At 67.3% G+C, this 56,954-nt stretch carries 48 protein-coding genes and 1 pseudogene (1 of these 49 running past the window's edge); 26 read left to right on the top strand and 23 right to left on the bottom strand.

Annotated features, from left to right (window positions below; all coding sequences use genetic code 11):
• Positions 1-719 carry the 3' portion of a TonB-dependent receptor plug domain-containing protein gene (locus ACM0PK_RS09300; RefSeq protein ID WP_111200601.1) on the top strand. Its footprint begins 1,441 nt before the window's first position, so only the last 719 of its 2,160 coding nucleotides appear in the window; its start codon lies off the left edge, out of view; its stop codon occupies positions 717-719.
• On the top strand, positions 709-1,257 hold the full coding sequence (locus ACM0PK_RS09295; RefSeq protein WP_111200602.1) for a thioredoxin-like domain-containing protein: 549 nt from the start codon (positions 709-711) through the stop codon (positions 1,255-1,257). Before ACM0PK_RS09300 ends, ACM0PK_RS09295 begins: the two co-directional genes overlap by 11 nt.
• A 78-nt stretch (positions 1,258-1,335) precedes the next feature.
• Here the strand turns inward: ACM0PK_RS09295 and mntR are convergent, their stop codons facing one another.
• The gene (gene mntR / locus ACM0PK_RS09290; protein WP_005416934.1) at positions 1,336-1,800 is read right to left on the bottom strand and encodes a manganese-binding transcriptional regulator MntR; all 465 of its coding nucleotides are present in this window, start codon (positions 1,798-1,800) and stop codon (positions 1,336-1,338) included.
• Between the two features lie 117 nt (positions 1,801-1,917).
• Here mntR and ACM0PK_RS09285 point away from each other — a divergent pair, with 117 nt between their 5' ends.
• A complete protein-coding gene (locus ACM0PK_RS09285; RefSeq protein WP_053500922.1) occupies positions 1,918-3,249 on the top strand; it encodes an Nramp family divalent metal transporter in 1,332 nt (443 codons plus the stop codon).
• An 86-nt stretch (positions 3,250-3,335) separates the two neighbouring features.
• On the opposite strand, the gene ACM0PK_RS09280 is transcribed toward ACM0PK_RS09285, so the two are convergent.
• From ACM0PK_RS09280 to ACM0PK_RS09265, 4 genes are all read right to left on the bottom strand, one after another.
• Complete coding sequence (locus tag ACM0PK_RS09280) at positions 3,336-3,662, bottom strand: thioredoxin family protein (RefSeq protein WP_005416939.1); 327 nt, start codon at positions 3,660-3,662, stop codon at positions 3,336-3,338.
• Positions 3,634-4,101 carry a flavodoxin gene (locus tag ACM0PK_RS09275; RefSeq protein WP_414607589.1) on the bottom strand — a complete coding sequence of 156 codons (468 nt, stop codon included), beginning with the start codon at positions 4,099-4,101 and terminating at the stop codon, positions 3,634-3,636. Before ACM0PK_RS09275 ends, ACM0PK_RS09280 begins: the two co-directional genes overlap by 29 nt.
• Before the next feature lie 25 nt (positions 4,102-4,126).
• Complete coding sequence (locus ACM0PK_RS09270) at positions 4,127-5,167, bottom strand: ribonucleotide-diphosphate reductase subunit beta (protein ID WP_414607588.1); 1,041 nt, start codon at positions 5,165-5,167, stop codon at positions 4,127-4,129.
• A gap of 110 nt (positions 5,168-5,277) precedes the next feature.
• Positions 5,278-7,641: a ribonucleoside-diphosphate reductase subunit alpha gene (locus tag ACM0PK_RS09265; protein ID WP_414607587.1), complete on the bottom strand. Its 2,364-nt coding sequence runs from the start codon at positions 7,639-7,641 to the stop codon at positions 5,278-5,280.
• A 432-nt stretch (positions 7,642-8,073) separates the two neighbouring features.
• On the opposite strand from ACM0PK_RS09265, the gene ACM0PK_RS09260 reads away from it, so the two are divergent.
• Together ACM0PK_RS09260 and ACM0PK_RS09255 are read left to right on the top strand one after the other, a co-directional pair.
• A complete protein-coding gene (locus ACM0PK_RS09260) occupies positions 8,074-9,051 on the top strand; it encodes a zinc-binding dehydrogenase (protein ID WP_414607586.1) in 978 nt (325 codons plus the stop codon).
• A 233-nt stretch (positions 9,052-9,284) separates the two neighbouring features.
• Complete coding sequence (locus ACM0PK_RS09255) at positions 9,285-11,912, top strand: TonB-dependent receptor (RefSeq protein ID WP_414607585.1); 2,628 nt, start codon at positions 9,285-9,287, stop codon at positions 11,910-11,912.
• 110 nt (positions 11,913-12,022) lie between these two features.
• Here ACM0PK_RS09255 and betT read toward each other — a convergent pair whose 3' ends face one another.
• The 4 genes from betT to ACM0PK_RS09235 all read right to left on the bottom strand — a co-directional run bounded on the left by betT (position 12,023) and on the right by ACM0PK_RS09235 (position 15,352).
• Positions 12,023-14,002, bottom strand: a complete 1,980-nt coding sequence (gene betT, locus ACM0PK_RS09250; RefSeq protein WP_414607584.1) for a choline BCCT transporter BetT — start codon at positions 14,000-14,002, stop codon at positions 12,023-12,025.
• A 196-nt stretch (positions 14,003-14,198) separates the two neighbouring features.
• Complete coding sequence (locus tag ACM0PK_RS09245; protein WP_414607583.1) at positions 14,199-14,579, bottom strand: VOC family protein; 381 nt, start codon at positions 14,577-14,579, stop codon at positions 14,199-14,201.
• Positions 14,580-14,675: 96 nt separating this feature from the next.
• Positions 14,676-14,999, bottom strand: coding sequence for a DMT family transporter (locus tag ACM0PK_RS09240; RefSeq protein WP_180885375.1), 324 nt, complete (start codon positions 14,997-14,999; stop codon positions 14,676-14,678).
• A complete protein-coding gene (locus ACM0PK_RS09235) occupies positions 14,999-15,352 on the bottom strand; it encodes an SMR family transporter (RefSeq protein ID WP_414607582.1) in 354 nt (117 codons plus the stop codon). The genes ACM0PK_RS09240 and ACM0PK_RS09235 overlap by 1 nt, the downstream gene beginning before the upstream one ends.
• Before the next feature lie 160 nt (positions 15,353-15,512).
• Between ACM0PK_RS09235 and ACM0PK_RS09230 the strand changes: the two genes are divergently transcribed.
• The gene (locus tag ACM0PK_RS09230) at positions 15,513-16,364 is read left to right on the top strand and encodes a LysR family transcriptional regulator (protein ID WP_414607581.1); all 852 of its coding nucleotides are present in this window, start codon (positions 15,513-15,515) and stop codon (positions 16,362-16,364) included.
• Between the two features lie 100 nt (positions 16,365-16,464).
• Here ACM0PK_RS09230 and ACM0PK_RS09225 read toward each other — a convergent pair whose 3' ends face one another.
• Positions 16,465-17,385 (bottom strand): M14 family metallopeptidase, encoded by a 921-nt coding sequence (locus ACM0PK_RS09225; RefSeq protein WP_180885381.1) that lies wholly within the window; start codon positions 17,383-17,385, stop codon positions 16,465-16,467.
• A gap of 131 nt (positions 17,386-17,516) precedes the next feature.
• On the opposite strand from ACM0PK_RS09225, the gene ACM0PK_RS09220 reads away from it, so the two are divergent.
• The 3 genes from ACM0PK_RS09220 (at position 17,517) to ACM0PK_RS09210 (ending at position 22,251) form a co-directional block, all read left to right on the top strand.
• Positions 17,517-19,598, top strand: coding sequence for a TonB-dependent receptor family protein (locus ACM0PK_RS09220; RefSeq protein WP_414607580.1), 2,082 nt, complete (start codon positions 17,517-17,519; stop codon positions 19,596-19,598).
• 62 nt (positions 19,599-19,660) lie between these two features.
• The gene (locus tag ACM0PK_RS09215) at positions 19,661-21,433 is read left to right on the top strand and encodes a chloride channel protein (RefSeq protein WP_414607579.1); all 1,773 of its coding nucleotides are present in this window, start codon (positions 19,661-19,663) and stop codon (positions 21,431-21,433) included.
• Positions 21,434-21,534: 101 nt separating this feature from the next.
• Positions 21,535-22,251, top strand: a complete 717-nt coding sequence (locus tag ACM0PK_RS09210) for an MgtC/SapB family protein (RefSeq protein ID WP_005416969.1) — start codon at positions 21,535-21,537, stop codon at positions 22,249-22,251.
• A gap of 1 nt (position 22,252) precedes the next feature.
• Here ACM0PK_RS09210 and ACM0PK_RS09205 read toward each other — a convergent pair whose 3' ends face one another.
• Positions 22,253-22,657, bottom strand: coding sequence for a MerR family transcriptional regulator (locus ACM0PK_RS09205; RefSeq protein WP_414607578.1), 405 nt, complete (start codon positions 22,655-22,657; stop codon positions 22,253-22,255).
• A gap of 63 nt (positions 22,658-22,720) precedes the next feature.
• On the opposite strand from ACM0PK_RS09205, the gene ACM0PK_RS09200 reads away from it, so the two are divergent.
• A complete protein-coding gene (locus ACM0PK_RS09200; RefSeq protein ID WP_072167508.1) occupies positions 22,721-23,548 on the top strand; it encodes a class I SAM-dependent methyltransferase in 828 nt (275 codons plus the stop codon).
• Between the two features lie 81 nt (positions 23,549-23,629).
• On the opposite strand, the gene ACM0PK_RS09195 is transcribed toward ACM0PK_RS09200, so the two are convergent.
• The 4 genes and pseudogenes from ACM0PK_RS09195 to ACM0PK_RS09180 all read right to left on the bottom strand — a co-directional run bounded on the left by ACM0PK_RS09195 (position 23,630) and on the right by ACM0PK_RS09180 (position 31,500).
• Positions 23,630-23,893, bottom strand: a complete 264-nt coding sequence (locus tag ACM0PK_RS09195; protein ID WP_223224455.1) for a DUF6959 family protein — start codon at positions 23,891-23,893, stop codon at positions 23,630-23,632.
• Between the two features lie 147 nt (positions 23,894-24,040).
• Positions 24,041-24,877 (bottom strand): annotated as a pseudogene (locus tag ACM0PK_RS09190) (outer membrane protein assembly factor BamE).
• Positions 24,878-24,938: 61 nt separating this feature from the next.
• The gene (locus ACM0PK_RS09185) at positions 24,939-30,284 is read right to left on the bottom strand and encodes an ESPR-type extended signal peptide-containing protein (protein WP_423171002.1); all 5,346 of its coding nucleotides are present in this window, start codon (positions 30,282-30,284) and stop codon (positions 24,939-24,941) included.
• 235 nt (positions 30,285-30,519) lie between these two features.
• Positions 30,520-31,500: an AraC family transcriptional regulator gene (locus ACM0PK_RS09180; RefSeq protein ID WP_414607691.1), complete on the bottom strand. Its 981-nt coding sequence runs from the start codon at positions 31,498-31,500 to the stop codon at positions 30,520-30,522.
• 693 nt (positions 31,501-32,193) lie between these two features.
• Between ACM0PK_RS09180 and ACM0PK_RS09175 the strand changes: the two genes are divergently transcribed.
• From ACM0PK_RS09175 to ACM0PK_RS09115, 13 genes are all read left to right on the top strand, one after another.
• Positions 32,194-32,382 (top strand): Flp family type IVb pilin, encoded by a 189-nt coding sequence (locus ACM0PK_RS09175; RefSeq protein WP_005416979.1) that lies wholly within the window; start codon positions 32,194-32,196, stop codon positions 32,380-32,382.
• A gap of 89 nt (positions 32,383-32,471) precedes the next feature.
• Positions 32,472-33,017, top strand: a complete 546-nt coding sequence (locus ACM0PK_RS09170; RefSeq protein ID WP_111200615.1) for an A24 family peptidase — start codon at positions 32,472-32,474, stop codon at positions 33,015-33,017.
• A complete protein-coding gene (locus ACM0PK_RS09165; RefSeq protein ID WP_414607690.1) occupies positions 33,014-33,490 on the top strand; it encodes a TadE/TadG family type IV pilus assembly protein in 477 nt (158 codons plus the stop codon). Before ACM0PK_RS09170 ends, ACM0PK_RS09165 begins: the two co-directional genes overlap by 4 nt.
• 25 nt (positions 33,491-33,515) lie before the next feature.
• Positions 33,516-34,553 carry a Flp pilus assembly protein CpaB gene (gene cpaB, locus ACM0PK_RS09160; protein ID WP_414607689.1) on the top strand — a complete coding sequence of 346 codons (1,038 nt, stop codon included), beginning with the start codon at positions 33,516-33,518 and terminating at the stop codon, positions 34,551-34,553.
• A gap of 18 nt (positions 34,554-34,571) precedes the next feature.
• On the top strand, positions 34,572-35,930 hold the full coding sequence (locus tag ACM0PK_RS09155; protein ID WP_279946370.1) for a type II and III secretion system protein family protein: 1,359 nt from the start codon (positions 34,572-34,574) through the stop codon (positions 35,928-35,930).
• Between the two features lie 28 nt (positions 35,931-35,958).
• Positions 35,959-37,215 (top strand): CpaE/TadZ family protein, encoded by a 1,257-nt coding sequence (locus ACM0PK_RS09150; RefSeq protein WP_005416986.1) that lies wholly within the window; start codon positions 35,959-35,961, stop codon positions 37,213-37,215.
• Positions 37,200-38,546 carry a TadA family conjugal transfer-associated ATPase gene (locus ACM0PK_RS09145; RefSeq protein WP_053500164.1) on the top strand — a complete coding sequence of 449 codons (1,347 nt, stop codon included), beginning with the start codon at positions 37,200-37,202 and terminating at the stop codon, positions 38,544-38,546. The genes ACM0PK_RS09150 and ACM0PK_RS09145 overlap by 16 nt, the downstream gene beginning before the upstream one ends.
• A 2-nt stretch (positions 38,547-38,548) precedes the next feature.
• Positions 38,549-39,505 carry a type II secretion system F family protein gene (locus tag ACM0PK_RS09140; RefSeq protein WP_414607688.1) on the top strand — a complete coding sequence of 319 codons (957 nt, stop codon included), beginning with the start codon at positions 38,549-38,551 and terminating at the stop codon, positions 39,503-39,505.
• Positions 39,506-39,533: 28 nt separating this feature from the next.
• On the top strand, positions 39,534-40,469 hold the full coding sequence (locus tag ACM0PK_RS09135; protein ID WP_069138312.1) for a type II secretion system F family protein: 936 nt from the start codon (positions 39,534-39,536) through the stop codon (positions 40,467-40,469).
• A complete protein-coding gene (locus ACM0PK_RS09130; protein WP_414607687.1) occupies positions 40,469-41,359 on the top strand; it encodes a tetratricopeptide repeat protein in 891 nt (296 codons plus the stop codon). Before ACM0PK_RS09135 ends, ACM0PK_RS09130 begins: the two co-directional genes overlap by 1 nt.
• Complete coding sequence (locus tag ACM0PK_RS09125; RefSeq protein WP_414607686.1) at positions 41,356-41,829, top strand: DUF3613 domain-containing protein; 474 nt, start codon at positions 41,356-41,358, stop codon at positions 41,827-41,829. The genes ACM0PK_RS09130 and ACM0PK_RS09125 overlap by 4 nt, the downstream gene beginning before the upstream one ends.
• An 8-nt stretch (positions 41,830-41,837) precedes the next feature.
• Complete coding sequence (locus ACM0PK_RS09120; protein WP_414607685.1) at positions 41,838-43,988, top strand: TadG family pilus assembly protein; 2,151 nt, start codon at positions 41,838-41,840, stop codon at positions 43,986-43,988.
• Positions 43,989-44,087: 99 nt separating this feature from the next.
• Positions 44,088-44,792 carry a DUF2968 domain-containing protein gene (locus tag ACM0PK_RS09115; protein WP_032954256.1) on the top strand — a complete coding sequence of 235 codons (705 nt, stop codon included), beginning with the start codon at positions 44,088-44,090 and terminating at the stop codon, positions 44,790-44,792.
• A 75-nt stretch (positions 44,793-44,867) separates the two neighbouring features.
• Here the strand turns inward: ACM0PK_RS09115 and ACM0PK_RS09110 are convergent, their stop codons facing one another.
• Complete coding sequence (locus tag ACM0PK_RS09110; RefSeq protein ID WP_111200619.1) at positions 44,868-45,254, bottom strand: hypothetical protein; 387 nt, start codon at positions 45,252-45,254, stop codon at positions 44,868-44,870.
• A 186-nt stretch (positions 45,255-45,440) separates the two neighbouring features.
• Between ACM0PK_RS09110 and ACM0PK_RS09105 the strand changes: the two genes are divergently transcribed.
• Positions 45,441-46,265, top strand: a complete 825-nt coding sequence (locus tag ACM0PK_RS09105; RefSeq protein ID WP_065196126.1) for an alpha/beta fold hydrolase — start codon at positions 45,441-45,443, stop codon at positions 46,263-46,265.
• 102 nt (positions 46,266-46,367) lie between these two features.
• On the opposite strand, the gene ACM0PK_RS09100 is transcribed toward ACM0PK_RS09105, so the two are convergent.
• The 7 genes from ACM0PK_RS09100 to ACM0PK_RS09070 form a co-directional block, all read right to left on the bottom strand.
• Positions 46,368-48,017 carry an MFS transporter gene (locus ACM0PK_RS09100; RefSeq protein WP_414607684.1) on the bottom strand — a complete coding sequence of 550 codons (1,650 nt, stop codon included), beginning with the start codon at positions 48,015-48,017 and terminating at the stop codon, positions 46,368-46,370.
• On the bottom strand, positions 48,011-49,294 hold the full coding sequence (locus ACM0PK_RS09095; protein ID WP_072167490.1) for an alginate export family protein: 1,284 nt from the start codon (positions 49,292-49,294) through the stop codon (positions 48,011-48,013). The genes ACM0PK_RS09100 and ACM0PK_RS09095 overlap by 7 nt, the downstream gene beginning before the upstream one ends.
• Positions 49,273-51,120, bottom strand: a complete 1,848-nt coding sequence (locus ACM0PK_RS09090; RefSeq protein WP_181452493.1) for an amidohydrolase — start codon at positions 51,118-51,120, stop codon at positions 49,273-49,275. Before ACM0PK_RS09090 ends, ACM0PK_RS09095 begins: the two co-directional genes overlap by 22 nt.
• 119 nt (positions 51,121-51,239) lie before the next feature.
• Positions 51,240-51,665: a DoxX family protein gene (locus ACM0PK_RS09085; RefSeq protein ID WP_005417004.1), complete on the bottom strand. Its 426-nt coding sequence runs from the start codon at positions 51,663-51,665 to the stop codon at positions 51,240-51,242.
• Positions 51,666-51,667: 2 nt separating this feature from the next.
• Positions 51,668-52,324, bottom strand: a complete 657-nt coding sequence (locus tag ACM0PK_RS09080; protein ID WP_005417006.1) for a hydrolase — start codon at positions 52,322-52,324, stop codon at positions 51,668-51,670.
• Complete coding sequence (locus tag ACM0PK_RS09075; RefSeq protein WP_072167487.1) at positions 52,321-52,764, bottom strand: helix-turn-helix transcriptional regulator; 444 nt, start codon at positions 52,762-52,764, stop codon at positions 52,321-52,323. The genes ACM0PK_RS09080 and ACM0PK_RS09075 overlap by 4 nt, the downstream gene beginning before the upstream one ends.
• Before the next feature lie 50 nt (positions 52,765-52,814).
• Positions 52,815-53,147 carry a hypothetical protein gene (locus ACM0PK_RS09070; RefSeq protein ID WP_414607683.1) on the bottom strand — a complete coding sequence of 111 codons (333 nt, stop codon included), beginning with the start codon at positions 53,145-53,147 and terminating at the stop codon, positions 52,815-52,817.
• Positions 53,148-53,243: 96 nt separating this feature from the next.
• Here ACM0PK_RS09070 and ACM0PK_RS09065 point away from each other — a divergent pair, with 96 nt between their 5' ends.
• Together ACM0PK_RS09065 and ACM0PK_RS09060 are read left to right on the top strand one after the other, a co-directional pair.
• Positions 53,244-56,273, top strand: coding sequence for a sensor histidine kinase (locus tag ACM0PK_RS09065; protein WP_414607682.1), 3,030 nt, complete (start codon positions 53,244-53,246; stop codon positions 56,271-56,273).
• The gene (locus ACM0PK_RS09060; RefSeq protein WP_414607681.1) at positions 56,266-56,919 is read left to right on the top strand and encodes a response regulator; all 654 of its coding nucleotides are present in this window, start codon (positions 56,266-56,268) and stop codon (positions 56,917-56,919) included. The genes ACM0PK_RS09065 and ACM0PK_RS09060 overlap by 8 nt, the downstream gene beginning before the upstream one ends.
• Positions 56,920-56,954: the final 35 nt, after the last annotated feature.

Here is a 56,954-nt window from a genome sequence, read left to right as displayed (position 1 = left end):
AGCAGGTGCGCGTGCGCAACACCGATGGCCTGAAAGAGGAACGCGCGTTGACCACCCTGTTCGGCTTCGACTGGCGTTCGGACCCGGCCAATCCGGTGTGGAGCTGGGATGCCACCGCCTCCTATGCACGCATCCGCGACACCTTCGCGCTGGGCGAGATCCAGCGCGGCGATGACGGCCAGCTGAGCCAGCTGCGCTACAACGCTTCCGGCTCCAACGTGCTGGGCGCGGAAACCAACCTCGGCTGGCAGCCGTCGCCGCAGTGGCGCCTGACCGCCGGTGCCTCGTGGTACCGCTCACGCTTCCGCGAACCGCAGCGCATCTTCGATGACACCGGCGACGGCGGTGACACCGTGATCGAAAGCCGCGACTACCTGAAGACACCGCGCTGGACCGGCCTGGCACAGCTCAGCTGGATTCCGGCCGAACCGTGGGAAACCTTCGTCGCGCTGCGCCATACCGGGCCGATGTCGGTGCTGAACAACCGGCTGGGCGAGCTGCACCGCACGCGGTCATTCCTGGTCACCGACCTCGGAGCGCGCTGGCACCGCCATCTGGGCACGCAGGCGCAGCAGGAAGTGTCGGTGGCCGCGGGCGTCAAGAACGTGTTCGATCAGCGCCAGAAAGATCTGGAAGTGGGCGCGCTGCGTGACAGCGACTATGTCTACGGGCCGCGCTTTGCACGTTCGTGGTACGTCAACCTGCGCTATGCGTTCTGAAGCTCTGCGAGCGTTGGTGCTGGCCTGTGCCGTGCTGCTGGCCGCACCGGCGATGGCTGCGGACCTGCACGCGCAGGTTTCGGCCTCGCTGATGCGGCCGGAGCAGCGATCGCTACGGCCGATGCAGTGGTCGTCGCCGCCGAAACTGGTGGCGCTGTACTTCGGCGCCGACTGGTGTGCACCGTGCCATGCCTTCGTACCCACGCTGCGCAGCGTGCGTGATGCCCTGCGCCAAGCCGGCGCCGATACCGAAGTGGTGTACGTCAGCCAGGATGAGAGCGAGAGCGCGCTTCGCCGCTACATGCACGCGCAGGACATGCCGTGGCCGGTGCTGGACCCGCGCCGCGCCGCGCGCATGCCGGCACTGCAGGCATTGGCCGGATTGGCACCACCGAACCTGGTGCTGATCGATGCGGATGGGAAGGTGCTGGCCAACGGATGGCAGGGCCGGCGCTATGAAGGCCTGCAGCCAGTGTTGAAGGAATGGACGAAACGCGCGTGCGCGCAACAGCAGGCGCGCTGCCCGCCTGGATTGTAGATCCACGCCATGCGTGGATGCTCCCTGTCATCGCGCGAACAGCAGCCGAGCATGGCTCGGCTCTACAGGAAACGTGGCTCAGCCGCCCTCGGCCCTGCGCACGAATGCCTCGAACAACGCCAGCGTCTGTTCGCTGACATGGTGCTCGATGCCCTCCGCATCGCGCCGCGCGGTGTCTGCGTCCACGCCCAGCGCCAGCAGGAAACGCTCCACGGTCTGGTGCCGCTGGCGGCTGGCATGGGCCAGCGCCTCGCCTTCCGGGGTCAGGAACACGCCGCGGTACGGCCGCTGCACCACCCAACCATCACGGGCCAGGCGCCGCAGCATCTTCGCCACGGTGGGCTGGGCCACACCCAGGCGCGTGGCAATGTCGACCTGGCGGGCCTCGCCGCCATCGGCCAGCAGGTCCGAAATCAGCTCGACATAGTCCTCCACCAGTTCCATCCGGTGCGCCTCGCGCACTTGCCGGAAGCTCTCGACCTGGCGCTCGGCCTCGATCAAGGGGGTGCTTTTCAGCGATGTCGAATCGTCGGTCTTGCCCACGCCTGCGCCTGTCCTTCCGGGGTGATCCAGTGTTGAACCTGAATTCTGGACCAGTAACGCGATAAAGACGATTGTTTCACATTGCTAATGACTATAGCAGGAGCTATATTCGGACCCATGAACACCCTGGCGCCCCGCGACCCTTCGGCCTCCACTCCGGCCAGCCTGGGTGCGCTCAACGCCTCGGTCGCGGTGCCCGACAAGGGCCATTGGTGGTTCCGCCTGCTGGCCTTCCTTGGTCCGGGCTACATGATCTCGGTCGGATACATGGACCCAGGCAACTGGGCCACCGACCTCGCCGGCGGTTCGCGCTTCGGCTACCTGTTGCTGTCGGTCATCCTCATTTCCAACCTGATGGCGGTGATCCTGCAGGCGCTGTCGGCACGGCTCGGCATCGCCACCGGCATGGACCTCGCGCAGGCCTGCCGCGCCCGCTACCCGAAGCCGGTGAACCTGGCGCTGTGGGCGCTGTGCGAGGCGGCGATCATCGCCTGCGACCTGGCCGAGGTGATCGGCACCGCGATCGCGCTGAAGCTGCTGTTCGACCTGCCACTGCTCTGGGGCGCGGTGATCACTGCGCTGGATACGCTGCTGGTGCTGCTGCTGATGAACCGCGGCTTCCGTGCGCTGGAAGCCTTCGTGATCGCGCTGCTGATGGTGATCTTCGCCTGCTTCGTGGTGCAGATCGCGATGGCTGCGCCGCCAGTGATGGCGGTGCTGGGAGGCTTCATTCCGCGCGCGCAGGTGGTGACCGATCCGCACGCGCTGTACATCGCGATCGGCATCATCGGTGCCACGGTGATGCCGCACAATCTCTACCTGCATTCGTCCATCGTGCAGACCCGCGCCTACCCGCGTACCAATGAAGGCCGCCGCAGTGCGCTGCGCTGGGCGGTTACCGATAGCACTCTCGCGTTGACACTCGCATTGTTCATCAACGCCAGCATCCTGATCCTGGCGGCGGCGGTGTTCCATGCCAATGGTCGTTTCGACGTGGAAGACATCGAGCAGGCGCACCAGCTGCTGGCGCCGATGCTGGGCGTGGGCGCGGCGGCGACGTTGTTTGCGATCGCGTTGCTGGCCTCCGGCCTGAACTCGACGGTGACCGCGACGCTGGCCGGCCAGATCGTGATGGAAGGTTTCCTGCACCTGCGAATGCCGCCGTGGCTGCGACGGCTGATCACCCGCGCACTGGCGATCATTCCGGTGGTGGTGGTGATCCTGCTGTTCGGCGACCAGGGCGCGGTGAAGCTGCTGGTGCTGAGCCAGGTGGTGCTGTCAATGCAGCTGCCGTTCGCGATCATCCCGCTGGTACGGATCGTGACCGACAAGGTGACGATGGGGGCGCTGGTGGCCCCGCGCTGGCTGGGCGCGATCGCCTGGGTGATCGCGCTGGTGATCGTGGTGTTGAACGTGAAGCTGCTGGTGGATACCTTCAACGGCGCATAGCGTGAAATGCCAGGGCGCCGCTGTAGAGTCGAGCCATGCTCGACTCATCGCACCCGGCACGAACAGCAGCCGAGCATGGCTCGGCTCTACAGATGCAGCGCGATCGCGGCCTCGATCTGTTGCGGCGACTGGAACCCGGCCAGGCGCGTGCGTTCGTTACCATCACGGAACAGGGACAGCGTCGGCGTCTGCCGCAGCCCCAGTTCCCTGAAGAACGCCTCACCCAGCACTTCCAGCTGCACGCGAAGCAAGGTGGTGCCCTGCCCCGCCACGCTGTTGGCCACGCGGTGCAGCGACACTTCCAGCATCCGGCACCCGGGGCACTGGTCCTTGTGGAAATCCACCAGCACCCGCGGGTGCTCGGCCAGCAGCTGCTGGAACTGCTCAGGCGTGGTGGCGTCGATGATCTGCATCGTGGTTGCTCCAGTAGTGGGCCAGGACCGCATCGGTCCAGGCGTCGATGGCTTCGGCATGACGCTCGCCATGCGGCATCTGTTCGATCTCCAGCGGCGGGTAGTCGCTGCGGAAATAGCGGATCAGCCGGTGCACGGCACCACAGTAGTACTCCTGCCCCCACTGCGTTTCGCCGGTGCCGAACACCGCCAGCTGGCGTGGCTGCTGACCGCGCTCGGCAATGCCAGCCACCCACGCCTTCATCTCCGCTGGCGTGCGCCCGGCGTTGTCGGTCCAGCAGCCCAGCAGCACCAGGTCGGCCTCGCCGGCAGCCAGCGGCGGCGCCTGCCGCAGGTCGTCGGCCTCCTGCCAGTGCACCGCATGACCTGCGGTGCGGCAGCGCTCGGCGATCTGCCGGCCGAGCTCGCGGGTGTTGCCGCTCAAGGAGGCGACCACCATCAGGATGCTCAGCGCGGTGCCGGGCTCAGAGGTCGTCGAAGCCGTTGTCGACGTTGGTCTTCTTGTAACTTGCATTGCGCATCTCGAAGAAGTCGGTCTTGGTCTCGGTGAAGTTGTCGGCGTAGGCCCTGATCCAAGGCATCACGTTGTCGGTGGTGTCGCAGTACAGGCGCTCGATGCCGAGCATGCCGGCCATCTTGTTGGCGCGGTACTTCACGTAGCGCACCATCTCGTCCACGTCGATGCCATCGATGCCATCCAGCACCTCTGACGACCACTGCGTCTCAAGTTCGATGGCATGTTCGAATGACTGGTGCACATAGGCGGTCAGCTCGTTGGTCTGCAGCTCCGGGTTCTCGCCGATGATGGCGCGGATCAGCTCACTGATGAACTTGGTATGCGCCAGCTCGTCGCGATTGATGAAGCTGATGATCTTGCCGGTACCGTTCATGCGGTTCTGCCGCACCATGTTGTAGAAGTACGCGAACCCGGAATAGAAATTGATGCCCTCCAGGATCGACGACTGGATCAACGACTTGAGCAGGGTCTCGGCGGTCCTCTCGCGCATGAAATCGTCATACGCGCCCATGATTGGGGCATTGCGCTTGATGATGGTCGGGTGGGTGCGGGCGATCTCGAAGATCCGGTTCTGGTTCGGCAGGTCGGTGATCGAGGCCAGCACGTAGCTGTAGCTCTCGTTGTGGATCACTTCCTGCTGGCCGATGATGGCTGCGTTGGCATGCGCGGCCGGGTCGGTGATGTACTCGGCCACGTTGTAGATGAAGCGCGTCTGCGGTGAATCCAGCGTGGCCAGCAGGCCGATGATTGAATCGTAGGCGTTCTTTTCGCGCCCTGACAGCTCGCCGTACTGGCGCGCATCCAGCTTCATGTCCACTTCGTCGGGAATCCAGAAGTTGGTCGACAGCTCCTTGTAGGCCCGATAGAACGACGGGTACGGGATATCGTTCCAGTTGAGGATGCCGCTGGTCTGGCCGTTGATGATGCCGGTGCTGCGGTTGGGATGGCGTGGTTCGAGGATCCTGATGCGATCGAGGGGGGTTGCCATGGTCGTCTGCCTTCGTGTTACGTGCGTTGCGGATGTAGAGCCGAGCCCGCGCTCGGCTGTTCTTCGCGTCTGAGCCGAGCGCGGGCTCGGCTCTACAGCGGTCGCAGCGGTCAGCTTGAACACCACTCGCATTCGCTGATGTCGATGTCGTTGGAGCGCACGTAGTAGGTGGTCTTCAGGCCTTCGCGCCAGGCGCTCAGGTGCAGCTCCAGCAGCGTGCTCGCACGGATGGTGCTGGGCACGTACAGGTTGAAACTGATCGACTGGTCGACATGCCGCTGGCGGCGCGCGTTCTGGCGCACGCTGGCGAACTGGTCGACCTTGTAGGCGCCCTTCTCGTAGTACGGCCAGGTCTCCAGCGACAGTCCCGGTGCTGCCACCGGCCGCCGGAAGTCCTTCTTCTCCTCGTAGTAGAACGCGCTGTAGATCGGGTCGATCGAAGCGGTGGAACCGGCAATCTGCGCGGTGCTCATGTTCGGCGCCACGGCCAGCAGCCATCCGTTGCGCAGGCCGTGCGTGGCGACCTCGCGGGCCAGGCTGTCCCATGCGGCGCCAGTGTAGTCGCGGTCACGGAAGTAGCGCCCGTTGTGCCAGTCGCTGCCCGCGAACATCGGGTAGCTGCCCTTCTCCTGCGCCAGTTGCGCGCTGGCCTGGATGGTCAGGAAGTTGATGCGTTCGTAGAGACGGTCGGCCAATTCTTCGGCATCCGGAGATTCCCACTGGATCGCCTGCTGCGCCAGCAGGTGGTGCCAACCGAACGTGCCCAGGCCGATGGCGCGGTACTTGCGGTTGGTGATCGTGGCCTGCGGCACCGGCAACGCATTGAGGTCGATCACGTTGTCGAGCATGCGTACCTGGATCGGGATCAGGCGCTCCAGCACATCGGTGGCCAGCAGGTCATCCGGCGCACTGATTGCCCGGCCGAGGTTGATCGAGGACAGGTTGCAGACCACGAAGTCACCGGCGCGGCGCGTGGTGACGATCTGGTCGCCGCTGACGATCTCCTGGATCATCCGCGTCGGGCTCATGTTCTGCAGGATCTCGGTGCACAGGTTGCTGGAATAGATCATGCCTGCGTGCTTGTTCGGATTCCTGCGATTGACCTCGTCGCGGTAGAACAGGAACGGGTTGCCGGTCTCCAGCTGGCTGAGCATGATCCGCTTGAACAGATCAATGGCCTTCACCGTTCGGCGGCTGATGCGCTCATCGGCCACCAGCTCGGCATAGCGGTCGCGGAAGCTGCCCGAACCGCGCTTCTCATCGTAGAAGTCCTGCAGGTACCAGCCCTTGGCCTGCTTCACCTCGTGCGGGTCGAACAGGTACCAGTCGGCGCGGCGCTCGACCGCTTCCATGAACAGGTCGGGTACGCACACCGAGGTGAACACATCGTGCGCGCGCAGGCGCTGGTCACCGTTGTTGAGGCGCAGGTCCATGAAGGCTTCGATGTCGCGGTGCCAGATGTCCAGGTACACCGCCACCGCGCCCTTGCGCTGGCCAAGCTGATCAACCGACACCGCCGTGTTGTTGAGCTGCTTGATCCACGGCACCACGCCACCGGAGGAATTGGCCACGCCGCGGATCGGCGCACCGCTGCTGCGCACGTAGCCCAGGTAGGCGCCAACACCGCCGCCGTGCTTGGACACGCGCGCGATATCGGTGTTGGAGTCATAGATGCCCTGCAGGCTGTCGTCCACCGTGTCGATGAAGCAGCTGGACAGCTGGCCGCCCACCTTGCCGGCGTTGGCCAGGGTCGGCGTAGCCACCGTCATGTACAGGTTGGACAGCGCCCAGTACGCCTCGCCGACCAGCTGCATGCGGCGTTCGCGCGGCTTTTCCTCCTGCATCAGGTACAGCGCAATGGTCAGCCAGCGCTCCTGCGGCAGTTCATAGACCTCGCGGCTGCGGTCGCTGGCCAGATAGCGGGTGGCCAGCAGGTACAGGCCGTTGTAGGCGAACAGGCGGTCGCGTTCCGGATCGATCATCTCACCGGCCTGCTGCAGCTCTTCCTTCGAATAGCAGCGCAGGATGTCGTTGCTGTAGATGCCGCGGTCAGCCAGGCTTTCCTGCAGGCCCACGTAAGAGCCGTACTTCAGGCTGACATCGTAGAAGCGGTTGCGGCTGGCACGCTTGTACAGGCGGCGCAGGTAGATGCGCGCGGCGAACTGTTCCCACTCGGGCGCGACCAGGTCCACCCGCGATTCGGCCTCGCGGATCAACAGATCGACCAGGTCATCGGCGCTGATGCTGGGCTTGCGCTCGACCATTGCCTGCACCACGCGGCGGTAGTCGCTCACATCCAGCTGCGGGAACTCGGCATGCACGGCATCGATGCTGCGCTGCAGGCGCTCGGCGTCGAACGGCAGGCGGCGGTTGCCGGCCTCCTTGGTGATCCAGGTCGGTACGCGCTCGCCACCGGCGCGCAAGGCGTCGCCAGCGCCGGCCGGATCGGTCACGCGGAAGGTACTGTCGGTCATGGTGGTGAAACTCCAGGCTCGCACGCGCATTGGCGCTCGATGCCATGGCGGCCCTGGACGCGATACCGGCGCACGGGGCGAACGGGTGGATTGCCAGGGTGCGGGAACGTAGGTCGTCGGCATCTGCCTGCGCCTGCGGCCGGTATCCGGGCCGTGGGGGGCGACCTGCGTCCGCACGATGGCGGCCGCGTCGACACGGCAAGCCTTCAGGGGCGGGCCGCGGGACGTTTGCTGCATGTCCGGCGGCGGCGGCTGACCGGGAGTGACGGCCACAACATAGTGGGGATGACGCGCACCGTCAACACAAGATGCGGTAATCACGACATGCCGCGACGATCAGTCGCAGGATGCCGTGTTGCAGCAGCGACGCCTTGTCGACATGCCCTGCGTCCCCAGTTCGGTACAACATCCACTTTCCCCGGAACACCGTCCATGCGCGCTGCCCAGTACTCCTCCTTCGGCAACCCGGCCGACGTCCTCGCCATTGCCGATGCCGCCCTGCCCGAGCCCGGTCCCGGCGAGGTGCGCATCCGCACCGTGCTGGCCTCGATCCACAACCACGACCTGCTGACCGTGCGTGGCCTCTACGGGTACAAGCCGACACTGCCTGCGATCGGTGGCAGTGAAGCACTGGGCGTGGTCGATGCACTCGGCGATGGCGTGGACGGCCTGCAGATCGGTCAGCGGGTTGCCGCCGCCTCGGTGCACGGTACCTGGGCCGAAGCGTTCATTGCACCGGCACGCATGGTGATTACGATGCCGGAGGCGATCCCGGACGAGATGGCCGCACAGCTGATCGCCATGCCGCTGAGCGCGCTGATGCTGCTGGAGTTCCTGCACGTCGAAGCAGGCCAGTGGATCGTGCAGAACACCGCCAACGGCGCGGTCGGCAAGTCGCTGGCGATGCTGGCAAAGGCGCGTGGCGTGCATGTGGCCAACCTGGTGCGCAACGCCGCTGCCGTGGCGCAGTTGCAGGCGCTGGGCATCGATCATGTGTTCGACACCTCGTTGGACGGGTGGAAGGATCGCGTTCGTGAAGCGACCGGCGAAGCACAGGCGGCGGCCGCCGTGGATTCCATCGGCGGCGACGCCAGCGGTGACCTGGTCGACCTGCTCGGCCACAACGGCACGCTGGTGTCGTTCGGGGTGATGAGCGGCGAACCGATGCGCATCCCGGCCGGCGGCCTGATCTACAAGGAAGCGACGGTGAAGGGCTTCTGGGGCAGCAAGGTCAGCCAGGCGATGGCGGTGGAGGACAAGCGCCGGCTGGTGGGCGAGCTGCTGAAGCGTGCTGCTGGCGGCGAGCTGACGCTGCCGGTGGAGCAGATCTTCGCGCTGGACGACATCGCCCAGGCAGCGAAGGTCGCAGGAGGCTCGGGCCGCAACGGCAAGGTGCTGCTGCGGCCGTGATGGGCTGGCATTGCCTTCTGTAGAGCCGAGCCATGCTCGGCTGCTTTGCGGTCAGTGTGCGCAGCCGAACGTAGGCTCGGCTCTACAGGAGCGTGCGGACCAAATGCTCCGCACTCCTCGCTCCGTTCATTAAGAACCTGTGCTGTATAACTGAATGCGCTTTCGTCATTGGAAGGCGCATGTACCTGCGTGCGGTACTGACGGCTCCTCCCCCGTTTGGCGTTGTCGCTTCCATGTACCGCACCACCCTGAACCTGCTAGCCGGCGCCATTGCGCTGAGCCTCACCGCCGGCGCTGCCGGCGCCGCTGAATCGGCCGATACCGGCAAGGACAGCACCACCCTCGGCACCGTGCTGGTGACCGGCTCCAACATCAAACGCAGCGACACCGCCGGGCCGAACCCGGTGCAGATCGTCAGCCGCGAACAGATCGAGCAGACCGGCCGCTCCACCCTCACCGACGTGCTGCGCAATCTGTCGGCCAATGCCGGCAACAGCTTCGACGAGCAGTACACGGGCAGCTTCGCCGCCGGCTCTGCCTCGATCGGCCTGCGTGGCCTGTCACCGAAGAACACGCTGGTGCTGGTCAACGGCTACCGCGTGTCCAACTTCGGCTTCGCACTCAATACCCAGGACACGTTCGTCGACCTCAACGCGTTGCCGATCAGCGCCGTCGAGCGCATCGAAGTGCTCAAGGACGGCGCCTCGGCGGTGTACGGTTCCGATGCCATCGCCGGGGTCATCAACATCATCCTGCGCAGGAACTTCCAGGGCGTGGAAGTCGGTGGCGGCTTCGGTACCGCCACCCAGGGCGGCTTGAACGAACGCAAGGCCAACCTGTTGGCCGGCTTCGGCGACCTGGAGCAGCAGGGCTGGAACGTGCTGTTCGGCTTGGACCTGCTCAAGCGCGATCGCCTCGACGCCGACCAGCGCGCCTATACCCGCAGCGGCGATTTCCGCGACAAGCCCGGCGGACGCCTGGCCGGCTGGTCCACCGCCGGTGGCAACTGGCTGTCCAACCCACGTGCACCTCAGCCGTTCGCCAACTGCCCCGAGGGCAGGCAGCTGCGCCCGTACAGCGACTTCGGCAGTACCCTGCCCGGCCAGGCCTGCGCCTTCAATGCGCAGCCGTTCAAGACCCTGCAACCCGGCGCCGAGCGCCTGCAGGCCTCGTTGAGTGCAACCTACCGCTTCAATGACAGCGTGGAGGCCTTCGCCGATGTGCTGTACAGCCACAACAAGGCCGACCAGATCTTCAGCGCGCCGCTGACCGTCGGCCCCGGCCTGCGCGCCTACAACCCGGCCAGCGGCACGCTGATCGATGTGCCGGCGGTGCTGCCGGTCGGCCATCCCAACAATCCGGGCAGCACGCCGCTGCCGTTCGAGTACACCTTCTTCGATCTCGGCCCGCGCCTGAAGGACAACACGCAGGTGTTCTACCGTGCCCTGGCCGGCGTGCGCGGCAGCGGTGAACGCTGGGACTGGGAAGTCGCGGCGCTGACCTCGCAAAGTGCGCAGCGCGAGTACGTCGACAATTTCGTCAACCGCTATGCGTTCGAACAGATCCTGCGCGACGGAAGCTACAACTTCCTCAACCCGTCCGCCACGCCGGGCGCGCTGGATGCACTGCGCCTGCAGACCAAGCGCCCGGGCTGGTACAGGCTGCACTCCTTGAACGTGAAGGCCTCGACCTCGCTGTGGGAGCTGCCGGCCGGTGCGGTCGGCTTCGCCTGGGGTGCCGAGTTCCGCAAGGAATCGCTTGACGCGCGCACCAGCGCGCAGGTGCTGTCGGGCACCGAACTGCGCCCGGCCATCAACGTGGTGAACGGCGAGCGCCAGGTCAGCGCCGCCTACGCCGAACTGAGCGTACCTCTGCACCGCACGCTGGAACTGCAGGTGGCCGGCCGTGGCGACCACTACGACGACTTCGGCGAGGCGTTCTCGCCGAAGGTGGCGCTTCGCTGGCAGCCGCTGGACAGCCTGCTGCTGCGCGGCTCGTTCTCGCGCGGCTTCCGTGCACCGTCGCTGCCGGAAATCGCACCCGGCCAGACCGTCAGCTATGGCTCGGTGATCGATCCGCTGGATCCGCTGCAGCCCGGCGGCAGCCGTGGCGTCACCAACATCCGCACCGGCAACCCCGACCTGAAGGCCGAACGCTCGCGCAACTTCAACGTGGGTGCGGTGTGGTCTCCGGATGGTGATACCAGCATCGGCCTGGACTGGTACCGCATCGAGCAGGACAACCTGGTCAAGCCGGACAGCGCGCAGTTCATCGTCGACAACCCGACCCGGTTCCCGGGCCGCGTGCAACGTGATGCGCAGGGACGCATCCAGTTCATCACCAACCAGTACGCCAACCAAGGGGAGTTGACCACTTCGGGGCTGGATCTGGACGCCAGCCGCACCTTCCGTACCGACGGCTGGGGCAACTTCACCGTGGCCGGCAGCTGGACCCACCTGCTCAGTTTCAAGCAGCCGCTGGTGGCCGGCCAGTCGCCCTATGACGGGGCCGGCAACAACCGCCACGGCGCGCTGCCGCGTACGCGCGGCACCACGTCGCTGAACTGGGCGGTCGGTGACTGGAGCAGCACGCTGAGCCTGCAGTACGTGAGCGGCTACGACCAGCGCGTGGCGACGGCGACCAGCAATCCGGGGCTGCGTGACCGCGTCAAGCCGTATCACCAGCTGGACCTTTACGTGGCGTACGAGGGAATTCCGAATACCACGCTGTCGCTGTCGGTGCTGAACCTGACCGACAAGGATCCGCCGTTCGATCCGGCTGGCGGTTCCAACGGCTTCGACATCAGCCAGTACAACCTGCGCGGACAGTTCGTCTCGCTGGGTGCGCGCTACCGGTTCTGATAAGCCAGCTGTAGAGCCGGGGCCATGCTCGGCTGCTCTTCGGCAACAGGAAGCCGAGCATGGGCTCGGCTCTACAGAGGTGTGCGGACCAACGGTCCGCACCCACCGCATCACCTGCTCAGGTGCAGGAACTGCAGGTGCCGTTCGTACTGGCTGATGATGTCGTTGATGATCTGCTTGCGGCTGTAGCCCACCAGGTCGTAATCCTGGCTGCCTTCGAACAGGTGCACCTCGGCGCGGTAGTAGCGCTGGTTGCGCAGCTGCTGTGCGGCGAACGACGGGGTCAGGTAACCGCTCAGGATCACCCGGTACAGGAAGTCCTGCTGCTCGCCGTGGTTCACCGTCAGCTCCATGTCGCCGGCCTCGAAGCGGGTGGATACATCCCAACCCTGCCCGCGCAGCTGTTCGGCCACCGCCTCCATCGCCGGCTTCACGGTGTCATCCATGAAGCGGTAGACCTGGTCGCGCACCGGGAAGTGCATGGCCTGGCTCAGGCGCTGGCGCCAGCCCTGATGATGGCGATCGTCTCCGATCAACGGCGACGGCCGGTACTGCAGCGCGCGCTTGCGGTGCGACTCGTCACTGAACGCGCGGGTCAGGCCCCACATCATCAGCAGCAGGATCGCCGAGAACGGCAGCGATGCCAGCACCACCGCCGATTTCAATGCATCGATGCTGCCGGCCAGCAACAACCCTGCGGTCAGCACCGCAATCACTGTGCCCCAGAACACCCGCAGCCAGCGCGGACCATCGTCTTCGGGTGATCCACCATGCGACGACAGCGTGGACAACACCACCGCCCCCGAATCAGCGGAGGTCACGAAGAAGATGAAGCTCACCAGCACCGTCACCGCGATCACCGTGCGGCTCCACGGGTAGCCATCCAGCAGTGCATACAACACGGTCGGTGGGTCATCCACCGCCAGCTGCGCCAGTTGCTGCTGGCCGTGGTGGAGCACCTGGTCCAGCGCGCTGTTGCCGAAGATCGACAGCCAGGCCAGGGTGAAGCCGAGCGGGATCAGCAGCACCCCGAACACGAATTCGCGGATGGTGCGGCCACGTGAGATGCGCGCGATGAACAGGCCGACGAACGGTGCCCAGCCGATCCACCAGGCCCAGTAGAACACCGTCCAGCCGCCCAGCCATTCCGGTCGGCCGCCATAGGCGTACACATCGAAACTCTTGCCGATCACGCTGCCCAGGTAGTCGCCCAGGTTCTGCATCAGCGTGCTGAACAGGTACTGCGTCGGCCCGGCGAACAGCATGAACTGCACCAGCGCGATCGCCAGCAGCATGTTGATGTTGGCCATCCAGCGCACGCCCTTCTCGACGCCGGACACGGCCACGGCCACGGCCGCGCCCATCATGCTGACCACCAGGATGATCTGCACCAGATTGGAGTGCGGAATGTCGAACAGGTGCGAGAGGCCGGCATTGAGGTGCAGCACGCCGAAGCCCATGTCGGCACCGATGCCGAATACGGTGGCGACGATGCCCAGCGCATCCACGGTGTAGCCGATCGGGCCATTGATGCGCTTGCCGATCAGCGGGTACAGCGCCGAGCGCAGGGCCAGTGGCAGGTTGTGGCGATAGGCGAAGTAGGCCATCGCCATCGCCGCCAGCGCGAACACGCCCCAGCCGTGCAGGCCCCAGTGCAGGAACAGCAGCTGCATGGCCTGGCGCGCGCCAGCCTCGCCTGCGGCCGGATCGCCCTGCGGCGGCTGCAGGTAGTGGGTCAGCGGTTCGGATACGCAGAAGAAGAACAGGGTGATGCTGATGCCGGCGGCGAACAGCATGCCGGCCCATGAGAGGTAACTGAACTCCGGCTCGTCATGGTCGGCACCCAGCTTGATGCCACCGTACTTGGACAGCGCCACGCCCACCACGAACACCAGGTACAGGGTCATGGCCAGCAGGTAGTACCAGCCGACGTTGAGGGCGGCCCAGTCCTGTGCCTTGAGCAGAAGGCGGCCCGCGCCGAGCGGGAACAGGCTGACGAACAGCGCGAACGCCACGACAACGATCGCCGCGAAGGCGAACACAGGCCGAAGGGTGCGCACCGGGGATTGTTGCGGCTCCAGTACTTCCATGGGGCGGCGTTCTCCGGTAGATCAAAGGGTTAGCCGACCGATTCTGGCTGAACCGCAGTGGACAGAGCATGAAGTTGCGGCCTGTGGTCGCAGGCCCGTCCGCTCATTCCGTGGTATCACGCGCGCGCTGCGACGCACCCTTGCTTGCACGGGCCGCGCGCACCGCCTGCGGCGCGGCCACGCGCATCCTGTCCGATCACGACATTACATGCACCGCACACAGCTTGTTGCCATCCGGGTCACGCAGATAGGCCAGGAACACCTGCCGACCGGACATGTTGCGGACGCCGGGCGGATCTTCGATGGGGGTGCCACCGTGAGCCACTCCAGCTTCCTGCCAGGCACGCACGGCCTCTGCACTGCCCAGACTGAAACCGATGGTGCCACCGTTGGCATGGCACGCTGGCTGCCCATCGATCGGCGCGGTTACACCGAACATCCGCCCATCCTTGAAGTACAGCAGCCGTCCCTTCTCGTCGAACACGCCCGCACGCGCGTCCATCGCGGCGAACAGGGCGTCGTAGAAGCGACGTGCGGCATCCATGTCGTTCGTTCCTACGGTGATGTGGCTGAACATGCGGGCACTCCATGTGGAAAACCGCAGTGTCGATGAGCATGGGCGACTTCGCAAATCGCTGCATCATCGCCGCCCCGCTCGCGACCGGACGTGCTGCTACTTGGCGGTGCTGAGCAGCAGTACCGCCGCCGTGACCAGGGCGATGCCAACCCAGCCGATCGGCCGCAGGCGGTTACCGAACAACAGGCGGCCGCAGCTGGCGGTGCCGATCACGCCGATCGCCCCCCACATCGCATAGGCCGTGGCCAGATCCAGGTAGCGTACGGCCTGGCCCAGCAGGGCGAAGGCAATCCAGACCAGGACGATCGCGCCGACGCCCCAGCGCCAACGACGGAAACCTTCCGACTTGGCCACCATCATGTTGGCGGCGACGTCGATCAACGCCGAGCAGATCACGAAAAACAGGGCCAGGGTATTCATCAGTGCGCCTCCCCGAGGGTGACGCAGACGATGCCGACCACCGCCAACACCAGACCGGCCAGCTGCTGCAGCGACAGGCTTTCACCGAACACGGTGAGGCCGACCACGGTCAGCAGGGTCAGGCCGAGGCCTTCCCACACCGCGTAGGCCACGCCCACGGCGATGCGGCGCACCGACTGCGCCAGGAAGAAGTAGGACAGCGCCAGTGCGCCGGCCATGATCAGGTAGCCGCTCCAGCCGCCGTCGCGGGCGGCATGGGCCATGAACGAGGTGCCGACCACCTCGGCGATGATCGCCACGGTCAGGCAGGCCCAGGCGGCCAGCGCGCCACGGGCGGGAACAGTACGGGACATGTGAAGCTCCTTACAGGGCGGGGACCGCGCCGCCTCCTCAATGGGTCCACGGCATGCGTGGAGGGTCCGGAACGCCCCGCAGACAGGGGCGACGACGGGCAGTATCATCGCCTTTTACGGTGGCATCAAAATAGATCCCATCGACAGGAGCGATGGATCAATGCCCTATTCCCCTGAATCCCTGCAGGCCTTCGTGGAAGCCGCCGCGCTGGGCTCGTTCTCAGCGGCGGCGCGCCGCCTGCGCAAGACCCAGTCAACGGTCAGTACCGCCATTGCCCATCTGGAGGCCGACCTGGGGGTGAGCCTGTTCGACCGCAGCGGGCGCTACCCCCGGTTGACCGAGGCCGGGCGCCAGGTCCTCGGCCATGCCCAGGAAATCCTCGCCGCCGATGCCCGCCTGCAGCAGTTGAGTGTGCGCCTGGCCGCGCCGGTCGAAGCGCGGCTGACCGTGGTGTTCTCCGACGTGTACCAGCTCGATCCGGAGCAGCGCGTGCTGCAGCGCTTTGCCGAAGCATTCCCGGAGATCGAACTGGAATGGCTGGATGCCGAAGGCGATGACGTGCTGGGGCTGGTCGGCAGCGGCCGCGCCGCGCTGGGCCTGCTGCCGCAACAGGAAAGCTATCCGGATGGCCTGATGGCCCGGCCGTTGGCCCATCACAGCGAACTGTCAGTGTACGTGGCGCGCGAGCACCCACTGGCCAGCGCCGGCCGTCGCAGCGCCGCACAGCTGGCGCGGCACCGGCAGGTGCGATTGAGTGCGGAGGTCGATCAATCCCACATCGTCACCGGCCTGGCCTGGACCGCCACCGACTATCTGATGGTGATGGAGATGGCCGAGGACGGCATCGGCTGGGCCGAACTGCCCCGCGCACTGGTGCAGCGTTACGACCGCGGGCGACTGGTGGAACTGACGCTGCCCGGCTGGCCGCGGCGCATCCACAGCGACCTGCTCTGGCGCCGCGACGCGCCGCCGGGACCGGCCGCACTGTGGTGGGCCGACGCGTTGGGATGACACGAAAAAGGGGACGGAGGGGATCAAGTCGTTTGTGCCACAAACGACTTGATCCCCTCCGTCCCCTTTTCAGTTGCCGGCCAGCGGCCGGTACTACCGGTCAACGATGGGCGATCGCGTAATCCAGCGCCGCGCACACCGCGGCCACCTGCGCGTCGTTGCACTGCTGCGGGGTCGCCCGTGGGCTGTCCGGGTAGACCTCGGTGGTCGTGGTGAACTTCGCACCGGTGATGCCCGCGCACAGTCCGAGCTTCACCAGCGGATACTCGATCACGCCGTGGGCCACCACCGGCGAGCCGATGATCTCGCCCTTGTCGTCGGCCGGGGCGATGTGGGTCACCTTTTCCACCGCAGCGATCACCGCCTGCTGGAAGGCCGGCTGCGGGTTCTCGCTGTCATCCACCAGGTAGAAGCCATCAGGGATCAGGCCCGGCTCGAACGGCTTGCCGTCACGTGCGGCCAGCGCTGGGCGGAACTCGCTCTCGTCGCTGTCGGTGGTTTCGTGCAGGTCGATGTGCAGCACGAACTGGCCCTTGTACGGCGCGATCAGATCGATCACCGCCGTTGATTCACGCGCCGGGCCATCGGCGCGGAAGTTGCGGTTCGGGTCGATCGCATCGAAGTTCCAGCGGTTGATGCGCTCGAAACCCCACGGGTTCACGCACGGCGCAACCAGCAGGTTGGCCTTGCCGGCATAGTCGGCGGCGTGCTTCTCGAGGAATTCCAGCGCGCCCATCACGCCGCTGGTCTCGTAGCCGTGCACGCCACCGGTGACCAGTGCGGCCGGCAGCGCCGGGTTCCAGTCGCGGCTGCGCAGGGCAAACAGGGTATAGGTCTCGCCGGCGTAGTCGAGTTGGCCATAGGCCACCTTGTCGAAGCGCGATGCGAGCGAATCGATGCGCGGCAGCACCTCCTTGTCATACCGACGCAGGCGCTGCTGGCGGCCACGCCACAGCTCCCGTTCCGCCGCTCCCCACGGTTGGCCAGGGGTTCCGACGGGGTAGAAGGCGGCTTGGGACATGGCGGATCTCAGCGGGTCAGGAAACAATCGCCCACTCTATCACCGGGGCACGGGCATGAACCGGGGGCGCATTCCAATAGCGAATGGAATCAGCAATAATTCTCATTTGCGACCTTCCACAACCTCTACCGATGGCCATCCACGCCCTGCAACCGGCCCGCCTGCCCCTGGCCGCTGCCCTCACCCTGTGCCTGCTTCCGGCCACCCGCGCCCTTGCCCAGGACAGCGCCGCTACGCTGGACAGCATCCAGGTCTCGGGCAGCTGGCTCGGCACCGGCCTGCATGACAGCGTCAAGCGCTTTGCCGGCGCACGCACGGTGGTCGACCGCCAGCGCATCGAGGCCAGCGGCGCGGCCAGCATCGGTGATGCCATGCGCCGCATCCCCGGCGTGCAGGTCACCGACAACTCCGGCACCGCCGGCAGTTCCGTGTCGCTGAACATCGGCGTTCGTGGCCTGACCGGCCGCTACTCGCCGCGTTCGACCGTGCTGCTCGATGGCGTGCCGCTGGCGGTGGCGCCGTATGGGCAGCCGCAGCTGTCGTTCGCGCCGGCCAGCCTGTCAAACATCGAATCGATCGACGTGGTGCGTGGTGGCGGCGCGGTACGCTACGGCCCGCAGAACGTGGGCGGCATCATCAACTTCAGTACCCGTGCCATTCCCACCGGCACCGGCCTGCATGGCGAAGCCGGTGTGCGCTACACCGCCTACGACCACGGCGGCGGCGACAGCACCCAGTACAACGCCTTCCTCGGCGGCACCGGCGACAATGGCCTGGGCGCGGCCCTGCTGTACTCCGGCCAGGATGGTCGCGGCTGGCGCCGGGGCAGCGATGACCGCTTCAATGATCTCGCGCTGAAGTTCGCCTACGCCATCGATGCGCAGCAGGAACTGCGCGCCAAGCTGTCCTACTACGATGTGCGCTCGCTGACCCCGGGCGGCCTGACCCGCAACCAGTACGAGGCCGATCCGTTCCAGAACACCCGCCCCACCGATTTCTGGAAGGGCCACCGCACCGGCATCGACCTGGGCTACACCAACACGCTGTCGGCCAACAGCGAGTTCGAGGTGCTGGCTTATTACAACGAGAGCACCCGTGCCAGCTCGCTGATCAACGCCGCCAACACCCAGTTGACCGTGCAGCCGCGCGACTACCGCGTGCTCGGCATCGAGCCGCGCTACACCCAGCGCCTGCATTGGGGTGCAAGCGTTCACGACATCACCGCCGGCTACCGTTTCCTGCGCGAACGTGGCAACGACCGCAGCTACACCGTCACCCGCCGCACCGGCGTGGCCGGCGCCACCAACCGCTTCGACAACGCCACCGATGCGCATGCGTTCTACATCGACGACCGCATCGCGATCGGCCAGTGGCGGATCACCCCGGGCGTGCGCATGGAGTGGATCGACATGGACCGCCGCCAGGCCGGTGGCGCGGCGACCTTCAGCAGCCGCAACGACAAGGCTCTGCCCTCGCTCAACATCGCTTATCTGCTGACTCCGCAGCTGACCGTGTTCGGCAACTACACCACCTCGTTCGGGCCGGTGCAGAACATCCAGCTCAATTCGCAGACGGCCAGCAACCCGCTGAACCCGGAAATCGCCAGGACCACCGAGCTGGGCGCGCGCTGGCAGGACGGCGCCCTGCGCGCGGAAGTGACCGTGTTCAAGATGCGCTTCGACAACCAGATCCTGCAGGTGCCGGGCATCACCCCGCCGACCTTCCAGAACATCGGCGCCACCGACCACAAGGGCGTGGAGAGCGCGGTGGAGTACCACTTCGCCGAGGACAGTGCGCTGGCCGGGTTGGAGCTGTACGCCAACTACACCTGGACCAAGGCGGTCCAGCAGTCCGGTGACAACCGTGGCCTGGACGTGCCGTTCTACTCGCGCGACACCGACAGCGTCGGCGCCCGCTACGCGCTGGCCGGCTGGACCTTCAATGTCTCCAGCACCCACCAGAGCGGCCAGTTCTCCGATGCCGCCAACACCTGGGAAGAAACCGCCGATGCGCGCGTGGGCCGCGTGCCGGGCGTGCGCCTGTGGAATGCGCAGGTGGCCTGGCAGGTGCCGGGCCTGGGTGACAGCGAGATCGCGCTGGGCGTGAACAACCTGGCCGACACGCGCTGGTACACCCGCAACGTCGATGGCAACGCCGGCCGCATGGTGGCCGCACCGCGCACCTTCTACGTGCAGGGTCGCTACCGCTTCTGAAGCGGTAGCCGCCCGATGCAGTGACGGTGGCGATCACGGTGGCGGCGTATCATGCCGCCACCATGTCACTGCCTGTTTCGCCATCGCGCCTGCATTCGGCCTTCCAGGGCCTGCGCCTGCGGCTGCGCGGCAGCGACCTGTGGTTCATCGCACTTGCCCTGCTGGTCGGCCTGCTTGCCGGCTACCTGACCCTGCTGCAGTCCGGCATCGCACGCTGGCTGCAGGGCACGCTGTACGGGCTGGATGAAGGGATGCGCCTGAGCTCCCTGCCCTCGATGACCTGGACCGCGCTGCTGGTGCTGCCGCTGGGTGGCCTGCTGGTGGGCCTGGTCAGTTTGGCGGCAACGCGACTCAAGCGGCCCCTGCTCGATGCGGTGGAAGCCAATGCCCTGCATGGCGGCCGCATGTCGATGCGCGACAACCTGATCGTGTTGACCCAGACCCTGTTGTCCAACGGCTGCGGCGCTTCGGTCGGGCTGGAAGCCTCGTATACGCAGATGGGCGCCGGCAGCGGCTCGCAGTTGGGCCGGGTGATGCGCCTGCGCCGCAACGACGTGCGCATCCTGGTCGGTGCCGGTGCCGCGGGCGCCATTGCCGCCGCCTTCGGCGCACCGTTGGCCGGGGCGTTCTACGCCTTCGAGATCGTCATCGGCGCCTACACGCCGGCCGCACTGGCCCCGGTGGCGGTCGCCGCGCTGGCCGGCGCGTTTGTGGCCGACCAGGCCGGCATCGAGGCCTACCTGCTGCCCGCCGCCTCGACCATCGACGTGCGCGCCGCCGACTACGCCATCTACGGCCTGCTCGGCTGCTGCTGCGCGATGGTCGGCATTGTCATCATGCGGCTCATCGCCTCGATCGAGGGCACGGTCAAGCGCAGCCCGCTGCCTGCCTGGGGTCGGCCGGTGGTGGGCGGCCTGCTGCTGATCCCGCTGGCCATGGCAAGCCCACAGGTGCTGTCGTCAGGCCACGGCGCGCTGCATCTTGACCTGACCACGCATCTGCCGCTGATCGGGATCGGCGGCCTGCTGACCCTGAAATGCCTGGCCTCGGGCATCTCGCTGGGCTTCGGCTTCCGCGGCGGCCTGTTCTTTGCCTCGCTGTTCATGGGCACCCTGGTCGGCGCGCTGTTCGCGGGCCTGCTCGGCATGGCCACTGGCGTGCCCGTGGTCGACGCCACCTCTGCGGCGCTGGCCGGCATGGCCGCATTGGCCGCTGCCGTGGTCGGTGCGCCAATGACCATGGCCATGCTGGTGCTGGAGGGCACCCACGATTTCCTGCTGACCAGCGTGGTGATGAGTGCAGTGCTGGTGTCCAGCACGCTGGTGCGGCAGTGGTTCGGCTATTCGTTCTCGACCTGGCGCATGCACCTGCGTGGCGAAACCATCAGGAGCGCGCGCGACGTCGGCTGGGTGCACAACCTCAATGCCGGCCGGATGATGCGCAAAGGGGTTTCCACGGCTCCCGCTGACCTCGACGCCGCCGCCTTCCGCCAGCGCTTCCCGTTGGGCTCGGGCAGCCGCGTGATCCTGATCGACAGCGAAGGCCACTACGCGGGCATCGTGCAGATCCCACGCGTGTACGGCGATGGCGTGAAGCCGGAGACCGCGATCGGTGAGCTTGCCGAGAACCGTGACATCTCGCTGTCGCCGTCCGCGGACGTGGTCAGCGTGATGCAGCGCTTCGACCAGACCCAGGCCGATGAACTGGCCGTGGTCGGCGCCGACGGCCAGGTGCTGGGCGTGGTGTCCGAAGCCTTCGTACGCAAGCGCTATGCCGAGGAACTGGACAAGCGCCAGCGCGAACTGATGGGCGAGCGCGTCGACGACACCGACTGACCCCGAAAAAGGGGACGGAGGGGATTAAGTCGTTTCTGGCACTTCCGGGTATCCACGCATGGCGTGGATCTACTGTCACTTCGACCGGGTAGACTCCGGCCATGCGCTTCATTGAGACCTTCCAGGCCGGTCCTTTCGCCGACACCGTGGTCAGCCTGCTGGCCGCCTTCGTGCTGGGTACGTTGATCGGTGCCGAGCGCCAGTACCGGCAACGCACCGCCGGCCTGCGCACCAACGTGCTGGTGGCAGTTGGTGCCGCCGCCTTCGTCGACCTCGGCATGCGCATCGCCGGCAGTGCCGAGGCGGTGCGGGTGATCTCCTACGTGGTCTCCGGTGTCGGCTTCCTCGGCGCCGGCGTGATCATGAAGGAAGGCATGAACGTGCGTGGCCTGAACACCGCCGCCACCCTGTGGTGCTCTGCAGCGGTCGGCAGCTGCACCGGCGCGGACATGCTGGCCGAGGGCGTGCTGCTGACCGTGCTGATCATCGCCGGCAACACCCTGCTGCGGCCGTTGGTGAATGCCATCAACCGCATTCCGATCAACGAGGCAGCGACCGAAGCCACCTACGAGGTGCGCCTGAGCGTGGATGCCGACGCCGTGCCGCGGGTGCGCGAGCGCCTGGTCGATGCGCTGGAAGCGGCGCAGTATCCGGTGGGCGATGTGCAGGTGGTCGAGCATGCCGACGCGCCTACCGATGTGATCGCAGTGCTGGTCAGTACGGCCGTGAGTGCCGATGAACTGGACGTGGTGCTGGCACGGATGGAGCAGGTGCCGGGCGTGCTGCATGCCACGTGGGAAGTCAGTACCCGCGATTGATTCAACCGCCCATCCGCTGCTGCGCGCGCAACAGTTTCCGGAACGAACCGCACTTGCGGGCATCCTCCGCCCGCGGGCAGGACGCTGCGCGCTGCAGGTGCCGGCGCACCCGCTGCAACCGGGTGATCTGCCGCTGCAGCACCTCCGCTTGTGCCAGCAGTGCCTCGCGGTCGAGTGAGATGCACCCCTGCTGCGACGGCAGCGATGCACCGATCTGCTGCAACGACAGCCCGGCCGCCTGGCCCAGGCCGATCAGCGCCAGCCGTTCCAGCACCTGCGCGTCGTACTGCCGGCGCAGGCCGCGGCGCCCCAGCGCCTGCAGCAACCCCAGCTGTTCGTAGTAGCGGAGGGTCGAGGCCGGCACGCCACTGCGCTTGACCACCTCGCCGATATCCAGTTCGCGCACGGGCTTGACCTCAAGTGACCTTCAAGCACCAAGCTATGGGCAACTACCCGGCGAGGCAAGGCCATGGCCAGCACATCTCCCATTGATCAGTACGCCCTGTGGAACGGCCCTGGCGGCCAGGCGTGGGTTGCGCAACAGGCTGTTCTTGACGGCCTGTTCCAGCCGATGGCTGACCTGCTGGTCACCGAACTTCCTGAGACCGTTACCGAACTGCTCGACATCGGCTGCGGCACCGGCGCCAGCCTGCTGGCCGCGGCCGCAGCGCGCCCTGCGGCACATTGCACCGGCCTGGACATCTCCGCGCCGATGCTGGCGCTGGCCCGCCAGCGCGCCGAGGCTGCGGGACTGGACGCGGACTTGATCGTGGCAGACGCGCAGCGCCATCCGCTGCCGCCCGCGCACTTCGACTGGATCCAGTCGCGGCTGGGCGTCATGTTCTTCGAGGACAGCCAGGCCGCGTTCGCCAACCTGCATCGTGCCACGACACCCGGCGCTGGGCTGCGCTTCATCGCCTGGCGCAGTGCCGACGAAAATCCATTCATGACCACGGCCGAGCGCGCGATCGGCGATGTACTGGATCTCCCGCCCCGCGTACCCGGCGCACCGGGACAGTTCGCTTTTGCCGATGGCGAGCGCGTGCAGCGCCTGTTGCAGGCCGCCGGCTGGAATGACGTGGAAGTGGTTGCGGTGGACCTGCCCTGTTCGCTCGCCCGCGAAGACCTGCCGACCTATGTCGGCCACCTGGGACCGTTGGGACTGGCCCTGCGATCGATGCCGGAAGCCCGCGCCACAATGCTTCGCGGAAAAGCATTGGCCGCATTCGCGCCGTTCATCGAAGGTGACCGCGTTCGTGTGGATGCCGCCTGTTGGTTGATCCGCGCCCGCGCTTGAAAAAAGGGGACGGAGGGGATTAAGTCGCATATGCCCCGGCTGTGCCGGAAACGACTTAATCCCCTCCGTCCCCTTTTTTTGCTAGAGGGCCTCGCCGGCGTCGGCCAGGCGCGATTCGATCAGGGCGTACCACTGCTGCAGCACGTCGATCAGCATGTCCAGCTCGGCATCGGTGCGCTGCGCGCGGCCACTGCGCAGGCAGGCCTGGGCTTCCTGCAGCTGGGCCAGGAACCCCGCCACGGTGTCGGCCTGCAGGATCAGGCCTGGCAGTCGCCGACCGGGGATGCGCACCACGGCATGGTTGCCGAGCTGGCCGTACACGCTGAGCGTAGCTTCCGTCTTCATGGAGAGGGGCAGGAATTGGGCATTCATCGCGTGCACCATTTGAGAACCTGAGCCGCAGGCAGGCGTGGACGACGGGGGAGACGTTGCCACGCCTGCCGGCGGTCAGGGGGGACTCGGGATGCCGGGACACCGCCCCGGCGCAGGAGGTCAATGTGGCTGGGCCATCCCGGCGATCTGCACGCGCCGGTTCGGCGCCAGGCAGGCAATCAGCTCGCGCCGGTTCCGCTGTTCACACTGCACGATCGGCTCGGCCGCGCCGCGTCCTTCGGCACTGATGCTGGCTGCAGGCACGCCCCCCTGCACCAGCGCGTTGCGCACGGCATCGGCGCGGCGCTGCGACAGTGCCTGGTTGTAGCTGGCGCTGCCGATGCGGTCGGTGTAGCCGGTTACCCTGATCGACTGCACCTGCGCGGCCTCGCGTACCTGCGCCAGGATGCCCTGCACCGCCTGCTGGCCTTCGGCGCTGAGCACCGCGCTGTCGAAGCCGAACAGCGCGTCGGCCGACAGCCGCAGCGGCTGTTCCGGCAGCGGTGCCGGTGCCAGCGGCGCCGGTGGCCGCGGCGGTTCGAGCACGGCCGCGCACGATTCCGGCTTCCAATACCCGCCCTGCGCGATGCCCTTGCTGTCGAAGCGCACCTGGAACTGGCAGGTGAAGTACTCCGCGCCCTACGCGGTGCGGAAGTTGAACAGGTAGTTCCACTCGCGCACGCCCCACATGCCTTCATTGAAGTGCGGCGTGCCCAGCAGCGTGTACAGCTGCCGCTTGCTCATGCCCGGCGCGAAGCGGCGCAGGTCGGCGACGTCGGGATAGATGCCTTCCTTCAGCGAGGCCTTGGAGGCCTCCGGGAAGTGCACGGCGGTGGCGTCGGCAGGACCGTCGGCGGCCGGCGCATGGCTGCGGCAGGCGGCCAGCAGGCCCATCCCCAGGATCAGGCCCAGCGTGGCGGCACATTGGCCGGCGCGGGCGATGCGATGCTGTTTCATGTCGTTCCCCCTGTAGACGTTTCCGCGATGCCGGGCCGCGGGTGCGGCCCGGCGGCGGGGATTACCACTGGATGCCGGCACCGACGGCCACACCGGCCTCGCCACGGCTGTTGGTCGAACCGCTGAACTTGTAGATCCAGCGGCCGCCCTCGGAGACACCGGAGATACCGACCGCCACGCCCGATTCGCCGTTGTAGCTGCCAGCCGCGATCGAGGCCATGCTGCGGCCCGCCTCGCTCGGCTGCGGCAGCGCTGCGGTGGCCATCGCCGACGCGATACCGGCCGAAGCACGATTGTCGGTCTTGCGCAGGTCGCGCTCGAAGCCGCCCATGCGCTCGTCGGTGTAGGCCTTGGACCAGTCCAGGGTCTGCGCCATGCCCGACTTCAGCTGGTCGACGTTGACGGCATCGGTGCCAGCAGTACCGGCGGCGACGTTGCGCACCGTGGTCGGGCCGCTGCTGGTGCTGCCCAGGGTGACACTGTTGTAGTTGGTCGCGCCGTTCACCGTGGTGTCGTAGCGGATCGTGCCCTGCTGCGAAGCCTGCAGCTGGCGCACGTTGACCGCATCGGTGGCCTGCGAGCCGTCTGCCACGTTGACCACCTGGCGTTCGGCACCGGCGGCACCGACAGAGACCGTGTTGGCCCGGTTCGCCACCGAACCCGCACCCAGCGCCACCGAGTTGTCGGCCTGCGCCTGCGAACCATTGCCCAGCGCGGTCGAGTTGGCACCGGCGGCAGTGGAGCCTGCACCACCGGCGGCCGAGTTGGCGCCGCTGGCGGACGGATCGGCCAGGTTGTTGGTGTTGTTGGCGCGGAAGCTGCCCGCCACGTTGGTGATGTTCTGGATCTTCTGGTCGGTGTACTTCTTCGACTCGTCGATGGCGTAGTTCACGCCGTTCTTGAGTTGGCCGACATTGGTCGCGTCGTAGGTGTCCGAGCCGTCGGCAACATGGGTGATCTTGCGTTCGCTGCCGGTGCTGCCGACCGAGACCTCACCGGCCGAGTTGCTGGCACCGGTCTGCCCGTAGGCGCCGGTGTAGCCGCTCTGTGCACCGACGCTGGCGACCGAACCGGCGCCCAGCGCCACGCTGTTACCGGCACTGCTGCTGGCACCGTTGCCGACCGCCACGCTGTTGGCACCGGCGGCACTGGCCTGCGGACCGACCGCCACGGCTTCCGCACCGGCTGCAGTGGCTGCGGCCGCCGTTGAGTTGACCGCCAGGTACGCACTGCCACCACCGCCATTGGTGATGCGCTGGTTGAGGACCTTCAGCGAGCCGTCGACAGCGGTGAAGGCGGCGGTGACGTTGTTGTAATCGCCGCTGGTGAAGGTGCCATCGGTGGCGATGCTGGAGATGCTGAACGTCGGCGCGGTCCACACGTTGGTGGTGCCGTTGTAGGCGGTGGTGCCACCGAAGTAGGTGGCGATGGTGCTGTTCGTGCTGAACAGCTGGTCGCCGGTGATGGCATCACTGCTGCCGGCCAGGATGCTGCCGGCGGCGACGTTGGTGATCTTCACCGCGCCGGTGCCGGTACCCGTCAGCGTCACGCTGTTGAGCACGTTGCCACTGCCATCGACGTCGTACTTAACGGCCAGCTTGTCGATCTCGCCGGTCTGGTCCGCGACGTTGGCCAGCGAGTTGCTGACCGCATCGAAGGCGGTACCGACGTCGTTGTAGTTGCCCTTGGTGATCGTGCCGTTGGCGGCGACGTTGTTGATCGAGTAGGTCGGTGCGGTCAGTACGCCGTTGGCATCGACCGCGGCACCACCGCCCAGATGGGTGGCCACCGCCTGGTTGGCGGCAAACAGCTGGGCACCATTGATGGCCTCACTGCTGGTGGCACTGACCTGGCCCGGGCCAAGGTTGCGCAGCGTGGTTGCCGTGCCGGTCTGGCCCAACGTGGCGCTGGCGTAGTTGACGCTGCCGTCGCCGTTGAGGTCATAGCGCAGGGCGCCCTGCTCCGAGGCCTGCAGCTGGCCCACGTTGACCGCATCGGTCGCCGCCGTGCCGGCGGCCATGTTGGTGACCTGGCGCTCGGCACCGGCCGCACCGATGGAGACACTGTTGGCACGGTCGGCCAGGCTGCCGGCGCCGACCGCGATGCTGTTGGCGGCAGTGGCGCGGGCATTGGTACCCACCGCGATCGAGTCGGCGCCGCTGGCCACCGCCTCAGTGCCGGTCGAGTTCACCCGCAGGTACTTGGTGCCACCGTTGCGGATGTCGGTGATCTGCGTGTTGAGGTTGACCAGCGAGCCATCGACTGCGGCGAAGGCATCGGTGGCATTCTCATACAGGCCCTTGGCGATGGCACCGCCAGTGGAGATCGTGCTGATCTCGAACAACGGTGCAGTAAAGATGCCGCTGGCCGGATCGAAAGCCGCACGACCACCGAAGAAACTGGCGATGGCACTGTTGGTCGCCGCCAGCTGGCCACCGTTGACCGCCTCCAGGCTGCCGGCGGTGACCGCGCCAGCGGCAAGATTGCCGATGGTGGTGGTGCCGGTGCCTGCGCCGAGCGTGACCCGGCGATAGTTCGGGTTGCCCGAGCCATCCAGGTCATAGGTGACCGCTGCGGAGGCCACATCGTCGATCAGACTGATGGCGCCCTTCAGCTGGGCCACGTTGACAGCATCGGTATTGGCGCTGCCCGCGGCAAGGTTGGTGATCTGGCGCTCGCCACCACCGGCCGTGCCCACCGACACTTCGCCGGCCGAAACCTGCGGTGCGGTGAGGCCGTAGGCGCTGTAGCTGGCCTGCGCGCCGCGCAGTGCAGCGGAGCGGTAACCCAGCGCGACCGAGTTGGCCTGGTTTGAAGTAGCTTCGGCACCCAGCAGGGTCTGTCCGTTGGCGGTGCCCACGGCACTGTCACCGACGACGACCGAGTGGCCCATGCGGGCGGCATAGTCGGCCGTCGGCACGCCGGTCGGATTGCTGGGATCGTTGACGCCATCGCCGGGGAAGGCGACATTGGCATCGACCTTCGGCAGTTCATGGCGTGCATTGGCACCGATCACCACTTCCTTGGACCCGTTGGCGAAGGCGCCATCGCCCATCAACACCTGGTAGTCCTGTGCCGCGTTGACCGCCCAGCAGGAAATATCGGCCAGCGCGATGTCCAGGCACTTGGCCGCCCACGCCGGCGAGTCGGTTGGCAGAAGGAGGCCCAGCAGGCCACCGGGATTGCCGTTGTTGATGTTGTAGATGTAACTGTCGGAGGTCACGCCACCGATCAGGGTCAGGTGCGAGCTGCCGCCCGTGGCTGCGCCGCCCAGGCCGTTGAGCGTGCTGCCGACCGGCGACAGGTTGACCACCGGCAGGCCCAGCACATTGACCGTCGAATAGGTCTGCATGACGTTGGCGTTGCTGAGCTTGAGATTGCCGTTGCTCAGGTAGCCGTTGCCGCCGAACAGGCTGGTGGTGGTCGGCCCGATCAGCTGGCCGACATTGCCGACCAGGCCACCGGTGCCGATGATCAGGCCAGCATTCGGGTCGGCCGGCGCGGGCGCCTTCGGACTGGTTGGCGGAATCGCCGAGGGTTGGGTCAGGCCGAGGCTGCCCAGCGTGCCTCCCACCAGGCCCCCCACGGCGCTGCCCAGGTTGCCGACGGTGCCATTGAGATTGCCGTTGAGCAGGTTGCCCACCGCGCTTCCGACACTGCCCAGCACGCCGCCCAGGTCGCCGGTGGGGCTGCCGGTGGCGCCGTTGAGAATGCCGCCCACGGCGCCGCCAACCGTGCCGACGGTGTTGTTGAGCGTGCCGCCCACTGCACTTCCAACGGTACCGACAGTGCCGTTCAGAGCACCGCCAACTGCGCCACCGACTGCGCCCACCGTGTTGTTGAGCGTGCCACCCACTGCGCTGCCGACCTGGCCGACAGTGCCGTTCAGAGCACCACCCACCGCACTGCCGACAGTACCGTTCAGCACGCCACCGACTGCACCGACGGTGTTGTTGAGCGTGCCGCCCACTGCGCTGCCGACCTGGCCGACGGTGCCGCCCACTGCACTTCCAACGGTACCGACAGTGCCGTTCAGTGCACCGCCAACTGCGCCACCGACCGCGCCTACCGTGTTGTTGAGCGTGCCGCCAAGTGCGCCGCCGACCTGGCCGACGGTGCCGTTCAGTGCGCCGCCAACGGTACCGACAGTACCGTTCAGCGCGCCACCGACTGCACCGACGGTGTTGTTGAGCGTGCCGCCCACTGCGCTGCCGACCTGGCCGACGGTGCCGTTCAGTGCACCGCCAACTGCGCCACCGACCGCGCCTACCGTGCTGTTGAGCGTGCCGCCAAGTGCGCCGCCGACCTGGCCGACGGTGCCGTTCAGTGCGCCGCCAACGGTAGCGACAGTACCGTTCAGCGCGCCACCCACCGCGCTACCAACTGCGCCCGCGGCACCGTGAAGCGTCCCGCCGACAGCACCCACCGCACCACCGACCAGGTTGCCGACGCCCAGCGCGCTGTGCTGTGCGGCCACCGTCGCCTGTCCGGCCAGCTTCAGATTGCGATCGGCCACTACCTCCTGGCCGTCTGGCGCCTGCACGCGCACCTTGCCGGCGACGCCGGCATCGAACGCGGCACTGATGGCACGATCATGGGTTTCACCCGGCAGTTCTTCCTTGGCCGGCAGCGTGACTGCCGCCGTCGCCCGGGCCTGGCCATGCCCCTCGATGTGATGGCCAGCGACCGCCAGATGCGTGTCGGCCTTGCCGTCGACGGTGGCTTTCAGCCCAGGCAGTGATCCGGCGGCTGCACCGCTGAGGCCGGCGGCCGCTTGGGCACCCGTATCGATCGCAGCGACCTGGCGGCCAGCGATGCCGACCTTGGCCCTGGCGCGCGCATTGGCAGCAACGCCCAGCGGCGCCTGCGCGCCGGGCGCAACGTGCGCAGCCAGCGATGCATCCACCTGTGCCGCCCTGGCCGCAGCGTTGCCCACGCCAACATTGGCGCGGACATCAGCCGCCAGTGCCGGCACGGCCACCTGTTTCGGCACGGTGTTCGCTGCCAGCTTCACCTGCACGGTGGCCGGCAACACGTCACGTACCACCGGCAGCGACGTGGTGTTCAACTGCAGGCCCAGACGAGCATCCGCGCTGAGTGCGGGGCTGTTCTGCGCCTGTCGCGCGGCGGCAGTCAGGGCCACTTCCGCGTCAACCTTGACCGGCATCGGCTGCGCATACTTTGCCGCGAGTGCTTGCAGGTCACGCAGCGATTGATTGGTTTCCGAGGCCCCTGCATGGCCGCTGGCCAGCGCACACAGCAGTGCCAGGGCCAGGGCCGTGGGCATCAGCAGGAAGGCGCGCGGATCGCGTGCGGCGCTGCCGCCGCTGTCGCCGGTGGCCAGTTCCGAGGCCACAACCAGAGCATTGAGCTGGCGGTTCCATACACGCCGGTAGATGCGGTTCATGAGCATTTCCCCCGTAGGCGAACAACTGGAATGTCAGTGGACTTGCCGCTAGGCAGGTGACTGACATTCCAGCGGTTGCAACGAGGGCGGTGCACTTCAATCCGGCACGGCAATCGCGCATTCCGGCAAATCCACGGCCGGAATCGGCAGCCGGCTATGCATAAGCGGCAACACGATCGGCAAGCGGATACGCAATTCCGGCATAAACTCCGCAAAAACCCTTGCCGGGCCTGGATCAGGCCGGTTGGCCGATCTGCGCGGGTGCGCGCATCAGGGTGTCGCACGGCAGTTCGCCGAATACCTTGCGGTAATTGTCGGCGAAGCGCGACAGGTCCCACAGCCCGCAGCTCAGGGCGATCGCCTTCACCGAGCGACGGCTGGAGTCCGCCATCGACAGGCTGCGGCAGGCCGCGCACAGGCGCAGCATGGAGAGGTAGCGGTTCGGCGAGGTTCCAAACAGGTCCTCGAACGCATAGCGCAGGCCGCGCTCGCTGACGCCGGCGGCATCGCAGATCTCGTTCATGTAGATATTGCGACGCAGGTTGAGCCGCATGAAGTTCTCTGCACGCTGCGCGATCAGATAATGCGTGCGCCGCGCACGGGTGCAGCCCGGGCGATCCGCCGCACCGGCGCCCAGCAGGGCCTGCACATGCTCATGCAGCAGGTTCTCGGTCTCATCCGGCTGCAGGCCTGCACCCTGCCCCAGCTGCAGGTGCAGCTGCTGGTAATGGCGTGCCAGCGGCGTGGCATCGCTGGCCAGGTTGAACAGCGAAAGTGCCTGGCCAGCAGGTGGCGTGCTGCGCAGGCTCAGTTCGGTCAGCTTGCGCTGGACGCGGGCCACCGGCACCAGCATCAGGGTCATGTGCGTGCCCGGGCTCAGGGTGAACTCACTGATGCCCTCCGGCATGATCGTCAGCGCCATGCCCGGCGAGAGCGGCACGCCGTGGCACCAGCTCATCGTTTCATCGGTGGCGTGCAGGTACCCCAGCATCGCCCAGTCCGGCGGCAGCATGAAACGGCCACGGCAATGGAAGCCGCAGCTGATGCTGCAGAACAGGGCTTCCTCGTGCACGCGCGAAGCGAACGCCGCCCGTGGCCCGTTGCCATCCAGCAGCAGCAGTTCGACATCGCAGACGCGAAGCACGCCGCTCAGCGTGGCCAGGTCTATCGACCGAAGGCCGCTGTCGTCGCTGTCCTCTACCCCACCATCGACCATGACAGTGTTGTCCCCCCGTTGATCCGCCATCCGCTGCGGCCCCCACTGCCTGACAGGGCGCGCAACGATCCAGAATCCATTTCCGTTGCCACGCCGACAGCGCCGGCGTCGATGCGATCGTACAAATCAATGCAAGAGCTTGAATACGAGTATGCCCAATAATCGGCAAAGGTAAACCCGCGGCGCTGAATGATGAAACGGGATACACAAGTGAAGAAAATGTCTGAGCAGGTGGCACGGTTTTCGCATGGAACCACAAGGCAAATCACATTATCTGCACGACAATGAATCGTTTTGCCTGCGAACGGATTTTCGTCACAAAAACCATCTGAAATTTTCAGGCTTCCGGGGTTTCTGCCGAATTTGCATATAGGTTCCGGTTGCAGCCAACCGCCATTCAGGCAAAGTCGACATTACGGTGATCGAGCCATCTGATCTGGCCGCACCCAGGGGGACAGCATGACCACGCACGCATCATTGGATGCCTCGACCACCGGCCCCGGGCCGTCCGGTCGCGACCGTGCGGCCGATGTCCCGCCTGGAAACGATCACCCTGCTTGAGCACAGCGGGCCTATCCCGCCGTGCCTCCTCCGCCAGGACGCGCGGAGGCCCACGGACGATCCCGGCGGAGCCGGGCCACCGCCCAACGCAGGTGTACTGCATCCGCAGACAGGTAGAGGGAGACATTGGTCATGAACGCATCGATCCGCAAATTCCTGAAGGAAGAAGACGGCGTCACCGCGCTCGAGTACGGGCTGCTGGCTGCCGTGATAGCTGGCGTCCTGATTGCGGTCGGTAACGACCAGATCAAGGGGTTCTTCGAAACGCTGTTCAAGAACCTCTCCGCACTGGCCACCAAGGCTTCGGGCTCGACGACCTGAGCGGCGACCGCGCGCGGCCGGCAGAGCCGCGACGGCGGGGCGCATGGAACCAGGCGAAGACCGTCCAGTGACGGACGATGGAGTGTGCGATGACAGTGCTGGGATTGTTGGCCATCGGCGTGTGCCTGCGGATCGCGATCAGTGATCTGTATGCCCGTCGAGTGCCCAACAACTGGCTGGTCGCCGCATGCGTGATCGCCACTGCGGTGATCGTGGTCGGCCAGTTCAGTGCGCCGCGCCAGCCGTGGCTGCCCCACCTTGCCGGCGCGGCGATCGGCCTGTTGGCGCTGCTGCCGTTCCATGCCCTGCGCTTGATGGGCGCCGGGGACGTGAAGTTCTTTGCCGTGCTGGGCCTGATGCTGGGCTGGCAGGCGCTGCTGCCGGTCTGGCTGGTAGCGAGCCTCACGGCTGGGTTGCATGCCGTGCTGGTGCTGGCCGGTCGCCGCCTGGGCGTGCTGCTGCCCGGTCACCTGCAGATGCAGGTCAATCGCACCAGCACGCAGTGGCAAGCGCATCCGGTGCTGCGTGACATGCAAGCCGCCCGCCAGGGACGACGTGGCATTCCCTATGCAGCCTACCTGGCACTGGCCGCCATCGGCTGGGTGCTGGCCAGCATCTACGGAGGTGCACCATGAACATCCGCAGCCCACGCCTGCAACGCGGTGTCGCCAGCATCGAGTTCGCCCTGATGCTGATGCTCGGCCTGTTGCCGCTGCTGCTGTTCACCTTCTCCGGGGTGATGATCATGGCGGCGCAACAGACCCTGGCCAGCGCCTCGGCCGAAGGCGCGCGCGCCTCGCTGCGCTACGGCACCGCCAGCGAACGACGCACAGCCGCCTGCGTCGCCGCACGCACCTCGATGCAATGGTTGCTGCAGTTTTCCAGACAGAACGTGGACTGCAGCGCGGGGGGCAGCAACGCCATCGTGGTGTCGGCACAGGCGCCCTGCGCCGGTCTGGCCACGGCCCAGTGCATGACCGTGACGGTCAGCTACGACTACGCCAACCATCCCTTCCTGCCCGGCACCGCCACGCTCTACAAGTGGGTGATGCAGGCCCCCATCCGCAGCGTCGCGGTCGCGCAGCTCGATCTCGGCAGCGGCAATTGATGATCGGTACTTTGGAGACGGTTCCATGCTCAAGTTGACCCGCATCGCTGCCGTCGCCCTGATCGGCCTGGCCGTGCTGCTGGCGCTGATCGCCTTCATGATCGGGCGCAAACCCGCCGCACCTGCAACGGTCGCGCCAGTCGCTCACAACGAGGCCCAGGCGATCACCGTGGTCGAAGCCGTGGCACGCCTGCCTGCGGGCGAGCCGATCAGCGCCAACGGCCTGCGCCTGGCCCAGCGCACCTCACCCGTCCCCGGCGCCGCTACCAGCATTGCCGCCGTGACCGGCAAGGTGCCGGTGCAGGACATTGCCGAAGGCAGTGTGATCAACGGCAGCGCGTTGGCTCAGGGCTTCTCGCTGCAGCTGCGGCCGGGCGAGCGTGCACTGGCCGTGCCCGTGGACGAACTGGTCGGTGCCGGCAACCGCATCCTTCCCGGTGATTTCGTCGACGTCTTCCTCAACCTCCGCAACGCCCAGCCCAACATCAACAGCCCTGGCGAAGCCGCGCAGACGCGCCTGCTGCTGTCGCGCCTGCGCGTCCTGAGCTACGGCCAGCAGGACATCGTGCCGGTGGCCACAGAGACTACTTCCGACAGCGAGGCCGACACCCGCAACGACCCGCGCGCTGCCGACATCACCGGAAGTGGCAGCACGCAGAGCAGCAGCAATGAAGCGCCGCAACCCGCACGCAGCGCGGTGCTTGCGGTACCAGTGGCCGACGCCAACCGGCTGCTGCTGGGTGCGCAGCAGGGCAAACTTTTCCTGGCCCTGCGCAATCCCGCCGATACCGGCCTGCCCGACCTGGCGTTGTTCCCGCAATCGCGCGGAGTGATCGACCCGCTGCGTGGGCTCGACGCCGAACAGCAGCTCGCCCTGCAGCGGCCGGAGAACCACGCCTTTGCCGGTATCGACAGCGACGCGCTGGCCGGACGTGGCAGTGCACCGCAACGCGGCACCCCGGATTCACCGTCGCGCGCGCCGGCGCCACGTCGCAGTGCACCGCGCGCGTCGGGGATCGAGATCATCCGCGGCGACAGTTCCGCATCCCGTGCCTCCCTTTGACCTGCATCGAGTGCATCCATGACCGAACGTCGCCGCCGTCCACGCCTCTCCCTCCGCCAGCGCTGGCTGGCCCTGCTGCTGGTGCTGCTGGCGCCGGCAACGAGCGTGGCCGCCGATGACCTGGTGCTGCAGGCGCGCGAGCAGCGTCCCTGGAACCTGCCGGCCGACCTGGAGCGGGTGGCCATTGCCGACCCGGGTGTGGCCGACATCGTGATGCTGCGCGGGCAGCGCCAGGCGCTGCTGGTCGGCAAGATGCCCGGTACCACCACCCTGCTGCTGTGGCACCGCAGACAGGCCGAGCCACAGCGGTTGACGGTACGGGTGCAGAGCGCCGTACAGGGCGCTGCAAGCACCGGCGGTACCGGGCTGGTGTTCACCCAGCAGGACCAGCAGGGCCTCCTGCAGGGAAGCACCGACAGCATGCTCACGCACATGCAGGAACAGCGCACTGCGGCGATGGCGCTGGGCAAGGACGGCATGCTTGCCGATGCGTCCACCATCAACAGTGGGGGCGTGGTCCAGGTCGAGGTCAAGGTGGTCGAGTTCAACAAGACCGCGATGAAGCAGATCGGCATCAACTTCCAGAACCGCAACGGGGGCTTCGCCTATGGCTTCGCGCGGCCCGGCACTGGCCTGCCCGGCAATACCGGCCTGCTGCCCGGCATGAAGGAAGGCAACAGCAGCAACGAGGCCGTGTCGCCGATTTCCTCGGCGTTCCGGCTGGTGTTCGGCTCGACCAAGGGACTGTGGAACGCCGATGTCGAACTGCTGCAGAGCAATGGCATGGCCCGCGTGCTGGCCGAGCCGACGCTGGTGGCACTGTCCGGCCAGAGCGCCAGCTTCCTGGCCGGTGGCGAGCTGCCGATCCTGGAGCCGCAGGGGCTTGGCACCACCACCATCACCTACAAGCCCTTCGGCATCGGCTTGACCGTGACCCCAACGGTACTGGCGCCGAACCGGATCGCGCTGAAGGTCGCGCCGGAGGCGAGCGACCTCGACTACAGCAACGCGATCGTGCTCAACAACGTGCAGATTCCCTCGATCACCACTCGTCGCGCAGATACCACGGTCGAGCTGGGTGATGGCGAGAGCTTCGTCATCGGTGGCCTGGTCAGCTCCAACATCGTCTCCAACGTCAACAAGATTCCACTGTTGGGCGACCTGCCGATCATTGGTTCGTTCTTCCGTAACTTCGACTACAAGCGCCAGGACAAGGAGCTGGTGATCATCGTCACCCCGCGTCTGGTGCAGCCGCTGGCACGCAACACCGAGCTGCCGCTGCCTGGCGAGCGCGAAGCCAAGCCGCATCTTCCCGAATGGGGGGCGTGGTTGCTGGGGCCGGTCAGCCAGGACCCGGTGCCCGGCTTCTCGCGCTGACTTCCATGACGCCTGCGGAACCACGCCCATGCCCTACGCCACCGCCCAGCCGCTGCATCCGCAAGGACCGCCGATGAACCTGGTCCTGTACGGCATCGACCGCGAACTGCTGCCCCGGCTGGCCGCCAAGCTGCCGCCGACCACCACCCTGCACTGGCAGGACAGCAGTGCGCCGACGTCTGCGCAGGACCTGCAACGCGGCCCGCAGAGCCTGGTGCTGCTTGACTTCCGGCCCGAGCACGCGGCTGCCTCGAGCGTCCTGGCACAGCAGCTGCAGCAGACCCAACCGGACCTGGCGCTGGTCGCGGTCGGCGCCACCAGCGCCGGCCAGGTCGAAGGCGTGGTGATCGCGCTGCGCGCCGGCCTGCGCGATGTGCTGGACCTGGACAGTGACAACGCCGGCATCGAGGCGGCCCTGCGGCGTGCGCTGTCACCGCGCCCGGCCGCGGTGGCGCAGCACGCGCACAAGGCGCGCCTGATCGTGCTGCTGGGCGTGCGCGCAGGCGTCGGCACCAGTACCCTGGCCGCACATCTTTCGGTGCTGGCGCAACAGACGCGGGCCCTCGCCCAGGGCGATGCAGTGCAGCAGGACGGCCTGCTGATGGAACTGGCGCAGCCCGCCGGTGACCTTGCGCTGTACCTCAATCTCGACAGCCGCTTCCACTACGAGGATGCGCTGCGCAACGCCAGCCGCATCGACGCCACCCTCGCACGCACCGCGATGGCGCGCCATGACTCCGGGCTGGTGCTGCTGGACCGTGCCGGCGGCAGTGATGCCGTGCCCCCGTCCGACCCTGGCGCGCTGCTGCAGCGCCTGCGCGGGGTGTTCGCCAGCGTGCTGTGTGATGCCGGCGGCTGCCCGCTGCGGCAGCTGCCGCCGCTGTTGCTGGACCAGGCAGACGAGATCTGGCTGGTCACCGATGCGTCGATCGCCACGCTGGTCTCGCTGGACCAGGCACTGAAGCATCTTGCAGGCCAGCGCGAGCGCGAGAAACGCCTGCAACTGGTGATCAACCGCCACGACGACAGCAGCGGCATGAGCCCGGAACAGATCGCACGCCGCTTCGAACTGCCGTTGCTGGCGACATTGCCTGAACGACCGCGTGTGCGCCTTGCCGCCAGCCAGGGCCGCCTGCTGCTGCAGGATGCGCCGCGCGATCCCTACCTGCGTGCCCTCGCCCCGCTTGTGTCACGGCTGGACCCGGCTGCCTGCCCGGTCCAGCCGCATGGCCTGCGGGAAAGACTCTCCCTTGCCCTGGGTGGATCGCAATGGAAGACAAGGTAACCCCGTTCCCGCATGCCGTTGCCCGCCCGCTGCTGCACGAAAGCCCGGGCCACCTGCCGTTCGCACAGACCGAGCAGTACCAGAAGGTGCTGTCGGCCGCGCATGAGCACCTGCTCAACAGCATCGAGGACGAGCGCATCGACATCGATTCCTGGGCCCCGGATACCATCGCCCGCTGGGTGCAGGTACAGACCGTGGGCTTCATCCAGGAATGGCGCATCCCGATCAACGAAGAAGAGATGCAGGTGGTTGCCGAGGGCCTGGTCAAGGAGCTGACCGGTTTCGGCCCGCTGGACGACCTGCTCCACGACCCCTCCATCGAAGACATCCTGATCAACGGTTTCAAGGACGTGCACGTTTCGCAGGGTGGCCAGCTCCGGCGTGCCACCCAGCGCTTCACCGATGACACCCACCTGCTGCGCATCCTGCGCCGCATCCTCGCGCCGCTTGGCCGCCGACTGGATGATTCCAATCCGATGGTCGATGCGCGCCTGCCCAACGGCGGCCGCCTCAACGCGATCATCTCGCCACTGGCGGTGGACGGGCCGATGGTGTCCATCCGCAAGTTCCGCAAGGACCCGTTCACCCCCGACGAACTGCTCGCCAAGGGCACCTTCGACGCACCGATGCAGGCCCTGCTGAAGGCAATGGTGCTGGGCCGATGCAACATCCTGGTCTCCGGCGGCACCAGCTCCGGCAAGACCTCGCTGCTGAACGCACTGGCCAGCTACGTGCCACCCAGCGAGCGCGTCATCACCGTGGAGGACACCGCCGAGCTTTCGCTGAACCATCCGCACGTGGTGCGCCTGGAAAGCCGCATCGGTGGCGCCGAGGGCCAGGGCGCGGTCAGCATCCGCGACCTGGTGCGCAACAGTCTGCGCATGCGCCCGGACCGCATCGTGGTCGGCGAAGTGCGTGGCGCGGAAGTGCTGGAAATGCTGCAGGCGATGAACACCGGCCATGACGGATCGATGGCCACCATCCACGCCAACACGCCGCGCGACTGCCTGTACCGCATCGAGATGCTGGCCGGCTTTGCCGGCTTCCAGGGCAGCGAGGACAGCCTGCGCCGGCAGATTGCCAGCGCCATCGACTTCATCGTGCAGATCTCGCGGCTGGGCAGCGGGCGCCGGGTGCTGGTCTCGATCACCGAGATCACCGGGGTCAGCGACAACCTGATCACCACCCAGGAAATGTTCCGCCACGAGGTGCAGATCGACGCCACCGGCCGCGAGACCGACCGCTGGATCGGCCTGGGCTTCCATCCGCACTCGCACAAGCTGGAGCCGTTCCGCCAGCAATTGCGTGAATCGCTCTACGGGGACTTCTGAGCATGGGCACCGGCCTGCTGCTGGGCGTGTTGAGCATCATCTCGGTGCTGCTGGCGCTGGCCGTCTGGCTATGGGGCACCGCCGCCAGCCGTGAGCAGCGCCAGGCCTCGCTGCAGCATGCCGAGCAACAGCTGGCGCGCGGCAGCGCGGCCAGCGCGGTACCGGCCGGGCCTGCCGTTGCGGCGGCCAACGATTCGACCCGCCCGGCCAGCACCGGAACCCGCGTACTGCCGTGGGACGGTGTCCTGCAGCGCGCCGGCCTTCAGCCGGGCTGGAAGCTGCCACTGATGCTGCTGGTGCCGGGACTGGTGCTTGCGGTCGTGGCGGCGATGCGGCTGGGCACGGCCTGGATGTTTCCGCTGACCCTGCTGCTGTACCTGCTGGGCTGCTGGCTGTGGGTGATGCGCCGGATCACGAAGCTGCGCGCGCAGCTGCTGCACCAGATGCCGGACTTTCTCGACAACCTGGTCCGCCTCACCGCGCTGGGCAACAGCCTGCAGGCCGCGTTCCAGGTGTCTTCGATGCAGACCAGCGCGCCACTGCGCGGCCTGCTCGACACCACGGTGCGCTATGCGCGCAGCGGCATGGACCTGGATCGTGCATTGAGCCTGGCCGCGCAGCCGTACCGGATGGACGTACTGAAGGTGCTGGCAGTGGTGATCGGCGTGAGCGTGCGCATCGGTGGCCGCGCCGACCAGATCCTGCAACGCATGGGCGATTTCATGCGCGACCTGGAACAGGCCCAGCAGGAACTGGCGGCCACCACCTCGGAAACACGGATGTCGGCCTGGGTGCTGGGGCTGCTGCCACCCGCCAGTGCGGTGCTGATGGCGATCTCCAGCCCGGCGTTCTTCCAGCCGGTGCTGCACGACCCGCTCGGTCACAGGATCCTGCTGATCGCACTGGGCCTGGAACTGCTCGGGGCGTTCCTGCTGTACCGCCTGGCCAAATCGCTATGACCGCCCGCAGCCGCCCCGGAGGTGCCCGATGAGCGCCAGCGCCTGGTTCGCCCTTTCGCTGCTGGTGCTGGCAGCCGGCGTCGCCCTGCTCGGTATCGCCGGCTGGGTGCGCAGCCATCGCGAGCACCGCACCTCAGCCACACTGAAAACCGCCCTTCAGCCGCGTGAAGAAGGCCGCGACACCGAGGCCACGCGCCGCGACTCACTGGGCTGGATCGAGCGCTTCGGGCGCTCGCTCAGTGGCGGCCGCCTGGAGGCCGCACTGCTTGCCAACGAAGACAAGCTGCTGTTGGACCTGGCTGGCTGGAACACGCGCCGCGGCACCGCGATCTATCTCGGCCTGCGCCTGCTGCTTGCCCTGTTGGTGCTGGCGCTGGCGCTGGCGTTCAGCAGCGCGCACGGGCTTGCCAAGGTGATGGTGGTGATCGGTGCGCTGGCGGCCGGGCTGCTGCTGCCGAAGTTCGTGCTGTCGTCGTGGGTCAAGCGCCGCCGCCGTGCGGTCGAGAACGAGCTGCCCCTGCTGATCGACCTGCTGCGCCTGCTGCAGGGCGTGGGCTTCAGCATGGACCAGAGCCTGCAGACGCTGGGCGACAAGCTGCGCGATGCATTGCCGGTACTCGGCGGCGAACTGCAGGAAGCCAATGTGGCCTATACCCATGGCCGCACGCGCGCGCAGTCATTGCGGCGGCTGAGCGAGGTCTACGCCGATGATGACCTGGCCAGCCTGATGCAGTTGATCCTGCAGGTGCATGCGCACGGCGGCGCAGTGCAGGAGCCGTTGCGCCAGTTCAGCCTCCGCCTGCGCGAACAGCGCCGCAACGCGTTGAAGGAAAAGGTCGGCAAGCTCTCGGTGAAGATGACCGTGGTGATGATGCTGACCCTGTTGCCGGCACTGATGCTGGTGCTTGCCGGCCCGGCGCTGGTCGCGCTGGCCACCACCCTGTCCAAGATGGGATCTCCCTGATGCCTGCCCTGCACACCTCCTGCCTGCTGCTTGCCGTCACCCTCGCCGCCCTGGCCAGTGGCTGCGCCTCGACCACGCCGAAGTATGTGCGGGCGCCCAGCCTTGCGCCGCCGGAACCCGATCCGCAGGACAGCCGCAACGCCTATCTGGAGCTGATCGAACGCATGCAGCAGCAGGGCGCCTGGTATGCCTCGCTGGCCCATGTGGAGGCCTTCCGCCAGCGCTATGGTGATCGTCCTGCCCTGCGCCTGCTGCAGGCCGACGCACTGCGTGAGACCGGCCAGACCGACGCGGCGGTCGCGCTGTATCGCGAGCTGTCCAGCGGGCCGCAGGCCGCCGCTGCGGCACATGGCCTGGGCCTGATCGCCGCACGCCGCGACGACGATGCCGGCAGCGAACAGGCCCTGGCGCGCGCTACGCAGCTGCAGCCCTTGAACACCGACTACCTGGGCGACCTGGGCTATGCACGGCTGCGTGCCGGCCGGTTCGATCAGGCCCGCGAGCCGCTGGCCAAGGCCCTGGAGCTTTCACCGGGCAACGCCAAGGCAACGGCCAACCTTGCACTCTGGGCAGTACTGCGCGGCGACCAGGCCACGGCGGAGCGGCTATCGGCACAGGCCAGCCTCAACGAGGAAACGCGCCGAAGCATCCAGCAGCAGGCCCAGCAGATCCGGACGCGCCTGCAGCAACGACAGGCCGCTGCTGCCGCCAACGCAGCCACACCTGCACATACGGCCAGCGTCGAGAGTGGCGCTCGTGCATCGGGCGGCGCACGGCTGGCGGGCGAACCCCACCGCGACCCGCGCGACCAACGCGATCCGCAGCGCCTGCCACCCTCGATGCTGGAACGCTTCAGCGCCACCGATCACCCGACCGGAAGCACACCATGACCACGATGCGCCAGATCCGACGCCTGTTGCCCGTGCTGTGCTGCCTGCTTGTTGCCGGTGCCGTGCAGGCGCAGCAACAGCCATTGACCGGACAGATGCTCGGTGGCCCCTCGCCGTCGCCAGCGGGCACGGCGTCGATGCAGGCCGAGCCGCTTCCCAGCGTGGGCATGGCCCCCCCCACCGCATCCGCCGGGGGGACCACGGCGCAAGCGTCGACCATCGCAACCGATGTCGCACCTCTTTCAGCACCGCCCGCCGCACCGCGTGCACGCCTGCAGAGCGGCGAGGCGACCCGCAATCTGTTCCGCCTGCAGGCCTCCGGGCAGCAGGCCGGCCAGCGGCTGCCGATCCTGGGTGACCAGGCCACGCTGAGCTATGCGCGTTACCTGAAGAGCTTTGAACACGAGATCCCGGACTTCTTTGAGACCGATGTCTCCCGGTCCAAGGACGCCTCCTCCTCCGGACGCTGAGGTCGGCCATGAAACGCCCACGCCAGTTCAGTTTCAGCCGCGCACGCGGCGGCATGTCGGTCACGATGATGCTGGTCATGCTGGCGCTGTTGGCCATGCTGGGCCTGATCGAGATCGGCTATCTGTTCTGGGCCAAGCGTGATGCGCAGAAGGTGGCCGACCTTGCCGCACTGGCCGGCGCACAGCGGCTGGAGCTGTGCAGCCCGGACAACAGCGACAACAGCGCTGCCCGGCAGAATGCGGTGGCCCAGAACGGGTTCGCAGGCACCCTGCAGATCCGCTGCGGCAACTGGAGCGCCAGCCGTGGCACCGGCACCCGCTTCGTCACCAGCGTCGATGCCAGCAATCCCCGCAATGCCGTTCAGGTGATCGCCGAGCGCAGCGTGCTGCCCTTCTTCGGGCAGACTTCCGGCCTGCCCACCGTGAGCGTGCAGGCCGTGGCGCGCCGTGCCGAACCCACCGCGGTTTTTGCGGTCGGCTCGCAGCTGCTAAGGACCAATGGCGATTCAGTGCTGCTGTCCACCCTGCGCCTGGTTGGCCTGGACGTCACCAATGCCACGGTGCTGTCCTATGACGGCCTGGCGCAGGCCAACGTGACTCCGTCCGGCCTGCTGAAAGCGCTCAACATACCGGTAAGCGCCAACCTCAGCGTGGCCGACTTCAATCGCCTGCTGTCGGTCAACAAGATTTCGCTGGCACAGCTGGTCGATGCTACCGCCACCGTGGTCGGCCGTGACTCCGCAGTGGGGGTGCAGCTGCGCGCCCTGTCCGATCTGGTTGCCACCCAGCTGGACATCAACAAGCTCAACATCGTGCTTGGCAGCCAGTCCGGCGGCGGTGGCCTATTTGCCGAAGTTGTCTCGCCCGACGGCACGGTCGGCAGCGCACTGGAGTCACAGATCAACGTGCTCAACCTGATCAACACCGCGATCTCCATCGCCAACGATGGCAACGGCGTGGCGGTCAAGGGACTGGACCTGCTGGGCATCAGGATCCAGGCCGGCGTGGTCGAGCCGCCATCGATCGCCATCGGCGGCGTCGGCAGCCGTGCCTACAACGCGCAGGTGCGGCTGATGGCGGACGTGGACAGCAACAACCTGTTCGCGCTGGGGCCGCTGCTGAACCTGCTTGGCACGCGCCTGCACCTGCCGTTGCACGTCGACGTGGCCAACGGTATGGGCACCTTGACCGGCATCCAGTGCGGCGGCAGTCCACCCAAGGCCACGATCCAGGTGGACTCGTCGGTGCTGCGCGCCTGCGTCGGCAATGTCGACCCCGCACAGCGCTTCTCCAAGGCCAATGTCTGCGATGCCACGCTGCAGGACGAACAGCTGCTGAAGCTGCTGGGCCAACCATTGATCAACGACAGGATTACCCTGCCCGCCCTGACCAGCACGCAGACCCTGACCCTGGCCGCCGGCGAGACCGGCTCGACCCGGTTCAATCCGCTCGCAATTGGTGACGCAGTGTCGAGCCTGGTCAACGAACTGCTACGGGTGCTGTCGGGCATGCTCAATTCGCCCAAGCAGGGCATGAACGCCAACGACACCGCCAAGGCGCTGGCCGATCGCTACCTGCAGGCGGCCTTTCCGACTGGCGGACGCTACAACGTCGACCAGGTCATCCCGCTGCTGCGCGATGGCGATCCGGCGCGCAATCTCGCCCCGCTGGGCAACTGGACGGTGAAGAATGGCGTCCCCAAGCCTTGCCTGCTGGGCCTGACCACCTGCTGGGAAGACGGTTCGGTGTGGACCGGTTACAGGACGACCGTCACCGGCCAGGGCCTGGGCCTGCTCGATGGCCTGCTTGGCTCGCTGGTCGGCGGCCTGCTGATCAACCGCTGCGACAGCCTGCTCGGCAACCTGATCGATTACAACGGCTGCGTGCGCAACAATCTGGCGTCCTACATCCAGACCGCACCGGCCGGCTTTCTCGATGGTGCCGGGGGAACGGGTGTCACCAACCCCGATGGCAGCGTCAGCTGCAGCGGACTGCTGTGCACCCTGCTGAAGCCGATCCTGGCCGCACTGCGGCCGGTGCTCAACAGTATTGGCACCCTGCTGACCAACCTGCTGGCCAGCGTGCTGGGCGTTGAACTGGGCCGGACCGACGTCAATGTGCAGTCGATCCAGTGCAGCGCCGCACAGCTGGTCTACTGACCGGTGACGGGCGCCCTTGGCGGCGCCCACACCCATGCTAGACTCCCGGCGGGGAACCACCTTCATCTCAACCCACACTCATCCGTGGATGGTCTAGACATGCGAGAAACTTCAGGGGGCGCGGTCTTTGCCCGGCACGCGCGCAGCGCGGCAGTGCTGGCCGTGGTCATGATGCTGGTGGCACCGGCAGCGATGGCTGCACGTGGCGACCGCGAGGCGGCAGCCGAACCGGCGCGCAGCGCGCCTGTGGTGCGCAATACCGTGGACGAACTCAAGCAGTTGATGGACTCGCGCCAGCTGACCGAGCTGCGCACCACTTACAACGGCAACTACGGCGCCAGCCTGCTGTTCAATGCCAACACCCTGACCTACTACGTCGCCCTGTTCCAGGAGAAGAACTTCTGGCGGGTGATCAAGACCGATGCGGTGGACAACGCCGAGCGCGTCTACCGCACCTTCGCGCAGCAGTCCGAACAGCTGGCCCAGGTCTACATCGACACCACCCGTCTTGAAGCCGGCAAGCGCTACACCGAGCGCCTGGTGGCCTACAACGAAGAACGCCTGCGCACCCTGCAGCAGGAAATGGAACAGCAGCAGGCGCAGTCGGCACAGGTCAGCGCGGCCCTGCAGCAGGCCCAGCAGCAGGCCGTGAGCCTCAGCACCGACGTGCAGAGCACCAACAGCCAGCTGGACGCCCTGCAGCGCCGCATCCAGATCCTGCAGGCCGAACAGGGCAACCCGGAGTTGAGCCTGCCCAAGCCGGACAGTGTGCCCGCACCGGCCGCCGCAAGCGACGGTCGCTGAGAGCTGCACTCACGGTACTCACGCGACGGCGCCCTATGGCGCCGTTGTCGTTTTCGGCACTTCAGCGTCCCCGCGTCACTGGCAGGCGCCGTAGACCGCGTCATCCAGCTGCCGGCGCTGCACGAAATCCAGGCGCCGACGCTTGAGCAACGCCTGCTCGCGATCACGCCGGGCACGCTCGCAGGCCGCTGCATCCGTCCTGATCGTGATCAGCGCACCGTGCGCCCGCGCCGCACGCCGTGGCCGGGGCGATGGCTTCGGTGTCGAGGCCGCTGGCGCCACAGCGCCGCGGGACAATGACTGCTCCGCGGGCACGTCCCAGCGCCATGCGGCACGCCCCTGGCAGGGTGTCTGCTGGTAGACCGGGTGCGGTCCATCCACGCACTTGTAGACATGGGTCTGTGCCGGCGCTGCCATGGGCAGCAGCAGGCACAGCATCAGCGACCATCGCATGGCGGGCATCCGTGCGTTCCTGTGGCGGGCTGCGCTCATCCTCGGCATACGGCTCCCGTCCTGCCAGAGCGATACGCGTCACATCCGATGCAATCCAGCACAGCCGTGCAAGTCGGTCGCCTGCGCCTGCGCTGTACTGCCGAAGGCACCGGCATCCTGCCGAAGCCTTCCCTCCCTTCCGCCAAGGAACCTGCAATGAGCAACTTCGTCACCGTCGCCGATGGCGCCCGCATCTTCTACAAGGATTGGGGCACCGGCCAGCCGATCGTGTTCGCCCACGGTTGGCCGCTGTCTTCCGATGCCTGGGATCCGCAGATGCTGTTCATGGGCCAGAACGGCTTCCGCGTGGTCGCCCACGATCGCCGCAGCCACGGACGCTCCAGCCAGACCTGGAACGGCAACAACATGGACACCTATGCCGATGACCTGGCCGCGGTGATCGAAGCGCTGGACCTGAAGGACGCGATCCTGGTCGGCCATTCCACCGGCGGCGGTGAAGTGGCCCATTACATCGGCCGCCACGGCAGCGCGCGCGTGGCCAAGGTGGTGCTGGTCGGCGCCGTGCCGCCGCTGATGCTGAAGACCGCTGGCAACCCCGCCGGCACCCCGCTGGAGGTCTTCGACGGCATCCGCAAGGGTACCGGCGGCGACCGTTCGCAGTTCTTCAAAGACCTGACCACCCCGTTCTTCGGCGCCAACCGGGATGGCAACAACGTCACCCAGGGCATGCGCGATGCGTTCTGGCTGCAGGGCATGCTCGGTGGCGTCAAGGGCCAGTACGACTGCGTGCACGAATTCTCGGAAGTGGACTACACCGAGGACCTGAAGAAGATCGACGTGCCGGCGCTGGTCGTGCACGGCGATGACGACCAGATCGTGCCGTTCGATGCCTCGGCCAAGCTGTCCTCGCAGATCATCAAGGATGCCGAACTGAAGGTGTACGCCGGTGCGCCGCATGGCCTGACCATCACCCACGCCGACCAGTTCAACGCCGACCTGCTGGCGTTCGCACGCAAGTGAGGTATCGCGGCGGCGCTACCCAGCGCCGCCGCAAAAAAGGGGACGGAGGGGATTAAGTCGTTTGTGCACAAACGACTTAATCCCCTCCGTCCCCTTTTTGTGTCAGATATCGCTGTGATGGTGTGGTACCCCGGTCTTCGGCAGCGGATCATGGCCACCCACGAAGTGGCGTACCACCGGTGCGCGCTCACCGCGATGCAGTTCCCGCAGCACTTCCTGGATCGCCTTGTCGTCGGCGGTGATGCGCTCATGCTGGCGCAGGTGCTCCAGCCACGACGGGGTCACGAAATACTCCAGGTGGATGCCCGGGCTGGCCACGTCCTCGACCACGCCCCAGACCACGGCGCCATCGCGGCGGCGGATCGTGCCCAGCGCGCGCATCTGCGCCTGGAACGTGGCACGATCAGCATCATCGATGCGGTACTCGATGGTGACCAGCACCGGGCCTCGATCATTCGACACCGGCACCGACAGCTCGGGTGCCGGCCAGTGCCCGGCCGGGCGCAGGTTCAGGTCTTCGGTGCCGGCGATGCGCACGCGCCACACCAGCAACCCACCGATCACCGCACCGGCCGCTGCCACCAGCAATGCCAGTTCGGGCGAGGTGCGCTGAGCGAGCGCGCCCCAGCTCAGGCCGCCGGCGGCCATGCCGGCAGAGAACACCATGATGTACAGCGCCAGCGCACGCGCACGTACCCATGCCGGAACCGCAGTCTGCGCAGCGATCTGCAGCGACGACAGCACGGTGATCCACGCAAAACCATTGACCAGCATCACCGCCGGAAGCACGTACCAGCTGCGGGTCAGCGCCAGCCCGACCAGGCTCAGGGCCAGCGACAACGTCGCCAGCAGCACCAGCAGGTCGCGATCCATCCGTGCGCGCAGCTTCGGCAGCAGCAACGCACCACCCACTGCGCCGATGCCGATGCAGCCCAGCAGCATGCCGTACTGCCCCGCCCCACCCTGCATCTGCCCACGCACTACCACCGGCAACAGCGCGTTCATTGCCGCGGCGAAGAAGAAGAAGCCGACCGACTTGATCAGCACCGCCTGCAGCCGTCCGGCACGGCTGGCGTAGCGCAGGCCCGCTTTCAATCCGGCACCGAAGCCTTCCGGCGGCAAGCTCGACTGCTTTGGGTCGCGCTTCCAGCCCCACACCACGAACAGCATCGCCGCGAAGGTGATGGCATTGAAGCCGAACGCCCAGACCGCACCCAGCTGGGCGACGATCACGCCGCCGATGGCCGGGCCGATCGAACGGGCGATATTGATGCCGATCGAGTTCAGCGCCACCGCCGAGGCCAGCATCGGCTGTGGCACCAGTTCGGAGACGATGGCGGCCTGCGCGGGCATTGCCATCGCCGCACCGCAGCCCATGCAGAAGGTCAGCAGCACCAGCAACTGCGGGGTCAGCAGGTCCATCGCGGTCAACGCAGCCATCGCTGCGGCCACCAGCAGCATCCAGCCCTGGGTCGCCAACAGGTACTTCCGATGATCGACAATGTCGGCCAGGGTGCCGGCAGCGAGCGCCAGCAGCACGATCGGCACCGTGGTGGCCGACTGCACCAGGGCCACCATCAGCGGCGAACCGGTGCGCTCGGCCATCACCCAGGCGGCGGCCACATCATTGACCCAGGTGCCGATGTTGCTGGCCAGGATTGCCAGCCAGATCGAACGGAACATCTGGATCTTCAGCGGGGACCAGGCACCTGCGTCCTGTACGGGGGGTTGCGACGCGGTTGCGTTCACCATTGCCATGCTCCAACGATCGAGGCGAACAGCGTGTCCTGGCCTCCAGCCTGCTTCAGTGCAGGACCGGCGTCGACCCAGGCCAGCTGCAGCTGCCATTGCCAGTGTTCGCTGGCCTGCCAGCGGGTTTCGGATTTGTACTGGGTGCCGATGCGGCGCGCGCCACCGGCGCTGCCCGGCAACGCCACCAGCGGCGCCGGCGTGGTGTAGACCGCATCGGCACGACGATGCTTCCAGGCCATCTGTACGCCCAGTTCCGTCGTCACCGCATCGTGCAGGCGCAGGGCCAGGGTCGGCTGCAGGTCCATCAGATTGGCCGGGGCCAGCAGGCTGGCCTCGCTGAAGTAGGCCGATTTCGGGAACAGTGCATTGAAGGTGCCCAATCGCCGGTCGTGCAGGTTGCCATCGCCACTGGCGACGTCGGCCTTCAGGCCCACGCGCGGTTGCAGCGGCACATCCCTCCAGCGCCAGCCGGTGTCGGTCGCCAGCGTCCATGCACGGATGTCGAGGGTGCCGGTGGCGGCACGCAGCTCACCGCCCTGCGCCACCAGCTCGCTGTTCCAGTCCAGTGCACCAACCTGGCCGAACCAGCGTGCACCGAGGGTCTGCCGGCGCTCGGTTCCGGAGCCCGCCGCAAAGCGCGCACCGTCGCGGCGGTAGTCCAGCAGGTACAGATCCCACTGTCCCACGCCCTGCCCGCGTGCCGCGGTGGCATAGGCACCCCACAGGTGCGCACCGTGTTCGCTGCGATCATCAAAGGCACCCGGCCGGTTCTCGACCGGCCGCAGGGCCATCAGGTCAAGCGTGCCGAGCCGCCCCTTCCAGCCCAGGCGCGCACCGTCGAAGGCCAGGCGGATGTTCGGCCCATCGCGCACCGACAACAGCCGCGAGCTGCCATAGCCGGCTTCCTGCCGGCCGAGCTGCACATGGAAGCCACCGCGCTGCCAGCGCCAGTACGCCTGCTGCACGTCCAAGGCACCACGGTCGGTGCGGCCCGGGCCGCCTGCCTTGCCATTCTCGGCATGCACGCCCAGCTGCAGTTTTGCCTGCCAGGTGTCCTCCACATAGGTGGCCGAAGCCAGTGCACGTAGCAGGCCATAGCCATCTTCGCCGCCGCCGATACCGAACCGGGTCGGGTCGTAGTACAGGCCACGCAGGCGCAGCGATGCGTCCAGCTGCAGCTCGCCGTTGCCCGCGTCGCTGCAGCGGCCGCCTTCGCAGGCCAGCGCCAGCGAGGGCACGGACAGCAGCGCCAGGCTCAGAACGCGAAGCACGAGCATCCCATCGCGCCCCAGAAGGCGGTCAGGTCATCGGTGGGCGCCGCATGCTGCGCGGCATGCCCGTGAGCACCATGCGTACTGCAGGCCACACCGTGATGGTGGCGATGGGCAGCTGCCAACCCGGTGGCAGCACCGCCGACATGGTAACCACCGAACCGGTTGACCGGCGACCAGTCCGGCATCGCCGGCGGCAGCTGCGGCGCCAGCCCAGCATAATCGCCGTCGGCGTGCACGATGCGCCCGCCGACCACGGTCAGCATGCTGGTGATGTCGGCGATCTGCGCGTCGTCGACGCGGAAGAAATCGGCCGAGAGCAGAATGAAGTCGGCCAGCTGACCAACCTTCAATGTCCCCTTCACTGCTTCGTCGCCGGAGAACCAGGCGCTGCCCTGGGTCCACAGGCGCAGCGCCTGCTCGCGTTCGAGCAGGTTTTCCTCGCCATACAGGGCCAACCCGCCCACGGTGCGCCCGGTCACCAGCCAGGACAACGCCACCCACGGGTTGTAGCTGGCCACGCGAGTGGCGTCGGTGCCTGCGCCCACCGGCACGCCCTCGGCCAACATGCGCCTGACCGGCGGCGTGTGCCGTGCCGCCTGCACGCCGTAGCGCTCGACGAAGGCCTCGCCCTGGTAAGCCATGCGGTGCTGCACGGCGATACCCCCACCCAGCGCGCGGATGCGCTCGATATTGCGCGGAGTGATGGTCTCGGCGTGGTCGATGAACCAGTGCAGGCCATCGAACGGCACCTCCCGGTTGACCTGTTCGTATACATCCAGGATGCGGGTGATGCTCTCGTCGTAGGTGGCATGGATGCGGAACGGCCAGCGCTTCTCGACCAGCAGCTTCACCACGTCGTGCAGTTCGGGCTCCAGCTCCGGCGGCAGTTCCGGGCGCGGCTCGTTGAACAGTTCGAAGTCGGCGGCAGAGAACACCAGCATCTCGCCCGCGCCGTTGTGGCGCAGCAGGTCATCGCCCTGGCGCGGCTGCAGGATCTCGCTCCAGCCACGGAAGTCATCCACTTCCCTGCCCTTGTTCTGGGTGAACAGGTTGTAGGCGATGCGCACCGTCAGCTGATCATCGCGATGCAGCTGCTCGATGACCTGGTAGTCCTCGGGGTAGTTCTGGAAGCCACCGCCGGCGTCGATCACCGAAGTGATGCCAAGCCGGTTCAGTTCGCGCATGAAATGGCGCGTCGAGTTGGCCTGGTATTCGATCGGCAGGCGCGGGCCCTTGGCCAGCGTGGCGTACAGGATCAGCGCATTGGGCTTGGCCAGCAGCAGCCCGGTCGGGTTGCCCAGCGAATCGCGCACGATCTGGCCACCCGGCGGATCCGGTGTGTCCTTGCTGTAGCCGCAGGCGCGCAGCGCGGCGCGGTTGAGCAGTGCGCGGTCATACAGGTGCAGCAGGAACACCGGCGTATCCGGTGCGATGTCGTTGAGCTCCTGCAGCGTCGGCAGGCGCTTCTCGTTGAACTGCGCGGCGGTGAAGCCACCGACCACGCGGACCCACTGCGGCGCGGGAGTACGGTCTACCTGGGCCTTCAGCATGTCCAGGGCGTCGCCCAGCGAACGCAGGCCGTCCCAGCGCAGCTCCAGGTTGTAGTTCAGGCCACCACGGATCAGGTGGGTGTGGCTGTCGTTGAGGCCGGGCAGCAGGCGCCGGCCCTGGGCGTCGATCAAGGTCGCTTCATTGCCCCAGCCGCGCATGATCTCCTCGTCGCTGCCGACGGCGACGATGCGGCCTTCCTGTACAGCCAGCGCCTGCGCATGCGGCTGCTGCGGGTCGAGGGTGGTAATGCGGGCATTGCGGATGACCAGCGTGCTCATGCGACGCTCCTTGGAAGTGGAATCGATTGCGGCACCGGCGCGACCTGCCAGGCCGAGCGCAACAGCGGCGCCGCTGGCCAGCACCACGTTGCGGCGGCCGTGATCGAGGGGATCGTGACTCATGCGAATTCTCCCGGAAAGCGTTGGCCGTCCAGCGCCCAGGCGCCGGGACCGGCCAGCGCGAGGGCCAGCAGCACCGTGGTCCACATCAACGGGTACTCACTGCCGCCGCGCATCCAGAACCAGCCCTTGGGCAGGGCCAACAGCACGGTGAAGCCGATGAAGGCAGCCGCTGCAAGCGCAGCGATGCGAGTCTGCCACCCCAGCAGCACGGCCAGCCCGGACAACACCTGCAGCAAGGCCAACAGCAATGGCAACGGTGCCACTGCCGGCAGCCCGAAACCGCGCAGCTCGGTGGCGAAGCCGGAAAGCCCCGGCCCCCCGAACCAGCCGAACAGCTTGCCCAGCGCGTGCGGCAGCAGGAAGCCTCCTGCCGCCACGCGCAGCATCAGCAGGGCCAGGTCGAGGCCATGGCCGGCAACCATGCTCAGTGCCCGCCTTCCTGCGCACCGAACATCCGCTTGGCGTACTGGATGCCGATGCCGTAGCCGCCGGCGTGGTCGCGCGCAATGCCGGTGGTCAGGTCGTAGGTTTCACCCCGTGCCCAGTCGCGCTGCAGTTCGAGCAGGTACTGCACGCTGGTCATCGGCACCGCGCCGGCCTGCACCATGCGGGTGATCGCACGCTCGTGCGCTTCCTCGCTGACATCGCCACAGGCATCGGTGATCACATACACCTCAAAGCCCTGCGCCAGCGCCGACAGTGCCGGGCCGACGATGCAGACGCTGGTCCACAGGCCGGCGATGACCAGACGGCGCTTGCCGATGCGGTTGATCTCATCGATCACAGGCTGGTCTTCCCAGGTGTTCATCGAGGTGCGATCGAACACCGTCTGGCCAGGGAAGATCTGCGGCAGTTCCGGGAACATCGGGCCGGAGAACGATGCTTCGGCGACTGTGGTCAGCACGACCGGTACATTGAAGCCCTTGGCGCCCTTGCCGATCAGCGACACGTTGTTGCGCAGCGCGGAGATGTCGATGGTGTGGGTGGCGAACGCCATCTGCGACTGGAAGTCGATAAGCACCAGGGCGTGGTCGGTCGGCGACAGCAGCGCCGGGGCGGGAGTGGCGGTGGCAAGGCTCATGGGTGGACTCCGTTGGAAACACGATCAAGGGGATGCAACAGGGCGGCATCGCCGGCAACGTACTGGCCGGGGCTGCAGCCGGTCTCCGCGCGGAAGCTGCGGACGAAATGGCTCTGGTCGAAGAAGCCCAGCTGCTGGGCCAGGCAGGCCATCGGCAGCTGCGCGCCCGGCAGCAGCTCGCGCGCGCGCTCGATGCGACGGCGGCGGACATAGCGCAGCGGGCTGGCGCCGGTACCGGCGCGGAACAGGCGTACCAGATGGAAGCGGCTGACGCAGGCGGCCGCCGCCAGCTCGGTCACCCGCAGCGGCTGCGACAGATGCTCATCGACATAGCGCAGGGCGCGCTGCAACGCGGCGGCCTGTTGCGGTGCCAGTGAAGCGGCGGGCGGATCAGGCGGGAAGAGGGTGGCCATGCGGGACGCCGCGAAGGGGTGCCCCATGGTGCGTGACCCCTGCGTGATGCCCTACCCCCGTCGGTCGAGGCCAGCACCTACCCGAATGGGGGAGGCCGACGGCCGAGCAGGCGGCGCCCGAACAACCGCGCATCCAATGAATAGGCGCCAGGCCCCAGCAGCAACAGCGCCAATGGCAGCGCCGCCTGCGGCCACGGCGCCTGCTGCGCGAACATGCCCACGGCCGCCATCAGCGCCGCCAGCGGCGTCAACGCACCCAGCACGAGCATCGGCACTGCCAGCAGGCACAACGCCGACCACCCGCCCGCCTGCATGCCGGGCATCAACAGCGCAGCGGACAGGCACAACCGCAACCACAGCAGGCCGATGCCCGGACCGCGGTCGGGGAACATCACGAACAGGCGCTGCATGGCGGGGCTCCGGAGGGCATGCCGGCGTGATAACGGACGCCGACGCACGCCGCCTACCCCGTTCGGGTCACCCCGGACTGCCCCACACCTGCCAGAATGCGCGCCATGCGTGGCCGCCCCTTCCCGTCCGTGCGTCGCCTGCCGACGCTGCTGACGTGCCTGCTGCTGTTGACCTCCCTGCCCGCCTTTGCCGTGCAGCGCCCGCCGGTGAGCGGCGGGCTGCCCGATTACGAGCACACTGCCTGGCGTGTCGGCCAGGGCGCGCCAGGCGATATCTGGGACATTGCCCAGGACCGCGAAGGCCTGTTGTGGCTGGCTACCGGCTCGGGCCTGTACCGCTTCGATGGCCGTCGCTTCGAACGGCAGGCAGCGCCCGCCGGCAGCCAGTTCCCATCCACCAACATGGTCACGCTGGCGCATGCCACCCGCGGTGCGCTGTGGATCGGCTACTTCCAGGCCGGCATCAGCCAGCTCGCCCATGGGCAGCTGCGCAGCTACGGCCGCGAGCAGGGGGTGCCGGTCGGCGTGGTCCCACGCTTCAGCCAGGATCGCCAGGGGCAGCTCTGGGCGGCGATCAATGGCGGGCTGCGCCGCTTTGACGGACACCGCTGGCAGCCACTGCCGGCCGCTGCCGGCCTGCCCGAGCGCCGAGTGCAGTGGGTGCTGCACGACAGCCGGGACAGGTTCTGGGTGCTGGCCGACCTGAAGATCTGGATGCGTGCCGCCGGCCAGACCGCGTTCGAGGACACCGGCATCGCGGTCTCGCAGATGGCGACGCTGGCCGAAAGCCCGCAGGGTGAAGTGTGGCTGGCCGACCGGGTGCGCGGCACCTCGCCGCTGGCCAACGCGCAGGGTCTGCTGGCGGCCGGCGAACGTGAGGCGCGGCGGTTGCCGGAACTGGTTGCTGCGCGCCTGAAGTTCACTGCCGATGGCGCGCTGTGGGCCACGATGAGCCCGCACGGCGGCGTCGCCCGCATCACCTTCGACGGCACCCGGGCCGTGCGCATGGAACGCTTCGATTCGCCGCAAGGACTGACCGCCACATCGGCAGTGCCGATCATCGTCGATCGCGAAGGCAATCTCTGGGTCGGCACCAATCTCGGCCTCAACCGCTTCCGCGCACGCAGCGTGCACGCCCTGGTGGTCGGCCCGAGCGATCCCTACCGCTCGCTGGTACGGGCCAGCGATGGGCGCGTGTATGGCTATGGCGAAGACCTCAAGCCCTACGACCTGCGGCGCCCCCTGCTGGATGGCAGCGCCACGCAGCTGCAGGCCGCCGCGCGCCAGGCACCCACGTCGATCTGGCAGTTCGACTGGGTCAACCTCGCGCGCACGGTCGCCGGCCGCACCACATTGATCCCGCTGCCGGCGCCGTTCACCGGGCAGCCGCTGCATGCCCTGTTGTTCCCCGATGACGGACAGGCCTGGGTCTGCGCCGGAGAACGCGGGGTGCTGCACTACCAGCATGACCAGTGGCAACGTGAAATCCGCCTGCCAGAGCAGGCCTGCTCATCGCTGGCGCTGGATGCCGATGGCCAGCTGCTGCTCGGCTATGCCGATGGCCGCCTGCGCCGCCTGGGTGCAAATGGCACCGAGAGCTTCGGCGCCGGGGACGGCCTGTCGGTAGGGCCGATCACTGCGATGCTGCACCACCGGGACCTTCTGCTGGTCGCCGGCGAAGCGGGGCTGGCGGCACGGCTGGGCAACGGCCGGTTCGTTCCGGTGCGCACCGACATGGCCGGCGTACTGGAAGGCATCACCGGCATGGTCGCCGATGCCAATGGACACCTGTGGCTCAACGGCAGCCGTGGCCTTGTACGGATGGAAAGCGGGTTGCTGCGCCGTGCCCTGCGCTCCGGCCTGCCAGTGACGCCACGCCTGTTCGATGCCATCGACGGCATGCCCGGCATCGCCCTGCAGAGCGGACCGATCTCCACCGCCGCCCTGGCCGACGACGGCCTGCTGTGGCTGGCCACCAACCAGGGCCTGGCCTGGCTGGACACCACCCGCTCGCACGTCAATACGATGGCTCCCAGCGTGCGTATCGGCGAGGTGCTGTATGGCAGCGAGCACGCGCCGCTACGCGATGGCCTGCGCCTCCCGGCAGGCACCAGCCAGCTGCAGATCGATTACGTGGCGCTGTCGTTGGCACGTCCGGAGCGCAACCGATACCGCTACCGCCTGTCGGGCGTGGATGATGGTTGGCAGGACGCGGGCAGCAGCACACGTGCGTATTACACCAACCTCGCGCCCGGCGGCTACCGGTTCGAGGTGGAAGCAGCCAACGAGGACGGCATCTGGAGCACCGCACCGGCCAGCCGCAGCTTCCGCATCGCTCCCACCTTCGTGCAGACCGTGTGGTTCAAGCTGCTGTGCACCGCCGCCGTGCTTGCACTGCTGGTGCTGGCGGTGCGCATCCGCAGCGGGCAGCTGGCCGCACTGTTCCGCGCCCGACTGCAGGAACGCAATGGCGAGCGCGAACGCATCGCGCGCGACCTGCACGACACCCTGCTGCAGGGTAGCCAGGGCCTGATCCTGCGCCTGCACGCGATCAGCCAGTCAGCGCAGACACCGGAGCCTGTGCGCAGTCAGCTTGAGTCAGCGATGCAGCTGGCCGAGCGCAACCTGGCCGAGGGTCGCGAGCGGGTCAATGCGCTGCGCGAGGCGCCGTTCGCGGGCCGCGACCTCGCTTCGGCGCTGGCCGACGTGCACGCCGAATACGCCGGGCATGGCATCAATCCCCTGCGCCTGACCGTGGAAGGCGCGACGCCACCGCTGCAGGCCGACGCGGCCGAAGAGGTGTTCCTGATCGGGCGCGAGGCCATCCGCAATGCGTTGCGCCATGCCAATGCCAGTGCCATTGAAGTGGAACTGTCCTATGGCACGCGTTGTTTCCTGCTGCACGTGCGCGACGACGGCGCCGGCATTGCCGACGAGAACGCCGGCCATGGCCATTGGGGCCTGCAGGGCATGCGTGAGCGCGCCCAGCGCCTCGGCGCGGAACTGCAGCTGTGGACCCGCCCCGGGCTGGGCACCGAGATCGCGCTGGCGGTTCCCGCCCGTCGCCTGTATCACCGCCGCCCATCGCGTTGGCGCTGGCCCTGGAGTAGAACGAGCCATGACTGAATCCCCTGCCCCGATCGGCGTGCTGGTGGTCGACGACCACCCGCTGCTGCGTGATGGACTGGCGGCACTGCTGGGCGCTCATGCCGACCTGCGCCTGCTCGGCGAGGCCGCCGATGGCGAGGAAGCCATCGCACGCTACCAGCAGCTGCAGCCCGACGTCTTGCTGATGGACCTGCAGATGCCCCGCCTGGATGGTGTGGAAGCCATCGTGCGGATCCGCGCGCTGGACCCACGCGCGCGCATCATCGTGCTGACCACTTACCGCGGTGACGTACGTGCGGTGCGGGCGCTGCAGGCCGGCGCCAGCGCGTACCTGCTGAAGGACATGCTGCGCCATGAACTGGTCGACACCATCCGCATGGTCGCCGGCGGCCGGCGCGCACCGATTCCCCCGGCGGTGGCAGCCAGCATCGCCGCGCACGTGGTGGAAGATCGCTTGTCGCCGCGCGAGACCGAGGTACTGCGGCACGTGGCCGGAGGGCTGTCGAACAAGCGCATCGGCGAGCGCATGCAGATTTCCGAGCAGACGGTGAAGGCGCACATGAAAAGCCTGATGGACAAGCTCGGCGTGGGTGATCGCACGCATGCGGTAACCCAGGCGCTGCGGCGCGGCATCATCAGCCTGGACGACAGCGGTCACGATTAGGGGGGGGCGGCAGGGCTTGCAGCCCTGCACCCGCG

Origin of the sequence: Stenotrophomonas sp. FR010 (genome assembly GCF_047520755.2) — a bacterium.
Lineage (GTDB): Bacteria > Pseudomonadota > Gammaproteobacteria > Xanthomonadales > Xanthomonadaceae > Stenotrophomonas > Stenotrophomonas sepilia.
Note: the sequence above shows the minus strand (reverse complement) of the source record. Positions and strands in the feature narration are given on the sequence as shown.

Bases quoted from the DNA above. Each gene is read 5' to 3' on its own strand.
- ACM0PK_RS09295 (WP_111200602.1), top strand. From the start codon at position 709: ATGCGTTCTGAAGCTCTGCGAGCGTTGGTGCTGGCCTGTGCCGTGCTG.
- ACM0PK_RS09285 (WP_053500922.1), top strand. From the start codon at position 1,918: ATGAACACCCTGGCGCCCCGCGACCCTTCGGCCTCCACTCCGGCCAGC.
- ACM0PK_RS09280 (WP_005416939.1), bottom strand. From the start codon at position 3,662: ATGCAGATCATCGACGCCACCACGCCTGAGCAGTTCCAGCAGCTGCTG.
- ACM0PK_RS09275 (WP_414607589.1), bottom strand. From the start codon at position 4,101: ATGGTGGTCGCCTCCTTGAGCGGCAACACCCGCGAGCTCGGCCGGCAG.
- ACM0PK_RS09270 (WP_414607588.1), bottom strand. From the start codon at position 5,167: ATGGCAACCCCCCTCGATCGCATCAGGATCCTCGAACCACGCCATCCC.
- ACM0PK_RS09265 (WP_414607587.1), bottom strand. From the start codon at position 7,641: ATGACCGACAGTACCTTCCGCGTGACCGATCCGGCCGGCGCTGGCGAC.
- ACM0PK_RS09260 (WP_414607586.1), top strand. From the start codon at position 8,074: ATGCGCGCTGCCCAGTACTCCTCCTTCGGCAACCCGGCCGACGTCCTC.
- ACM0PK_RS09255 (WP_414607585.1), top strand. From the start codon at position 9,285: ATGTACCGCACCACCCTGAACCTGCTAGCCGGCGCCATTGCGCTGAGC.
- betT (WP_414607584.1), bottom strand. From the start codon at position 14,002: ATGGAAGTACTGGAGCCGCAACAATCCCCGGTGCGCACCCTTCGGCCT.
- ACM0PK_RS09245 (WP_414607583.1), bottom strand. From the start codon at position 14,579: ATGTTCAGCCACATCACCGTAGGAACGAACGACATGGATGCCGCACGT.
- ACM0PK_RS09240 (WP_180885375.1), bottom strand. From the start codon at position 14,999: ATGAATACCCTGGCCCTGTTTTTCGTGATCTGCTCGGCGTTGATCGAC.
- ACM0PK_RS09235 (WP_414607582.1), bottom strand. From the start codon at position 15,352: ATGTCCCGTACTGTTCCCGCCCGTGGCGCGCTGGCCGCCTGGGCCTGC.
- ACM0PK_RS09230 (WP_414607581.1), top strand. From the start codon at position 15,513: ATGCCCTATTCCCCTGAATCCCTGCAGGCCTTCGTGGAAGCCGCCGCG.
- ACM0PK_RS09225 (WP_180885381.1), bottom strand. From the start codon at position 17,385: ATGTCCCAAGCCGCCTTCTACCCCGTCGGAACCCCTGGCCAACCGTGG.
- ACM0PK_RS09220 (WP_414607580.1), top strand. From the start codon at position 17,517: ATGGCCATCCACGCCCTGCAACCGGCCCGCCTGCCCCTGGCCGCTGCC.
- ACM0PK_RS09215 (WP_414607579.1), top strand. From the start codon at position 19,661: ATGTCACTGCCTGTTTCGCCATCGCGCCTGCATTCGGCCTTCCAGGGC.
- ACM0PK_RS09210 (WP_005416969.1), top strand. From the start codon at position 21,535: ATGCGCTTCATTGAGACCTTCCAGGCCGGTCCTTTCGCCGACACCGTG.
- ACM0PK_RS09200 (WP_072167508.1), top strand. From the start codon at position 22,721: ATGGCCAGCACATCTCCCATTGATCAGTACGCCCTGTGGAACGGCCCT.
- ACM0PK_RS09195 (WP_223224455.1), bottom strand. From the start codon at position 23,893: ATGAAGACGGAAGCTACGCTCAGCGTGTACGGCCAGCTCGGCAACCAT.
- ACM0PK_RS09185 (WP_423171002.1), bottom strand. From the start codon at position 30,284: ATGAACCGCATCTACCGGCGTGTATGGAACCGCCAGCTCAATGCTCTG.
- ACM0PK_RS09180 (WP_414607691.1), bottom strand. From the start codon at position 31,500: ATGGTCGATGGTGGGGTAGAGGACAGCGACGACAGCGGCCTTCGGTCG.
- ACM0PK_RS09175 (WP_005416979.1), top strand. From the start codon at position 32,194: ATGAACGCATCGATCCGCAAATTCCTGAAGGAAGAAGACGGCGTCACC.
- ACM0PK_RS09170 (WP_111200615.1), top strand. From the start codon at position 32,472: ATGACAGTGCTGGGATTGTTGGCCATCGGCGTGTGCCTGCGGATCGCG.
- ACM0PK_RS09165 (WP_414607690.1), top strand. From the start codon at position 33,014: ATGAACATCCGCAGCCCACGCCTGCAACGCGGTGTCGCCAGCATCGAG.
- cpaB (WP_414607689.1), top strand. From the start codon at position 33,516: ATGCTCAAGTTGACCCGCATCGCTGCCGTCGCCCTGATCGGCCTGGCC.
- ACM0PK_RS09155 (WP_279946370.1), top strand. From the start codon at position 34,572: ATGACCGAACGTCGCCGCCGTCCACGCCTCTCCCTCCGCCAGCGCTGG.
- ACM0PK_RS09150 (WP_005416986.1), top strand. From the start codon at position 35,959: ATGCCCTACGCCACCGCCCAGCCGCTGCATCCGCAAGGACCGCCGATG.
- ACM0PK_RS09145 (WP_053500164.1), top strand. From the start codon at position 37,200: ATGGAAGACAAGGTAACCCCGTTCCCGCATGCCGTTGCCCGCCCGCTG.
- ACM0PK_RS09140 (WP_414607688.1), top strand. From the start codon at position 38,549: ATGGGCACCGGCCTGCTGCTGGGCGTGTTGAGCATCATCTCGGTGCTG.
- ACM0PK_RS09135 (WP_069138312.1), top strand. From the start codon at position 39,534: ATGAGCGCCAGCGCCTGGTTCGCCCTTTCGCTGCTGGTGCTGGCAGCC.
- ACM0PK_RS09130 (WP_414607687.1), top strand. From the start codon at position 40,469: ATGCCTGCCCTGCACACCTCCTGCCTGCTGCTTGCCGTCACCCTCGCC.
- ACM0PK_RS09125 (WP_414607686.1), top strand. From the start codon at position 41,356: ATGACCACGATGCGCCAGATCCGACGCCTGTTGCCCGTGCTGTGCTGC.
- ACM0PK_RS09120 (WP_414607685.1), top strand. From the start codon at position 41,838: ATGAAACGCCCACGCCAGTTCAGTTTCAGCCGCGCACGCGGCGGCATG.
- ACM0PK_RS09115 (WP_032954256.1), top strand. From the start codon at position 44,088: ATGCGAGAAACTTCAGGGGGCGCGGTCTTTGCCCGGCACGCGCGCAGC.
- ACM0PK_RS09110 (WP_111200619.1), bottom strand. From the start codon at position 45,254: ATGCCCGCCATGCGATGGTCGCTGATGCTGTGCCTGCTGCTGCCCATG.
- ACM0PK_RS09105 (WP_065196126.1), top strand. From the start codon at position 45,441: ATGAGCAACTTCGTCACCGTCGCCGATGGCGCCCGCATCTTCTACAAG.
- ACM0PK_RS09100 (WP_414607684.1), bottom strand. From the start codon at position 48,017: ATGGTGAACGCAACCGCGTCGCAACCCCCCGTACAGGACGCAGGTGCC.
- ACM0PK_RS09095 (WP_072167490.1), bottom strand. From the start codon at position 49,294: ATGCTCGTGCTTCGCGTTCTGAGCCTGGCGCTGCTGTCCGTGCCCTCG.
- ACM0PK_RS09090 (WP_181452493.1), bottom strand. From the start codon at position 51,120: ATGAGCACGCTGGTCATCCGCAATGCCCGCATTACCACCCTCGACCCG.
- ACM0PK_RS09085 (WP_005417004.1), bottom strand. From the start codon at position 51,665: ATGGTTGCCGGCCATGGCCTCGACCTGGCCCTGCTGATGCTGCGCGTG.
- ACM0PK_RS09080 (WP_005417006.1), bottom strand. From the start codon at position 52,324: ATGAGCCTTGCCACCGCCACTCCCGCCCCGGCGCTGCTGTCGCCGACC.
- ACM0PK_RS09075 (WP_072167487.1), bottom strand. From the start codon at position 52,764: ATGGGGCACCCCTTCGCGGCGTCCCGCATGGCCACCCTCTTCCCGCCT.
- ACM0PK_RS09070 (WP_414607683.1), bottom strand. From the start codon at position 53,147: ATGCAGCGCCTGTTCGTGATGTTCCCCGACCGCGGTCCGGGCATCGGC.
- ACM0PK_RS09065 (WP_414607682.1), top strand. From the start codon at position 53,244: ATGCGCGCCATGCGTGGCCGCCCCTTCCCGTCCGTGCGTCGCCTGCCG.
- ACM0PK_RS09060 (WP_414607681.1), top strand. From the start codon at position 56,266: ATGACTGAATCCCCTGCCCCGATCGGCGTGCTGGTGGTCGACGACCAC.